The sequence below is a fragment of the Streptomyces flavotricini genome, from assembly GCF_020639365.1.
Taxonomy (GTDB): Bacteria; Actinomycetota; Actinomycetes; order Streptomycetales; family Streptomycetaceae; genus Streptomyces; species Streptomyces flavotricini.
Genome location: NZ_JAINUL010000001.1, coordinates 7,847,683 through 7,889,222 on the forward strand (window position 1 = coordinate 7,847,683; position 41,540 = coordinate 7,889,222).

Annotated in this window: 34 protein-coding genes and 2 pseudogenes; 15 read left to right on the forward strand and 21 right to left on the reverse strand. The window is 72.9% G+C overall.

Going from position 1 to position 41,540, the window contains the following annotated elements:
- Together K7B10_RS35895 and K7B10_RS35900 are read left to right on the forward strand one after the other, a co-directional pair.
- On the forward strand, window positions 1-1,186 hold a 1,186-nt coding region (locus tag K7B10_RS35895), incomplete at its 5' end, for an MMPL family transporter (RefSeq protein ID WP_229343181.1).
- Window positions 1,183-1,953: an LmeA family phospholipid-binding protein gene (locus K7B10_RS35900; protein ID WP_229343183.1), complete on the forward strand. Its 771-nt coding sequence runs from the start codon at window positions 1,183-1,185 to the stop codon at window positions 1,951-1,953. The genes K7B10_RS35895 and K7B10_RS35900, both read left to right, overlap by 4 nt.
- A 57-nt stretch (window positions 1,954-2,010) precedes the next feature.
- Here the strand turns inward: K7B10_RS35900 and K7B10_RS35905 are convergent, their stop codons facing one another.
- Window positions 2,011-2,598 carry a TetR/AcrR family transcriptional regulator gene (locus tag K7B10_RS35905; RefSeq protein ID WP_229343185.1) on the reverse strand — a complete coding sequence of 196 codons (588 nt, stop codon included), beginning with the start codon at window positions 2,596-2,598 and terminating at the stop codon, window positions 2,011-2,013.
- A 75-nt stretch (window positions 2,599-2,673) separates the two neighbouring features.
- Here K7B10_RS35905 and K7B10_RS35910 point away from each other — a divergent pair, with 75 nt between their 5' ends.
- Entirely contained in the window at window positions 2,674-3,615 is a 942-nt protein-coding gene (locus tag K7B10_RS35910; RefSeq protein WP_229343187.1) for an NAD-dependent epimerase/dehydratase family protein, read from the forward strand.
- Window positions 3,616-3,670: 55 nt separating this feature from the next.
- On the opposite strand, the gene K7B10_RS35915 is transcribed toward K7B10_RS35910, so the two are convergent.
- Complete coding sequence (locus K7B10_RS35915) at window positions 3,671-4,156, reverse strand: helix-turn-helix domain-containing protein (protein ID WP_229343189.1); 486 nt, start codon at window positions 4,154-4,156, stop codon at window positions 3,671-3,673.
- Window positions 4,157-4,805: 649 nt separating this feature from the next.
- On the opposite strand from K7B10_RS35915, the gene argG reads away from it, so the two are divergent.
- From argG to K7B10_RS35930, 3 genes and pseudogenes are all read left to right on the forward strand, one after another.
- Window positions 4,806-6,254, forward strand: a complete 1,449-nt coding sequence (gene argG, locus K7B10_RS35920) for an argininosuccinate synthase (protein ID WP_229343191.1) — start codon at window positions 4,806-4,808, stop codon at window positions 6,252-6,254.
- A gap of 146 nt (window positions 6,255-6,400) precedes the next feature.
- Window positions 6,401-6,726 (forward strand): annotated as a pseudogene (locus K7B10_RS35925) (protein kinase family protein); the annotation flags it as partial.
- Window positions 6,727-7,038: 312 nt separating this feature from the next.
- Entirely contained in the window at window positions 7,039-8,226 is a 1,188-nt protein-coding gene (locus tag K7B10_RS35930) for an epoxide hydrolase family protein (protein ID WP_229343193.1), read from the forward strand.
- Here K7B10_RS35930 and K7B10_RS35935 read toward each other — a convergent pair.
- Window positions 8,193-9,140 carry a helix-turn-helix domain-containing protein gene (locus tag K7B10_RS35935; RefSeq protein ID WP_229343195.1) on the reverse strand — a complete coding sequence of 316 codons (948 nt, stop codon included), beginning with the start codon at window positions 9,138-9,140 and terminating at the stop codon, window positions 8,193-8,195. The genes K7B10_RS35930 and K7B10_RS35935 overlap by 34 nt on opposite strands.
- A 95-nt stretch (window positions 9,141-9,235) precedes the next feature.
- On the opposite strand from K7B10_RS35935, the gene K7B10_RS35940 reads away from it, so the two are divergent.
- The gene (locus K7B10_RS35940; protein ID WP_229343197.1) at window positions 9,236-10,297 is read left to right on the forward strand and encodes a saccharopine dehydrogenase family protein; all 1,062 of its coding nucleotides are present in this window, start codon (window positions 9,236-9,238) and stop codon (window positions 10,295-10,297) included.
- 58 nt (window positions 10,298-10,355) lie between these two features.
- Here the strand turns inward: K7B10_RS35940 and K7B10_RS35945 are convergent, their stop codons facing one another.
- From K7B10_RS35945 to K7B10_RS35955, 3 genes are all read right to left on the reverse strand, one after another.
- Window positions 10,356-11,768, reverse strand: coding sequence for a M1 family metallopeptidase (locus K7B10_RS35945; RefSeq protein ID WP_229343198.1), 1,413 nt, complete (start codon window positions 11,766-11,768; stop codon window positions 10,356-10,358).
- Window positions 11,769-11,805: 37 nt separating this feature from the next.
- A complete protein-coding gene (locus K7B10_RS35950; protein ID WP_229343200.1) occupies window positions 11,806-15,714 on the reverse strand; it encodes a Pls/PosA family non-ribosomal peptide synthetase in 3,909 nt (1,302 codons plus the stop codon).
- A 173-nt stretch (window positions 15,715-15,887) separates the two neighbouring features.
- Complete coding sequence (locus K7B10_RS35955) at window positions 15,888-17,441, reverse strand: FAD-dependent monooxygenase (RefSeq protein ID WP_229343203.1); 1,554 nt, start codon at window positions 17,439-17,441, stop codon at window positions 15,888-15,890.
- Window positions 17,442-18,046: 605 nt separating this feature from the next.
- Between K7B10_RS35955 and K7B10_RS35960 the strand changes: the two genes are divergently transcribed.
- From K7B10_RS35960 to K7B10_RS35970, 3 genes and pseudogenes are all read left to right on the forward strand, one after another.
- On the forward strand, window positions 18,047-18,586 hold the full coding sequence (locus K7B10_RS35960) for a Fic family protein (protein WP_229343205.1): 540 nt from the start codon (window positions 18,047-18,049) through the stop codon (window positions 18,584-18,586).
- 198 nt (window positions 18,587-18,784) lie between these two features.
- Window positions 18,785-19,126, forward strand: a pseudogene (locus tag K7B10_RS35965) (SRPBCC family protein); the annotation flags it as partial.
- A gap of 252 nt (window positions 19,127-19,378) precedes the next feature.
- On the forward strand, window positions 19,379-20,215 hold the full coding sequence (locus K7B10_RS35970) for a DUF3626 domain-containing protein (protein WP_229345683.1): 837 nt from the start codon (window positions 19,379-19,381) through the stop codon (window positions 20,213-20,215).
- A gap of 204 nt (window positions 20,216-20,419) precedes the next feature.
- Here the strand turns inward: K7B10_RS35970 and K7B10_RS35975 are convergent, their stop codons facing one another.
- Together K7B10_RS35975 and thpR are read right to left on the reverse strand one after the other, a co-directional pair.
- Window positions 20,420-20,851 carry a C40 family peptidase gene (locus tag K7B10_RS35975; protein WP_372481578.1) on the reverse strand — a complete coding sequence of 144 codons (432 nt, stop codon included), beginning with the start codon at window positions 20,849-20,851 and terminating at the stop codon, window positions 20,420-20,422.
- 281 nt (window positions 20,852-21,132) lie between these two features.
- Window positions 21,133-21,729 (reverse strand): RNA 2',3'-cyclic phosphodiesterase, encoded by a 597-nt coding sequence (gene thpR, locus K7B10_RS35980; protein ID WP_229343207.1) that lies wholly within the window; start codon window positions 21,727-21,729, stop codon window positions 21,133-21,135.
- A 69-nt stretch (window positions 21,730-21,798) separates the two neighbouring features.
- Here thpR and K7B10_RS35985 point away from each other — a divergent pair, with 69 nt between their 5' ends.
- Window positions 21,799-22,500 (forward strand): class I SAM-dependent methyltransferase, encoded by a 702-nt coding sequence (locus tag K7B10_RS35985; protein WP_372481579.1) that lies wholly within the window; start codon window positions 21,799-21,801, stop codon window positions 22,498-22,500.
- A 41-nt stretch (window positions 22,501-22,541) separates the two neighbouring features.
- Here K7B10_RS35985 and K7B10_RS35990 read toward each other — a convergent pair whose 3' ends face one another.
- The 3 genes from K7B10_RS35990 to K7B10_RS36000 form a co-directional block, all read right to left on the reverse strand.
- Complete coding sequence (locus K7B10_RS35990; protein ID WP_229343211.1) at window positions 22,542-23,339, reverse strand: hypothetical protein; 798 nt, start codon at window positions 23,337-23,339, stop codon at window positions 22,542-22,544.
- Between the two features lie 239 nt (window positions 23,340-23,578).
- On the reverse strand, window positions 23,579-24,253 hold the full coding sequence (locus K7B10_RS35995) for a class F sortase (RefSeq protein ID WP_229343213.1): 675 nt from the start codon (window positions 24,251-24,253) through the stop codon (window positions 23,579-23,581).
- Window positions 24,254-24,264: 11 nt separating this feature from the next.
- Entirely contained in the window at window positions 24,265-25,080 is an 816-nt protein-coding gene (locus K7B10_RS36000; protein WP_229343215.1) for a hypothetical protein, read from the reverse strand.
- A 282-nt stretch (window positions 25,081-25,362) separates the two neighbouring features.
- On the opposite strand from K7B10_RS36000, the gene K7B10_RS36005 reads away from it, so the two are divergent.
- Together K7B10_RS36005 and K7B10_RS36010 are read left to right on the forward strand one after the other, a co-directional pair.
- Window positions 25,363-27,930: a galactose oxidase family protein gene (locus K7B10_RS36005; RefSeq protein ID WP_229343217.1), complete on the forward strand. Its 2,568-nt coding sequence runs from the start codon at window positions 25,363-25,365 to the stop codon at window positions 27,928-27,930.
- Between the two features lie 134 nt (window positions 27,931-28,064).
- Window positions 28,065-29,684 (forward strand): serine/threonine-protein kinase, encoded by a 1,620-nt coding sequence (locus K7B10_RS36010; protein WP_229343218.1) that lies wholly within the window; start codon window positions 28,065-28,067, stop codon window positions 29,682-29,684.
- A gap of 24 nt (window positions 29,685-29,708) precedes the next feature.
- On the opposite strand, the gene K7B10_RS36015 is transcribed toward K7B10_RS36010, so the two are convergent.
- Genes K7B10_RS36015 through K7B10_RS36025 form a run of 3 tightly spaced genes read right to left on the reverse strand, consistent with a single transcriptional unit; the run spans window position 29,709 to window position 32,197 of the window.
- A complete protein-coding gene (locus K7B10_RS36015) occupies window positions 29,709-30,584 on the reverse strand; it encodes an alpha/beta fold hydrolase (protein WP_229343220.1) in 876 nt (291 codons plus the stop codon).
- Window positions 30,581-31,318, reverse strand: a complete 738-nt coding sequence (locus tag K7B10_RS36020) for a TetR/AcrR family transcriptional regulator C-terminal domain-containing protein (RefSeq protein WP_229343222.1) — start codon at window positions 31,316-31,318, stop codon at window positions 30,581-30,583. Before K7B10_RS36020 ends, K7B10_RS36015 begins: the two co-directional genes overlap by 4 nt.
- A gap of 12 nt (window positions 31,319-31,330) precedes the next feature.
- Window positions 31,331-32,197, reverse strand: a complete 867-nt coding sequence (locus K7B10_RS36025; protein ID WP_229343224.1) for a class II aldolase/adducin family protein — start codon at window positions 32,195-32,197, stop codon at window positions 31,331-31,333.
- Between the two features lie 150 nt (window positions 32,198-32,347).
- Between K7B10_RS36025 and K7B10_RS36030 the strand changes: the two genes are divergently transcribed.
- Both K7B10_RS36030 and K7B10_RS36035 read left to right on the forward strand, forming a co-directional pair.
- Complete coding sequence (locus K7B10_RS36030) at window positions 32,348-32,968, forward strand: GNAT family N-acetyltransferase (RefSeq protein ID WP_229343226.1); 621 nt, start codon at window positions 32,348-32,350, stop codon at window positions 32,966-32,968.
- A gap of 273 nt (window positions 32,969-33,241) precedes the next feature.
- Window positions 33,242-34,342, forward strand: a complete 1,101-nt coding sequence (locus K7B10_RS36035) for a sugar ABC transporter substrate-binding protein (protein WP_229343228.1) — start codon at window positions 33,242-33,244, stop codon at window positions 34,340-34,342.
- An 84-nt stretch (window positions 34,343-34,426) separates the two neighbouring features.
- Here K7B10_RS36035 and K7B10_RS36040 read toward each other — a convergent pair whose 3' ends face one another.
- The 7 genes from K7B10_RS36040 to K7B10_RS36070 form a co-directional block, all read right to left on the reverse strand.
- Window positions 34,427-35,851, reverse strand: a complete 1,425-nt coding sequence (locus K7B10_RS36040) for a sensor histidine kinase (protein ID WP_229343230.1) — start codon at window positions 35,849-35,851, stop codon at window positions 34,427-34,429.
- A 46-nt stretch (window positions 35,852-35,897) separates the two neighbouring features.
- The gene (locus tag K7B10_RS36045) at window positions 35,898-36,629 is read right to left on the reverse strand and encodes a response regulator transcription factor (protein ID WP_229343232.1); all 732 of its coding nucleotides are present in this window, start codon (window positions 36,627-36,629) and stop codon (window positions 35,898-35,900) included.
- 20 nt (window positions 36,630-36,649) lie between these two features.
- Window positions 36,650-37,480 carry a DUF5666 domain-containing protein gene (locus K7B10_RS36050; RefSeq protein WP_229343234.1) on the reverse strand — a complete coding sequence of 277 codons (831 nt, stop codon included), beginning with the start codon at window positions 37,478-37,480 and terminating at the stop codon, window positions 36,650-36,652.
- Between the two features lie 32 nt (window positions 37,481-37,512).
- Window positions 37,513-38,736: an ABC transporter permease gene (locus K7B10_RS36055; protein ID WP_229343235.1), complete on the reverse strand. Its 1,224-nt coding sequence runs from the start codon at window positions 38,734-38,736 to the stop codon at window positions 37,513-37,515.
- Complete coding sequence (locus K7B10_RS36060; RefSeq protein WP_229343237.1) at window positions 38,733-39,608, reverse strand: ABC transporter ATP-binding protein; 876 nt, start codon at window positions 39,606-39,608, stop codon at window positions 38,733-38,735. The genes K7B10_RS36055 and K7B10_RS36060 overlap by 4 nt, the downstream gene beginning before the upstream one ends.
- Window positions 39,605-40,957: an efflux RND transporter periplasmic adaptor subunit gene (locus K7B10_RS36065; RefSeq protein WP_229343239.1), complete on the reverse strand. Its 1,353-nt coding sequence runs from the start codon at window positions 40,955-40,957 to the stop codon at window positions 39,605-39,607. Before K7B10_RS36065 ends, K7B10_RS36060 begins: the two co-directional genes overlap by 4 nt.
- 203 nt (window positions 40,958-41,160) lie before the next feature.
- Window positions 41,161-41,391 (reverse strand): hypothetical protein, encoded by a 231-nt coding sequence (locus K7B10_RS36070; RefSeq protein WP_229343241.1) that lies wholly within the window; start codon window positions 41,389-41,391, stop codon window positions 41,161-41,163.
- Window positions 41,392-41,540: the final 149 nt, after the last annotated feature.

Below are 41,540 nucleotides of genomic sequence, written 5' to 3' on the forward strand. Positions count from 1 at the left end.
TGCCGCGGACCGGCCGCAGGCCTCGCCGCCGCCCGCCCGCGGCTGGGCGCGCATCGCCCGCCACGTCGCCGACCGGCCGTGGCGGTACCTGCTCGCGGGCCTGGCCTTCTTCGTCCTGCCGGCGCTCGCCGCGGCCCAGCTGTCCTTCGGGCAGCTCGACGGCGGCGACAAGTCCCCCGGCACGTACGGCCGTACGGCCTACGACCGGCTCGCATCCGCATTCGGCCCGGGCGTCAACGGACCGCTCCAGGTGACCGACAGGCTGCCGAAACCGGCCTCCGGCCCCGCGGACCCGGCCGTCACGTCCGTAGGCCGGGCGCTGAAGGACACGAGCGGGGTCGCCGCGGTCGGACCCGCCCAACTGAGCCGCGACGGCCGGACCGTGCGCTGGCAAGTCACCCCCACCACCGCGCCCGGCGATCCCCGTACCGCCGCCCTGGTGCACCGCCTGCGCGAGCACACCCTCCCGCCGGTCACGAGGAACACCGGCCAGGAGGCCCACGTGGGCGGCGTCCCCGCGACCCAGCTGGACCTCAACGAACGGCTCGCGCAGCGTCTGCCCGCCGTCATCGGGGTCGTGCTCGCCGTCGCCGGGCTGCTCCTCCTCCTGGCCTTCCGCTCGCCGCTGGTCGCCGCCAAGGCCGCCGTACTCAACCTCCTTTCGGTGGCCGCCGCCTACGGCGTGCTCACCGCACTGTTCCCATGGGGCTGGGGAGCGGCGCCGCTCGGCCTCGGCGGACCCGTGCCGATCCCCGGCTACGTACCGCTGCTCATGTTCGCCGTCCTGTTCGGGCTCTCCATGGACTACGAGGTCTTCCTGCTGAGCGCCGTCCGCGAGGCGTGGCTGGCCAGCGGGGACAACCGGGGCGCGGTGATCACCGGCCTGGCGCGGACCGGCAGCATCATCACCTCCGCCGCGCTCATCATGGTGTGCGTCTTCCTCGGCTATCTCCTGTGGGACGACCCCGTCGTCAAGATGTTCGGGATCGGCCTCGCCACCGCGGTCGCGCTCGACGCCACGGTCGTCCGCGGGCTGCTCGTCCCCACCACGATGGTCCTGCTCGGCAGAGCCAACTGGTGGCTGCCGGGCCCGCTCGACCTGCTCCTTCCGCAGATGCACGTCGAAGGCGGCGAGGAGGCCGTCGTCCGTACCCGAGCCGTCCCCGAACCCGTGAGGAACGCATGAACCACCGCACCTCCCAGGCCGACGCGCGCGCGAAGGCCGTCGTACGAGGAACTGCCGGACGGGGGACTGCCGTACGCGCCACCGCCGCGAGGCGGCCGCGCCGCGCCCGGTGGTGGGCGCCGGCCGGAGCGTGCGCGCTGCTCGCCGTCCTCCTGCTCGCCGACCGCGTGGCGGCCGGTGTCGCCGAGGGCCGGATGGCCGACCGGATCGCGGCGCGGCAGGGCGCGCTGGTGGCGGCGCCGAGCGTCTCCATCGGCGGCTTCCCGTTCCTGTGGAGCGCGGCGGCGGGAACCTACCCGGAGATCGAGGTGGAAGGGCGGGCGAATACGGAGGACGGGTTGCCCGTCACCGCCTCCTTCGACCTGCACGACGTGTCCAGGACGGACGGCGGGTACGCGGCGGCGCGGGCGCGGGCGGAGTTCAAGGTCCCGCTCGACGCCCTCGGGGCGAAGAGCGGTCCCGGTGTCCGGCTGACCGGGCACGACGGGCGGCTGGAGATCACCCGGTCCGTCATGGGCGTACCGCTGGTCGTGACCGCCGCGCTGGGGCTCACCGGTGACACCGTGACGCTCGAACCGACGGCGGCTTCCTTGGCCGGGCGTCCCCTGAACCCGGCCAGTCCCCAGATCGCGGCCGCGCTCAAGGCGGCGGAACGCAAGCTCCCTGACCTGCCCCTCGGTCTCGTCCCGTCCGGGATCTCCGTCGACGGCGGCGCGGTCACGGTGCACGGCGAGGCGAAGGACGTCACCCTTCCCGGCGAGGCGTGAGGAGTCCCGGGCAGCGGCTCTTCGCCCGGGATTCGACCCTTCACCGCACTCGGCCGGTCACGGGCCGGGGGGTGTGGCGGCGCGCAGGCCTTCGAGCAGGGTGGCCAGGTAGCGGTGGGCGGTGTCGACGCGGGCGGCGGCATCGCGTGCGCCGTGGACGTCCACGGCGTACGCGAGACCGCACATGAGCGGGACCAGATCGCCCGGGGCCAGGTCGGGGCGGACCGCCCCGGCCGCGCGGGCCCGGTCGAGCAGTACCCGGCCGGTCGACCACAGTGCCGCCTTGAGTTCCGTGGTGCGCGGCAGGGCGTCTTCGGGGGCGGCCGTGACCGGGGCCAGGGAGGCGTCGGTGACCTGCGCTTCGAGGGTGCGGGCCAGGAAGGCCTCCAGCGCGCGCCAGGGGTCCGGGTCGGCCAGCGCCCGCTCGCCGTGGGCGGTCAGGGCCTCCAAGCAAGGGGTGGCGACGGCCTCCAGCAGCGCCTCGGGCGTCGCGAAGTGCCGGTATACGGTGCCGACGCCGAGTCCGGCGCGCCGGGCGACATCGTTGAGCTGCAGCGTCGTGCCCTGGTCGACCAGGGCACGGGCGACGGCGATGATCCGCTCCCAGTTGCGGGCCGCGTCCTTGCGCAGTGGCGTCGTCGTCATGGGGCGATGGTAACCGGATGGATCATCCGAATGGATCCCGGCGGGGGCGGGCGATGATCGCGCTAGTGTTCGCCCGTGAGCCTTCATGTCGTCATGGGATTCGGGCCCGCAGGGGCCGCCACCGCTCGACTCCTCGTAGAGGAGGGGCATTCGGTACGGGTCGTGACCAGGTCGGGCCGCGGCGCCGAGCCCGGCATCGAGCACCTCGCGCTGGATGCCGCGGACGGCAGGCGGCTGGCCGGGGCGGCGCGGGGCGCGGCCGCGATCCACCACTGCGCCGCTCCGCCCTACCACCGCTGGGCGGCCGAATGGCCTCCGCTGATCGCGTCCGCCTGCGGCGCGGCCGAGGAGACCGGGGCCGTCCTGGTCATGCTGGGCAACCTCTACGGCTACGGGCCCGTGGACGGCCCCCTGACCGAGGAGCTGCCCCTGGCGGCCACCGGGGCCAAGGGCCGGGTGCGCGCGGCCGGTTGGGAAGCGGCGCGGAAGCTGCACGACGAGGGCCGCATCAGGGCGGTCGAGGTGCGGGCCTCGGACTTCTTCGGGCCCGGCGTGACCGACGGCGGGCACCTGGCCGGGCGCGTCATGCCGCCGCTGCTCCGCGGAAAGCCCGTCTCCGCCCTCGGCGATCCGGACGCCCCGCACAGCTGGAGCTACCTCCCCGACGTGGCCCGGACCCTGGTCGAGGTCGCGGGCGAGGAGCGGGCCTGGGGACGCGCCTGGCACGCTCCGACGGGACCCGCGCTGTCCGTCCGGGAAATGGTGGACCGGCTCGCCGCCCGGGCGGGAACGGGACCCGTGGCGGTGCGCCGGATGCCGTCCGTCGTACTGGGCGCGGCCGCGCTCTTCTCGCCGCTGGTCCGTGAACTGAAGGAGATCCGCTACCAGTTCGACAGTCCGTTCGTCGTCGATTCGACGGCGTACGAAACGGAGTTCGCCGCACGCGCCACTCCCGTCGACGAGCAGGTCGGGGCGACGGTGGACTGGTGGCGCGAGCGGTTGGCCACCCCGCGCTGACGGCCCGCGTCGGAACGGCGGTCCTGGTGGGCCGGTCGTTCCCTCCAGGGGACCCTCACCCGGGATCCGGGGGGCCCGCGGCACGGGAGGGGCCGGCGGATTCCGGGGGCTCCGCGGGGTCGGTGACGGGCGGAAGGCCCTGCATCTGCCGGTACTGGTCCATGATGGCCGTGATGGCCAGGAGATGCTCCTTCTTCATGCCGGCCGCGCGCATCGCCACGGAGCGCACTCCTGCCTGACGCAGGACCTCGATGGCGGCCATCTCGCCGAGCACCGACTCGGCGACCTCGTCGTCGAAGAAGTAGGCGACCGATACGCCGAAGAAGCGGGCGAGGGCGGCCAGCAGATCCGGTGAGGGGTTGGAGCGCTTGCCCGTCCGCAGCTGTGAGAGGTAGACGCCGCCGGCCTTGATCTCGGGATTGACCCGCTTCAGCTCCTCGGCGACCTCGGCATTGGTCCAGCGCTTGCCCTTGGGGCGAACCGTCTTGAAGAGGTCGTCCAGACGTACTGCCAGCACGGGCCGGTCGTCAGCCTCGGACACTGCGCATCTCCCCCCGCCACCTCCCTGACATTGCTCTCAGCTATTTTCCAGTTTTGCAGATTAGCGGTCAGTTGACAATCTGGCGCGACTCCGCCACCGTGGACCCCGTCGATAGCTGGCAGCTAACTTTGCTTCACGGGGGTAGTCGAGTGAGTTGCCGGTCGCATCGACCCGGCTCGGACCGGCCCTCGGGGGATGGGGGCCGGTCTGGCCGGGGTGTGTCCTCAGGCCCGGCCGCACACGGGGAAACCCGCCCGGCCTGACGGGGGGCAGACCGGGCGGGAGCTCTCGACCCGCTTAACTGATCTTACGTTGGACGGACGCGACTTGGGCGAGCCGGCCGCCTCCGTCAGTCAAGTCGTCCGGGCCGCGGGCGTCGAACTCGCCCGCGTGCCTGCTGCGATCGGGGACGCTCCCGGTGTGCTTCGCCTGCAGGGCCCGCCCCGTCTGAGCCGCCTCGGCCCACGCCCGCCCGCGCTCGTGGCCCGCCCCCGGATCCGTGTCCCCGCTGCCGGTCGCGGACCGGTCGATATGCGGGCGCACGTCCCGCCACCCGGCCCGTCGGCTCCGCCCCCTCGTAACACCTGGTCGGCGAGCGCGGCGTCAGCCCGGGTTTGCATAGCCATGCGTTTAAGTGCATACTCTTCCTATGTCAAAGGTTCTCACCTCCCTGCCCACCGGCGAGCGCGTCGGCATCGCCTTCTCCGGCGGCCTCGACACCTCCGTCGCGGTCGCGTGGATGCGCGACAAGGGTGCCGTCCCCTGCACCTACACCGCCGACATCGGCCAGTACGACGAGCCCGACATCGCGTCGGTGCCCGGCCGTGCGAAGGCCTACGGTGCCGAGATCGCGCGCCTGGTCGACTGCCGGGCGGCGCTGGTCGAGGAGGGCCTGGCCGCGCTCGCGTGCGGCGCGTTCCACATCCGCTCGGGCGGTCGTGCGTACTTCAACACCACTCCGCTCGGCCGCGCCGTCACCGGCACGCTGCTGGTCCGGGCGATGCTGGAGGACGACGTACAGATCTGGGGCGACGGCTCGACCTTCAAGGGCAACGACATCGAGCGGTTCTACCGCTACGGCCTGCTCGCCAACCCCCACCTGCGCATCTACAAGCCGTGGCTCGACGCCGACTTCGTCCACGAGCTCGGCGGGCGCAAGGAGATGTCCGAGTGGCTCCTCGCCCACGGGCTGCCGTACCGCGACAGCGCCGAGAAGGCGTACTCCACCGACGCCAACATCTGGGGCGCCACCCACGAGGCCAAGACGCTGGAGCACCTCGACACCGGCGTGGAGACCGTGCAGCCGATCATGGGCGTGCGGTTCTGGGACCCGTCGGTCGAGATCGCCGCCGAGGACGTGACCATCGGCTTCGACCAGGGCCGCCCGGTGACGATCAACGGCAAGGAGTTCCACTCCCCGGTCGACCTGGTGATGGAGGCCAACGCCATCGGCGGCCGCCACGGCATGGGCATGTCGGACCAGATCGAGAACCGCATCATCGAGGCCAAGAGCCGCGGCATCTACGAGGCGCCCGGCATGGCCCTCCTGCACGCCGCGTACGAGCGGCTCGTGAACGCGATCCACAACGAGGACACCCTCGCGCACTACCACTACGAGGGACGGCGCCTCGGCCGGCTCATGTACGAGGGCCGCTGGCTGGACCCGCAGGCCCTGATGGTCCGCGAGTCGCTCCAGCGCTGGGTCGGCTCGGCCGTCACCGGCGAGGTGACCCTGCGGCTGCGGCGCGGCGAGGACTACTCGATCCTCGACACCACGGGCCCGGCCTTCAGCTACCACCCGGACAAGCTCTCGATGGAGCGCACCGAGGACTCGGCGTTCGGCCCGGTGGACCGGATCGGCCAGCTCACCATGCGCAACCTCGACATCGCCGACTCGCGCGCCCGGCTCGAGCAGTACGCCGGCCTCGGCATCGTCGGCACCGCGCACCCCGAGCTGATCGGCGCCGCCCAGGCGGCGGCGACCGGCCTGATCGGCGCCATGCCGGAGGGCGGTGCCGAGGCCATCGCCTCCCGCGGCGAGGTCTCCGAGGACGACGAGCTGCTGGACCGCGCGGCGATGGAGTTCGGCACCGACTGATCGACGTGCGGGCCCGGCCCCGGGCGGTTCGACACGTTGACACGACGTGCGGACCGCCCGCGGTGCTGTCCGCGTCCTGCGCCGATCCGAATGTGTGTGCCACTGCGCTGAGCCTGCTCGGTACGCGAGTTGACGAACGGCGATGGATGGGGCGTGTGGTGACGGCGATGATCGGATGCGGCGGCATGGGCGTGGTCGCCCGCGCCGTGGACGTACTGCTGAACCGGGAAGTCGCCGCCAAGGTCATGCGGGCCTGCACCGACGCCTCCGCGGTCGAACTGACCGATCTGCGCACGCGGATGCAGCGCGAGGCCCGGGCCGCCGCCCGCATCCGGCCCGGCGGTGTGGTCACCGTGCACGATGCGACCGAGGAGGGGGCCTCCCCGTCATCGTGATGGAACTCGTCGACGGGCCCTCGCTCGACGCCGCGCACCGGGCCGGGGTCCTGCACCGCGACGTCACTGTCGGCGATCGTCACCGAGCCGCTTCCGGAGCCCCGTCGGGCGGGAGCGCTCACGCCCGTACTGCGCGCCCACGCCGAGTGGCAAGAGCGGCGGCTCGACCCCGAAGGCATCGGCCACGCCGCCGGCCGAGCCCACTCCCGTGTCGACGAGCTGCACCGGCTGGAGCCATCAGGACCGGAACCCGGGAACCCACGGCGCAAGTGGACCTACGTCCGCGCCACCGACACGAACGCGTCCGGCTGGATGTCCCATGACAACCTCACCCGCCAGAACGGCTCGCCGAGCCGCTGCTGACCGCTGCCGACACTAGGATGCGCCCCATGCCGGACGCCTCCCCCCGCCCCGAGCCGTTCACCCCGCACACCGACCCCGCCGCGCTCGAAGACCTCCGCGCGCGCTTGCGCGCCACGCGGTGGCCGGACGCACCCGAGGGCGCCGAGTGGTCCCTCGGGACCGACCTCGCCTACCTGCGCGAACTCGTCGCCTACTGGGCGGACGGGTTCGACTGGCCGGCGCAGGAGGAGGCACTCGCCCGGCTGCCCCGCTTCCGGGTGCCGCTCGGCGGGCTCGGGATCCACTTCGTGCACGCCCGAGCCGTCGCCCCGGCCGGGGCACCCGTCCTGCCGCTGCTCCTCGGGCACGGCTGGCCGGACTCGTTCTGGCGGTACTCGAAGGTCGTCCCGCTCCTCGCCGACCCCGCGGCGCACGGCGCCGATCCCGCCGACGCGTTCGACGTGATCGTCCCCGACATGCCGGGGTTCGGATACTCCGAGCACCCCGTGGGCCAGCCCCTCGACGCCGTCGCCGTCGCCGGGCTGTGGGCCGAGCTGATGGAGGTGCTCGGATACGAGCGGTTCGGCGCGGCCGGCGGGGACGTCGGCAGCCACGTGAGCCGCTACCTGGCGCTCGACCACCCCGAACGGGTCGTGGCCGTCCACCGTACGGACGCGGGCCTGCCGCTCTTCACCGGCGATCCGGCGGAACTCGCGCCAGAGGAGCGCGCCTGGCTGGAGGAGACCGCGGCCTGGGGCGCGGCCGAGGGCGGGTACGTCGCCATGCAGCGTACGAAACCCCAGACCGTCGCCTTCGGGCTCACCGACTCCCCGGCCGGACTCGCCGCGTGGATCGTCGAGAAACTCCGGGCGTGGAGCGACTGCGGCGGGGACATCGAGCGGAGCTTCACGAAGGACGAGATCCTCACGAACGTCACGCTCTACTGGCTCACGGGAACGATCGGCCCGTCCATGCGCATGTACCGCGCGAACGCCGCGATCCCGCCCGCCCAGCACGCCCGCCGGGTCGAGGTGCCGTCCGGATTCTCGATCTTCCACGGAGACGTCGTCCGCCCGCCGCGGGCATGGCTGGAGCGCACGGCGAACGTCGTGTACGCGACCGAGCCGCCGCGCGGCGGCCACTTCGCACCGTTCGAAGAGCCCGAACTGTACGCCGAGGAACTCCGCGCGTTCTTCCGCCCCTACCGCGCGGCGGTCCGGAACGTGCGCCGGTAGGCGTCCGGCGGGACGCCGACCGTACGGTTGAAGTGGCGGCGCAGCGTGGCGTCGGTGCCCATGCCCGTGGCCGTGGCGATCGTTCCGACGGTCTCGTCCGTGGTCTCCAGGAGCTCCTGGGCGCGGTGGATGCGCTGGGTCAGCAGCCAGCGCAGCGGAGTGGTGCCGGTGACGTCGGTGAACACCCGCGCCAGGTGGCGCGAGCTCATGCTCGCCCGCCGTGCCAGGTCCTCGACGGTCAGCGGCTGGTCGAGCCGTTCCATCGTCCAGGCGAGCAGCGCGTCCAGGGGGTGGTCGCGCGGTTCGGGCACCGGAGTGGTGACGAACTGGGCCTGGCCCCCGGCCCGGTGCGGTGGGACGACCAGGCGCCGGGCGACCTGGTTGGCGACGGCCGAGCCGTGGTCGAGGCGGACCAGGTGCAGGCACAGGTCCATCGCGGCGGCCTTGCCGGCCGAGGTGAGCACGCTGCCGTCGTCCACGTAGAGCACGTCCGGATCGACGTCCACCCGGGGGTACTTGGCGGCCAGCGCGGCGGCGTGCAGCCAGTGCGTGGTGGCCCGGCGGCCGTCCAGCAGACCCGCCGCCGCCAGCACGAACGCGCCCGTGCACAGGGAGGCCACGCGGGCGCCCGCCTCGTGCGCGGCGCGCACGGCCCCGACCAGCTCGGCGGGCGGGTCCGCGTCGAGGTCGGCGCAGGCGGGGACGATCACGGTGTCGGCCTGCACCAACCTGTCCAGTCCCGCGTCGGGTTCGACACGGAAGCGGCCGCCGACGGGCACGGAAGGCGGGCCGCACAGGACGAACTCGTACCAGGGGTCCGCCAGATCCGAGCGGTCGACCCCGAACACATCGCAGGCCGCGGCGAGTTCGAAGTGAGGTACCCCGGGCGTGACGGCCAGCGCGACAAGGCTCATGTCCGAAAGTGTACGGGGCGTGGCATTACCGCACCTGCCGCACGACGGCCGCGGCGGGCACGATGGCACCAGTGATCGACCGACGGGGGAGCCTCATGGAATCGAATCGAGCGGTGGCGGCGGTAACGGTCTTCGGGGCGTACGGGCACACCGGACGCTTCGTCGTCGCCGAGCTGCTGGACCGGGGTCTGACCCCGGTCCTGTCCGGCCGCGACGCCGGCAAACTCCGCGCGCTGGCAGCGGAGTTCCCCGGACTCGACGTCCGGCCCGCGTCGGCCGACGACCCGGACGCGCTCGACCGCGCGCTGGCCGGCGCCGCCGCCGTGATCAACTGCGCCGGACCCTTCGCCGAGACCTCCGCACCCGTCATCGAGGCGGCGCTGCGCGCACGGATCGCCTATCTCGACGTCGCGGGCGAAGTGGAGGCCGTCGCCGACACCTTCGCCGACTTCGCGGACCGGGCCCGCGAGGCCGGGATCGTGGTCGTGCCCGCGATGGCGTTCTACGGGGGCCTCGGCGATCTGCTCGCCACCGCCGCCCTGGGCGGGGCCACGGCGGCCGACGAGATCGACATCGCGTTCGCCCTCAGCAGCTGGCAGCCCACCGCCGGGACGCGCGGGTCCGGCCGGGTGTCGCGGAGCAGGCGCGAGGGCCGCCGGCTCGTCTACGCGAACGGCCGGCTGGAGCTCCGTACCGACGCCGCGCCCACCGGGCAGTGGTCCTTCCCCGCCCCGGTCGGGGACCAGGACGTGATCGGCGAGTTCACCACCACGGACACCGTGACCATCGCCCACCACCTGTCCGCCCCGGACATCCGGACCTTCATGACGACCGAGGCGGTCAAGGACGTACTGGCCCCGGACACGGCAGCGCCGCAGCCGGTCGACGAGCGGGGCCGCTCCGCGCAGACCTTCCTCGTCGACGTCACCGTCCGCACGGGCACCGCCCGGCGCCGTGCGGTGGCCCGCGGGCAGGACATCTACGCGGTCACCGCGCCCCTCGTCGTCGAAGCGGTGGGCCGGATCCTCGACGGACGGGTCAAGGCGGCCGGCCTCGTCGCCGCGCCCGGAGAGATCTTCGACGCGCACGCCTTCCTGACCGCGCTGGCCCCGCACCACCTCGCGTACGAACTCGGCGCGGCCGAGCCGCGCGGCTGACCGGCGCTCCGGCCGGGGGTCCGGCCGGAGACCCGCTCCCCGCCCCCGCCCTCCGGTCTCAGGCGGAGGTCCGGCCCCGGCTCGGGCGGCCGTTCGTGGGCGGGTACCCGGGCTTCGCCGGCGTCGAAGCCGAAGGCCGTACGGGCCGGGGCAGCGGCAGCGGAGGCAGGGGAGTCTCGTACAGCCAGGCCGAGAACACCTCGTCCACCGGCTCGGCCGCGTACCGGGCCACGTGCGTGGTGAAGGCGGCGGTGCTCACCACACCGTGGCGGTGCACGGTGGTCCAGTCGCGCAGCATGCGGAAGAACGCGCCGTCGCCCAGGGCGCAGCGGATCGCGTGCACCGCGAGCCCCCCGCGCTGGTACAGGCGGTCGTCGAACATCAGTTTGCGACCCGGGTCGACCAGCCGCAGGTCCTGCGGCTGCGAGGCCAGCAGCCGGTGCGCGGCGGCCGCGTGCTCGTGGGCGGAGCGGCCGCCGGAGCGCTCCGACCACAGCCACTCGGCGTACTTCGCGAAGCCCTCGTTGAGCCAGATGTGCCGCCAGTCGGCGATGGTCACGCTGTTGCCGAACCACTGGTGCGCGAGTTCGTGGGCGACGAGCCGCTCCGATCCGCGGGCACCGTCGACGTGGTTGGCTCCGAACAGGGAGAGGCCCTGGGCCTCCACCGGAACGTCCAGCTCCTCGTCGGCGACGACCACGGCGTACTCCGCGAAGGGATAGGGCCCGAACAGGTCCTCGAACAGCTGCATCATGGCGGGCTGCCGGGCGAAGTCGCGGGAGAACTGCGACAGCAGGTGCGCCGGTACGTGGGCGCTCATCGGCACGCCGCCGAGCCCCGGGTCACCGAGCAGTACCGTCTGGTACACGCCGATGGCCAGTCCGACCAGGTAGCTGGAGGTCGGTGCGGGCTGCTCGTACACCCAGGTCGTCGTGGACGCCCTGGTCGTCCGGGTGAGCAGCCGCCCGCCCGCCACCACCGTGTACGAGGAGGGGGTGTTGATCGAGATCTGGTACGAGGCCTTGTCGGCGGGCCGGTCGTTGCACGGGTACCAGGAGGGCGCGCCGACCGGCTGGCTGGCCACCAGCGCTCCGTCGGTCAGCTCCTCCCAGCCGATCCCGCCCCAGGGGCTGCGGACCGGCTTGGGGTTGCCCGCCCAGTGCACCTCCACCGTGAAGGCGGCGCCGGCGGGCAGCGGCTTGGCCGGGCGGATGCGGAGCCTGCCGCCCCGGTGGGTGTAGTGCGGGGCCCGGCCGTTCACCATGACCCGGCCTATTTTGAACTCGGCCAGGTTCAGGTGGAACTCGGTGAGCGGCGCCCGCCCGGCGATCGCGCTGATCCGGGCGGTACCGGCCAGCCGGTTGGGGCCGGGCCGGTACTCCAGAGCGAGTTCGTACCGGTGCACGCGGTAACGGGAGTCTCCGTTGTCGGGGAAGTACGGGTCCGATGCCGCTGTTCTCTGGCCGTTCATAACCGCTTCCGCTCCCTGCGCTGTGCCCGGACCCTTGTCAGGTCCGCCATGCCTCGATCGGGTTGCCCAGCCAACGGGTGTCGGCGGGGACGGATTCCCCGGCCATCACGAGAGAGGCGGGACCCAGCGTGCTGTGGGCCCCGACCGAACTTCCGGGCAGGACGATGCCGCCCGGGCCCAGCGTGGCGCCCTCGCGGAGGACCACAGTATCCGTCCTCAAGATCCGGTCGTGGAAGAGGTGAGTCTGCAACACGCATCCGCGGTTCACGGTGACCCCGTCACCCAGCTCCACCAGGTCAGACTCGGGCAGCCAGTAGCTCTCGCACCATACGCCCCGGCCGATCCGGGCCCCCAGCCCGCGCAGCCACAGGTTCAGCAGCGGGGTACCGGGCACCGATCCGGCCAGCCACGGCACGGCCAGTACCTCGACGAAGGTGTCGGCCAGCTCGTTGCGCCACACGAAGCCGCTCCACAGCGGGTGCTCTCCCGCCCGGTGCCGGCCCACCAGCAGCCACTTCGCGGCCACCGAGACCGCGCCCGCGGCCGCACCCGCGGTGAGCAGCACCACCCCGGAGAGCAGCGCGGTGCCCCAGACCCCCGGGCCCGCGCCCGCCGTGGCCAGCGCGCACAGCGCCGCCACCATCAGTACGGCCAGCGCGGCCGAGCAGAACACCGGCAGGAGTCGGCACAGCTCCACGAGGCCGCGCGCCCACAGCAGGTGCGCGGGCGGATCGTACGTCCGGCTCTGGTCGGAGCTCTCGGTGGAGCGGGGCAGCCTCACCGGCGGCAGGCCCAGGTAGGAGCTGCCCTTCTTGGCCTTCTTCGGAGTCGCCGAGAGGACGCCGACCAGCCCGCCGTCCGGCACGCTGCGGCCGGGCGCGGTCATGCCCGAATTGCCGAGGAACGCCCGGCGGCCGATCTCGGACTGCCCGATGCGCATCCAGCCGCCACCCAGCTCGTACGGGGCGGTCAGCGTGTCGTCGGCGAGGAACGCGCCCTCGCCGACGGTGGTCAGGCTCGGCAGCGCGAGCACGGTGGAGACCTCCGCGCCCCGGCCGATCTTCATGCCGAGCAGGCGCAGCCACACCGGGGTGATCAGCCCGGCGTACAGCGGGAAGAGCGTCTCGCGGGCCAGGTCCATCAGCTGGGTGACCGTCCAGGCCTGCCAGCCGACCCGGCTGTGCGTCGGATGGGTCCCCGTGCGCAGGCCCAGGCTGAGCAGACGTACGGAGACCAGCAGCAGGGCCGCGTACGTGAACCCGTACGCGAGGGCCCCGGGCACCACGGCGAGCAGGGCCCCGCGCAGCGCCTCGCCCAGTGCGGCGTCGGCGGGCACGAACCGGCTCACCACGAGCAGGGCGGGCACGGTGGCGAGCACCGGCAGCGCGCTCAGGCCCATGCCTGCCGCGCCGTAAGCGGCCCGCCAGAGGAGCCCGCGCGGCGGCCGCTGCTTGGGCCAGTTGCGCTTGGCCTTGCCGAGCTTGACGGCCGGGGCGCCGGCCCAGCGCTGGCCGGTGGGGACCGTCCCGACCACGGCCGAGCCGGGGGCCACCTCGGCCCGCTTGCCCACCCGCGCGCCGGGGAAGAGCATGCTGCGGGTGCCGACCACCGCGCCCGTGCCGACCTTGACCGGGCCGATCACGAGCCGGTCGCCGTCCAGCCAGTGGCCGCAGAGGTCCACCTCGGACTCCACGGCGCAGCCGCGGCCCAGCTTGAGCATGCCCGTCACCGGAGGCAGCGAGTGCAGGTCCACCTCGGGGCCCACCTTGGCACCGAGGGCCCGCGCGTACCGCTCCAGCCAGGAACCGGTGAGCGAGGTCGCGCCGACGTACTCGGCCAGCCGTTCGGCCGTCCACAGCCGCAAGTGCACGCTCCCGCCGCGCGGGTAGCGTCCCGCCTTCACCCCGCGCAGCAGCAGACGTGCGCCGCCGGCCGCGAGCGCGAGGCGGCCGGGCGGGCTGAAGAACAGCGCCGCGGCGGGGACGACGGCCCACCACGAGGCGGTCGGCGCCCACGGGTAGGCACCGAACCAGCGCAGCGCGTTGCCGAGCGCCAGCAGGGCCACGCTCCAGCGCAGGCCCACCAGGGTGAACAGCGGGAGCAGCAGGAGCGACTGCACCAGCTTGGCCCGCAGCGGCACGGGCGCCACGACACGGGACGCGTCGTCGTCCCGTACGGACTTCTCCAGCCGCCGGGCCAGCTTGCGCAGGACGGGCTGCTGGTAGATGTCGAGGACGGCCGCGCGCGGGTAGCGGGTGCGCAGACGGGTGGTGAGCTGGGCGGCGGCGAGACTGTTGCCGCCGATCGCGAAGAAGTCGTCGGCGGCGCCGCCGACGGTCACCCCGAGGGTCTCGGTCCACTGCTCGGCGAGCCAGGCCTCGGTGCCGTACAGCTGCTCGGTGGGGCCGGTGGTCTCCAGCTCGGGCAGCGGCCAGGGCAGCGCGTCGCGGTCCACCTTGCCGGAGGTGCGGGTCGGCAGCTCGTCGACCGGCGCGAGCAGCGGTACGAGGGCCGCCGGCAGCTCGGCGCGCAGGCGCTCCACGGCCGCCGCGTGGTCCCAGCCCTCCTGGGCGACCAGGTAGCCGACGAGCAGCTGGTTGCCGCTGCGCGCCGTGCGGACGGCCGCGGCCGCGCCGGCGACGCCGGGCAGGGCCAGGAGCGCCGCGTCCACCTCGCCCAGCTCGATCCGGCGGCCGCCGAGCTTGATCTGCTCGTCGCCGCGGCCGAGGAAGACCAGGCCTTCGGGTTCCGCGCGGACGAGGTCGCCGCTGCGGTAGGCGCGCTCCCAGCCGAGGGATTCCAGCGGGGCGTACTTCTCGGCGTCCTTCGCGGGGTCGAGGTAGCGGGCCAGGCCGACGCCGCCGATCACCAGCTGGCCGCTGCCGCCCATGGGGACCGGTTCACCGGACTCGTCGACCACGGCCAGCTCCCAGCCGTTCAGCGGGAGGCCGATCCGGATCGGCTCCTCGCCGGTCAGGAGCGAGGCGCAGGCGACGACGGTCGCCTCGGTGGGACCGTACGTGTTCCAGACCTCGCGGCCCTCGGTGACCAGGCGCTGCGTCAGCTCGGGCGGGCAGGCCTCGCCGCCGAAGATCAGCAGCCGTACCTCGTCGAGGGTCTCCGGCTCCCAGAGCGCGGCCAGGGTCGGCACCGTGGACACCACCGTGATCTCCTGCTCGGCCAGCCACGGGCCGAGGTCGGCGCCGCTGCGGACCTGGGAGCGGGGCACCGGCACGAGGCAGGCGCCGTAGCGCCAGGCCAGCCACATCTCCTCGCAGGAGGCGTCGAAGGCGACGGACAGGCCGGCCATGACCCGGTCACCGGGGCCGATGGGCTCCTCGGTGAGGAACAGGGCGGCCTCGGCATCCACGAACGCGGCGGCGCTGCGGTGGCTGACGGCGACGCCCTTGGGCTTGCCGGTGGAGCCGGAGGTGAAGATGATCCACGCGTCGTGCTCGGGCCCGGGGCGTGCGGCGGACACGGGAGCGTCCGGCAGCCCGGTGACCTCGAGGCGCTGTCCGCCGCCCAGCACGGCCCGTACGCCCGCCTCGCCGAACACCAGCTCGGCCCGCTCGTCGGGGTCCTCGGCGTCGACGGGCACGTAGGCGGCGCCCGCGGCGAGCACGGCGAGAATGGCCGCATAGAGTTCATTGGTCCCGGACGGCACGCGGACGCCGACCCGGTCGCCGAGACCCACACCGGCTGCCGCGAGCGCGCGTCGACGGCGTTCGACCTCGGCGGCCAGCGCCCGGTAGGTCAGCTGGGTGGAGCCGTCGTCGAGGGCGGGCTCGTCGGGGTACGCCCGTACGGAAGCCTCGAAGACGTCGACGAGGGTGCGCGTGGGGGCGGCGGGCCCGGCGGAGAACCGGGCGGACTTGCCGGACTCCTCGCGCGTGTCCTGGTCGTCGAGCAGGGTCAGGTCACCGTGCTCAGGTGTGGCTGCCATCGGCCCTCGCGTCTCGCTCCCGGGGGACATCCGGGTCGCCGGCGGAGCCCAGGTCTGCCCGGGTTGTTCCGGTCCGGCGTCGAACAACCCGCCATTCTACTGCGGCATCAAGAGTTTTCCCGCTGAAGGCTCGGCCCGTGGCGGAGAAGGAGCGGTCCACCACGGGCCGCTGATCATGGCATTCCGTGACGGAGGGCGCCGATGTGGCCGTCGGGGCGGATGAGCAGAGCTCCGTGCGGGCCGAGGCCGCAGAGGTCCGCGTACTCCGAGGGCAGGGACTCGATGCGCAGCGGCCACGGCGTGGCGGTCTCGTGTTCCCAGCGGGCGGGGTCCGGCGTGAGCAGGGTGAACCATTCGCCGCAGGCGTCGAGCGTGGAGCGGCCGTCCGCGAGCCAGAGGTGCGGCATGCGATGGCCGGGCCGTGGGGTGGGGACGTAATCGGTGCCCGCATCCGCATCCGCATCCGTGTCCGTGCCCGTCTCCCTCTGCGGACGGGGTGGCTCCGGCCGGGTGCCGTCGCCGTCGAGGACGGCGGCGGAGCGGTAGGCGGCCCCGAGCACGAGGCCCAATTGCGCGAAATACCGCTCTGACCAGGGAAGTTCAATCCGGTCCCGCTCCGGTGCGCCGCCGCGGAGCTGCTCACGGCGTCGTTCCTGGACCTGAACCATGAGCCGGGCGTTGGCCACTGCCTGGCGCAGCGTCCGGTGGGCGACGGGCACCCGTTCGGCCGCGTACGTGTCCAGGAGGCCCGGGCCGGCCCACCCGCGCAGTACGCCCGCCAGCTTCCAGCAGAGGTTGTGCACGTCGGCGATGCCGGTGTTCATGCCCAGGCCGCCGATCGGCGGGATCGCGTGTGCGGCGTCGCCGGCCAGCAGGATCCGGCCGTGCCGGAAGTGATCGGCGACGAACGCGTGCATCACCCACTGCTGCACCCGCCGTACGTCGGCCCGTACGTCCGCGCCGGGGCCGAGAGCGCGCGAGACGAGGCCGGACCAGTCGGTGCGGGCGCCGTCCCCCGGCGTGGGGCCGAACCAGAGCCAGCCCCCTTCGGGGTGGACCGGTCCGAACGATCCGTGCGCGGTGAAGTAGACCCCGGCGGGCTGACGGGCGCTCCAGCGCCCGAGGTCGGCGTCGAAGACGACCGTGGTGAAGTCACCCATCGCGCCGGGGCCGGTGGTGTCGATGCCGAGGCGCTCACGGACGGTGGAGTGCGCGCCGTCGGCGGCGATCACGTAGCGAGCACGGACGCGTGCCCGCGCGCCGCTTCGGCGGTCGAGGAGCACGGCCACGACGCCGTCGCGTTCCTCGGCCAGGGCGGTGAGCTCCACCCCGAACCGCAACGGCGTGTCGGCGGCGGAGAGGAGGGCGGGTTCGAGGCGGTCCTGCGAGGTGAGCACGCCGAGCTCGGGGCTCTCGGGTACCGGTGCGTCGACCCCGACCATCGCCGCCGAGGCGAAGTCCCGGTCGTACAGGGTGTCGCGGAAGCGGGCGCGGCCGTACTCGGGCGCGAACGCGGCGGCCGTGATCCGGGCGGCGAGCCCCAGTTGGCGGAAGATCTCCATCGAGCGCACGTTGACCAGCCGGGACCGCGGGAACGGCGAAAGCTCGGCGTGCTTCTCGACCAGCAGGGTCGGCACGCCCCAGCGGGCCAGCAGCGCCCGGGCGGTGAGCCCGACCGGCCCGCCCCCGACGATCAGCACCGCCACCTCGGCATCTGCTCCGGACAAGCCTCGCTCCTCATGCTCGGCGCGGGCGGGTCGACCGCCCTGTCCACAGTAGGGCGCCGGGGCCCCACGGCCCCGGCGGCATGCGGAAATCCGGTTGAACGGACACCGGGTGGGCGCGGAAGCCGACCCCGGGGCGGGGCCAGGTCCTGGGCCGACGCCATGTCGCACGCGCTGGTGGAGCGGTACGGCCGCCGGGTCGTGGGCTGGCGCTGGGCGCACGACGAAGGGGACTTCGACGGGGGGCCGGTCGGACACTGGTGCTGTCCGGAGCACTCGATCACCACTCCCGTGGAGACGCTGGACCGCGTCGTCGCGGCGCTGTGCGAGTGGCGAGAGTGGCTGGAGAGCCTCGCGGGGTGGTTCGAGGCGTATCCGCTGGAGATGGCCGAGGTCGAGGAGCAGCGGATCCTGTGGGACCGCGCCGCTCGCAACGTCATCCTGCAGGTGACCGACCGCACCGGCTGCGGCAGCGGCTGGTACGGGCAGGCACTGCCACCAAGTGCTCATCTGGTTCCTCAGCCACGGGGGTGTCTCCCCGGACGTCGCGCGCGATCTGGTCGCCGACGTGATCGGCGGGCGGTTCCGGCTGGACCGGTCCCGACCCGGTGCTGGTCGACGATGTCGCGGAGCGGCTCGCGCTGTCGCTGCGGCCGGACGACGCCCGCGTACGGTCCGCCGGGCCCGCCCCGGACCACTTGGAGCGCTGGCTGGCGGTGCGGGAGGCCGTACCGTGGCCGGCCGGCCCGGACGGCGGGGCGCAGGCACCGGTGACCCCGTCGTGCGACGGTGCGGCGCAGGACATCCGGTCCTTCGACGGCGCCGTGGACCCCGCCCGCGCCCAGGGCCTGCTCGCCGCCCTGGAGCTGGCGCGGGCCGATGCGGAGCGGGGCGCCGCGCTCGACTTCGACCTGCTCGGCGGCTGGCAGGTCTGCTTCTTCCACCCGTTCGACGACGGCAACGCCCGATCCGCCTTCCTCGCCCTGGTGTTCGTCCTGGCCCGCGAAGGCGTCGCGCTCGACGGCGTCGGCCCCATCCGCCGCATCACCTGCCGGGCCGACGACCCCCAGGACGCGGTGTCCCTCGCCCGGTCCATCGGCTTCCACACCGAAGACACCCGCCGCACGGCCGCCTCCCGAGCCTCCTGACCGGCCCGGGCCCGGTCCCGAGGCCCGAGCGCCGCCGATCCGCTACAGCTCGTCGAGCCGGAGGAACGTGAGGGCCCGGCGGGTGAGGGCGAAGAGGTCCTCGGGTTCGTCCTGGGGGCCCGAGAACACCCACGTGACCGGTCAGATCGTCTTCAACGACGACGGCGGCGCCGACGCCACGCTGCGGGGCGAGGGGGCATGGTGCCCCGTACGCTTCTGCGCACCGTCGTCGTGCCCGCCGCCCCCGCAGAGGTCTGGCGGGTCATCGGCGAGTTCGGCGCCTTCCCCGACTGGCACCCGTACCTGCTCCCCTCCGTCATCGAGGACGACGCCGATCCCGCAATACCCGGCGCGGTAAGGGCGTTCACGTACGAGGGTCAGGTCGTCCTGCGCGAACGCCTCCTCGCCAAGGACCCGGCCGCCCACGCGTACCGCTACTCCGTGGAGGCCCCGGCCTTCCCCGTCACCGGCTACGAGGCGAGGCTCTCCGTCCACCCGCACGAGCACGGCGCGGAGGTCCGCCGGCAGGGCGCGTACGAGGCGGAATCCGACGAGGCGGTCGCCCAGGTCGAGCAGGTCTTCGGCGACGGCACGTACGCAACGGGCCCGGCGGCCCTGAGGGACCGCTTCGCACGGTATCCGCCGAGCGCCGCCGTCCAGGCTCTCGAAGTCCTGATCGAGGACGAAGCGAGTCCGGAAGTGTGGCGCCGCCCGTGGCATCGCATCCGCACGCGGCGGCTCCCCGGAGGAAATGACGCGCGGCGGATGATCGGCTCGGGAAACACTGTCCGCATGAGCTTCGAAACCGTTCAGACGCCGCAGGACCGGGCCCTTCGCCATGTCGCGGAGTTGTCGTCGGGCCCTCCGGTCGATCCGGCGCTGAGGGTGACCCTCAACTTCCACCCCGACCGTGTGGCGCACGGCCGGTCGGTGCTGGCCTCGCTGGCAGAAGACGCCGTCTACCACTCGCAGTTCGTCACCGGAACGAGCAACGGGGGGCTCACGGCCCATCCCGGCGGAGACCGGTGGCGCTGGGAGAGCAGGATCTTCAACGGGGCCTACGATGAGGCACCGGCTCAAGACCGGCCCGCCTACGGGGCGTTGAACTTCCGCGACAAGTCGGCCGGGGCGGCCCCGCGTTTCGGTTCGGCCCATCTCCGGCTCACCGCCGAGACGCTGAACCGGACCACGTTCTGCTACCCCGACAGCTTCCTCGAACCATCGGACTTCGGCGTCGCCGGCCGCATGCCGCTGATCGAGCTCGCCCGGGCCGACGACCAGGACGCGCTCGACGACTACATCGAGGCGCAGGTCCACGGGCAGGTCCGGCTGGGCCGCGACGTGGAGGCGTTGGTCCTGGATCCCTCTTTCCGGGACACCCCCGTCGAGGAGGCCGCACGGAGCCTCGGCTGCCCCCTGGAATGGCACGCCGGTTTCCGGCTCACGGTGGACGAACTCCGACGCCACCCCGATTATCGCGGCCGGGAGTACGTCGAGTTGGGCACGCGGATCGCGGTCGGCGGTGTCCTCGACCCCCGCATCCTCGGTGACGCCGCCCGGGCGGGTGACCACGACCCGCAAGCCATCAAGAGGGTGTGGCACTGTCTCGCGCGCTTCGGAGCCCCCTAAGGGCTGTCCCGTAATCCGCGGTGGGTCAGCGCGCGGCGTCAGATGCGGTGCATCGCATGGCGGAGGGTCGTCCTCATACTGGGCGTATTCGGGCGATCCCGACAACGCGGCGAGGTGCCGTAGCTGGCGCCGCGCGCCCGCCGGGGATTACGGGACAGCCCTTAGGGGGGCGTCCCGGGCCGGCCGCGGGCCCGTGGCCGCCGCTCATGTGGCGCGGGCGTAGCGGACGTTTCCGCTCCAGATGCGCTCCAGCCGTACGCGCGTGCCCGGTCGTGGAGCGTGCCAGATCTTGTCGTGACCGGCGTAGATTCCCACATGCCCTATGGTCGCGCCCGCGGGGAAGAATACGAGATCGCCCGGTACGCGCTCAACCCGGCCGATGTGGCGCGTGTGTTCGTACTGCTCGTCGGCGGTGCGGGGAAGCACCCGACCGGCCTTTCGGAAGGCGTAGAGCGTGAGGCCCGAGCAATCGAATTCCCGCGGCCCCGTCGCCCCGTACACGTAGGGCGCACCCCGTTTGGATGCGGCGATTGCGACGGCCTTGGCGCCGTACGGTGAGGCCGCCTGGGCCTCGGCGGCGGGGCCGGTGAAGCTGGCCAGGGAGATTATGACGGAAAACGTGAGCACTGTGGCGATACGGCGGGTAGTCAAGCGGTCGATGGAGCGTTTTCGGTTGTCCGTGCTGATACAGCTCAATCGTGATACCTCCGCATTGTGTTGCTGAAACAGTCCCGGGTTGGGGTTCTGCGTCGGTGACATTGCGTATTGGCTCTCGACGGCGGACCAGTTTTGTCCGATCGGCGCGAAGTTCCCGTCATCGGACACGGCTTCAAGGATCTCGGTTGAGTAAAATCGTCCGTGCTCATAGTCATGAATGATTTTCCGGAACAGCGAGTGGAGGGGTACTCCATACGGGTTCAGTGCCGGCCGGTGAATTGCCAGGAGCGGATGTCGCGGTAGTGGATCGGGCCGGGGCCGCGGCCTATGTTGCTGCCGACCAGGTGGAGGCGTTCGGCGGGCCAGGTGCGGCCGGTGAACCCGGTGAGCGTGGCGGCGACTTCCGATGTGCTGGACGGGTCGCTGCGGCGGGCGCGGGCCAACGTCAAGTGCGGGCGCAGCGGCCGGTCTTCGAAGGGGATGCCGCATTCCCTGACGATGGTGCGGACCTGTGAAGTGAGCAGGTGCAGCCCGTCGATCTCCCCGTCGATCCCGCTCCACAGGACCCGTTGGTCGAAGTGTCCGCTGCCGCGCAGTGCCAGTTCCAGCGGCCGGTGTGCGGCCGCGAGGGCGGCGAGCGGCGGCTGCAGGAGCGGGACGGCGGCGACCGGCAGTTCGCCGAGGAAGGCCAGGGTGATGTGCCAGTCCTCGATGCGGTTCCAGCGCATGCCGGGGTACGCGCGGTAGGCGGGCCGCAGTTCCCTCGCCAGTTCCTCCTTGGCCTCGTCGGGCGGGGCGAGGGCGATGAACACGCGGACGGTCGCGGCCGGGGACGGGGGCTGGATCTGATCGTTCACGAGGGACTTCGTACCGTACCCCGGCGATCCAGTCATCTTCCGCCCCCGACCCCGCGTGCGGCGGGCATGATGAACGCCGTGCCCGACGCCACGCCTGATCCCGTACCGGAGCCCCCGGTCGACCCGGTCTCCGCCATCCGCGCGTACTGGAACGCCGCCGCTGCCGCGTTCGACGAGGAACCGGACCACGGCCTGCTCCGGGAGCGCACGCGGGCGGGGTGGGCCCGGCTCATGTCGTCCTGGCTGCCCCGCGCGCCGGCCGACGTGCTCGATGTCGGCTGCGGCACCGGATCCCTGTCGCTGCTGCTCGCCGAGGCCGGCCACCGCGTCACCGGCGTCGACCTGGCGCCGCGGATGGTGGAACGCGCCGAGGCCAAGTGCGCGGCCGCGGGGCGCGCGGCCCGGTTCCTGGTCGGCGACGCCGCCGACCCGCCGACAGGGCGGGAGCGCTACGACGTCGTGCTCTCCCGCCACTTGCTGTGGACCCTGCCCGACCCCGGGGCCTCGCTGCGCGCGTGGGTCGCCCGGTTGCGGCCCGGCGGGCGGCTGGTGCTGGTCGAGGGCCGCTGGCGGCAGGCCGGACAGGACGGCGCGCCGTACGTGGCCGGAGCCGGGGCCCTGCCGTGGGACGGCGGTGTCACCGCCGCGGACCTGGCCGCCGCGGTCCGTCCCCTCGCCGCCCGCCTGCACGTCGAACCACTCAGTGGTGACCCCGAGTTGTGGGGCGGGCCGGTTGCCGACGAGAGGTACGCGCTGATCGCCCACGTCTGATGCGGCGGCCGTGCGGCGGGATCCGACCCGGTCGGGCTCGGTCAGTCGTGTGCGGTCAAGCGCTTCGTGAGGGTGCCTCCGACGAGGATCAGGGCCACTCCCAGCCACCACACGTTGCCGTCGAAGATCAGGACGGCGATCCCGATCGGCACCAGCAGCCCGGCCAGCGGTACGAACAGCCCGGAGAGGTGCGGCGGCTCGGGACCGGGCTTGCCCGCCTCGCGCAGGGCCCGGGCACGTGCGACGTCCGGGTACCACTCGGTGAAGCGCAGGGCCGCCACGATGGCCAGGATCTGGATGATCCATCCGGTCCAGATGTTGTTCGGGTTGTGCAGCACCAGGTCGCCGTACGCGCCCGCGACGGCGGCGACCAGGAACGCCAGCCCCCACACGCCGGTGATGAGGTAGTTCGTCCGCAGGAACGCGGGGCTGTTCCAGTGCGCCGGATCGACCTGCTCCCGCGCGTACTGCAGGGTGAACGGCATGCGGAACGCCATGGAGCCGAACGCGATCAGGACGAGGGCGATGTTGGACACCTCGCCGGCGTACGTCTCCAGCCACCGGCGGGTGTCGTCGCTCGCCAGGATGCCGACGACGGCGAGGATCGCGAAGAAGACCAGGTCGGCGATCTCCAGCAGCTTCCACGAGCTGCCCCGGTTGATGATCCGGCCGGCCGCGACCAGCACGACCGTCGTCGCCAGGGCGAGTACGACCGCGAACTCGAACCTGCCCGGTCCGACCAGCAGCGAGAAGATGATCCACGGCGCCATTCCGATGACGGGATTCTCGAGGAATCCCGCGATACCACCGCGGGCCGTGGCGGGCCCTTCGGTCTTCACGTTTCCAGGGTGCTCCGGCACGGGGGGCGGGGCCATTCGGGAGGCGGAGGGGCGGGGGAGCGGCGCGGCGGGCCCGGCCTCGCGTCACCCGTCAGGCGGGTCGGATCGCGGGCCGGGAGTTCCCGGCCTACCCGAGGGCTCAGGACCTCGGTGATCTCGTCCTCGTCCGGCCGCACGGTCGGACCCGCCTTCCGACAGTTGATCGCCAATACCACCTCAGCGCATGAGGAGCCGGGTGCTCACGTGCTGCTCGTCATGCGGGCGAAGACGACCACGTTGCTGTCGTAGTAGTGCTTCTTCGGGTCGAAGTCGCCGCCGCAGGTGACCAGGCGCAGGCCCGCGTAGTCGAGGTTCTTGTAGACCTCCAGGGTGGGGAAGTCGGCCTTCGGGTACTCCGCGACGCGCTCCACCGTGAACGTGGCCGTCTTGTCGTCCCGCCGGGTCACCTTGATGGTGTCACCGGCCTTCATCGTCTTCAGTTTCTCGAAGACGGCCGCCGCGCCGTTCCACGTGACGTGGCCGGCGATCACGGCCGGGCCCTGGGAACCCGGCGTCGGGCCCGGCTCGTACCAGCCCGCGAGGCCGGGGTTCTTCGGGGTCTCCATGCTGCCGTCCGCGTTCTGGCGCAGCGTCTCCAGGGTGCTGGAGAGGCCGAGGGACGGGATGGCGATCTTCTGCGGCTCCGACCGGGCCAGGACGGGCTGGGCCGGAGCCCCGGCCTTCGGCGACGCGTGGTGGCCGCCCGCGGAGGGCTCCGCGGTGGGAACGCCTCCGGCGGCGTTGCCCGCCGGGGCGGGGGGCGCCGCCGGGCCCTGCCCCGCGCACCCCGCGAGGAGCAGCGTGGCGCAGGCGAGGGCGGCGGAGCCGAGGGCGCGGCGCGCGGTCCGCGAGGAGGTCGTGCGGCTGCGAGTCATCCGGCTGGGAGTCATGCGGCGGCGCCCTTGGTCTCCGTACGGCCCCCGGCCGCCGCGATCCGCCGCCGTGCGAGGAACACCACGCCGGCCGCGGCCGCGGATACGGCGAGTGCCGCCCCGGCCGGCACCGTCGCGCTCTCCGGCGCGCCGCCACCCGTCTCGACGCCGCCGACCGGAAGGGAACCCACCGACGCGCCCATGACCATGCCGCAGTTGGTCGGAGCCGTAGCCTCCTGCGGCAGCTTCGGGTCGAGCTCGCTCTTGCCGGCCCCCTCGACGTCGTACGTGCCGTTGTGGTTGCGGTCTATGCCGTGCTGCACGATGTGCAGGTCCTTGATGTGGTCGACCACGTCCTGCGCGACGGTGATCGTCCGCTTGTACGAGAGCTTGCCCTGCTTGTCGGCGACCGGCATCCGGTCCACGGCGAGGCCGCTGGCCGCCTTGGTGTCCCCGGACGTGGTGAGGGAGATGTTGATGTCGCCGTAGTCGACGGTGGCCTCGGTGTTGCTGAGGACCCCGTCGCGGTTGGTGTCGTCACTGGCGTCCGGGCACTGGAAGTCGTGCCCCTTCGTCGAGCCGTGCAAGTGCTGTGCGGAGGGCTGTCCGGGCACCATGCCCTCGGACTGGATCTGCACGGTCAGCTGGTTGCCCTTGATGCTCAGCATGGCCGTACCCCGGGAACCGGAGTCGTTGAGCTGCGCGAGGTCGATCTGGTACGCCTTGCCCCCCTCCGCGGCGAGGGCCGGGCTGGAAAGCCCGAGGGTCAGGAACACGGCGGCGGGCCCGGCGGCGAGTACCACGAGGCGACCAGTGCGCTTGGCAATCACATTCGCTCCTGTTCCGCGGCTCCCGGGAGGAGGGGCCGCAGATCGTACGGGGGTGAAGCGAGCCCCGGAGAGGGTCTCGCCGCTACTTCGGAGCACCAAGGCCCTTGGATGGGTGTCTCTTTGAAAAAATCTTCCGCGATCCGTGGCGACCCCCGTCCGGCCGCACACAGGCCGAGGCGGACGGGCACTGGTTCGCGCCAACTCGCCTTGACTGCAGACCAGTTACCGACGCCCTGACCTATGTTCTGTGGGGTATGCACCAGTTCACCCCAGGAGGTCAGATTGCAGCACAGGCGACGCTTCCTCGCCGTTCCACGTGCCGTACGCCGCTCCCACCTGCTCATGGCCTTCGGCCTCGGCTCGCTGCTGATCGGTCTGATGCCGTGGCTCGGGGTCGGCGGGCCGGCGGCGGCCGGGCGGGCACCCGGGCCGCGGCCCGCGCCCGTCCCGTTCGACCAGCAGACGGCGCAGCGGTCGCCGCACCACGGCGTCGCGCCCGCCAACGCCATGGAGCCCACGGCCCCGGTCCTCGACCGGACCGGCTGGACGGCCACGGCCGGTGACGAGGAGACCGGTGGGGAGAACGGCCGCGCGGCCAACGTGCTCGACGGCAACAACGGCACCATCTGGCACAGCAAGTGGTCGGGCACCCCGACCCCCCTGCCGCACAGCATCACCATCGACATGCACCGCACCGCCGTCGTCTCCGCCCTGATCTACCTCCCCCGCGCCGACGGAGCCAACGGCCGCGTCGGCGAGTACGGCATCAGCGTCAGCAAGGACGGACAGGACTGGGCCACGGCGAGCCCCGTCGCCACGGGCACCCTCGCGGACGACGCCGGCGCCAAGACGCTCGGGTTCGCCCCGCAGGGGGCCCGGTTCGTACGGCTGACCGCGCTCACCGAGGCCGGCGGCCGCGGCCCCTGGACCTCCGCCGCCGAGATCAACCTGCTCGGCGACCCCGGCACCCCCGCGGCCACCGTGGACCTGCCCCGGACCGGCTGGACGGCCACGGCCGGTGACGAGGAGACCGGCGGCGAGGACGGCCGCGCGGCCAACGTGCTCGACGGCAACAACGGCACCATCTGGCACAGCAAGTGGTCGGGCACGCCGACCCCCCTGCCGCACGCCATCACCATCGACATGCACCGCACGACGGCCGTCTCCGCCCTCGTCTACCACCCCCGCCTGGGCTCGGCCAACGGCCGGGCCGGCGCCTACACCATCACCACCAGCACCGACGGCACGGCCTTCGCCGCGCCGGTCGCCGCGGGCACCTGGCGTGACGACGACACCGTCAAGACGGCCACCTTCGTCCGCACCGAGACCGCGCGCTACGTACGACTGACCGTGACCACGGAGGCCGGCGGCCGCGGTCCCTGGACCTCGGCCGGCGAGATACGCCTCAGCGGACCGGCCAGCCCGGCCGTCCACGGCTCCTGGGACCGGATCACCGGCTTCCCGCTGGTGCCCGTCGCCACCGCCGCCCTGCCCGGCGACAAACTGCTCGCCTGGTCCGCGTACGCCGTCGACCGCTTCGGCGGAAGCAACGGCTACACCCAGACCGCGATCCTGGACCTGAAGACCGGCAAGGTCACGCAGCGCCGCATCGACAACACCGGACACGACATGTTCTGTCCCGGCATAGCGATGCTGGCCGACGGCCGCGTACTGGTCACCGGCGGGAGCAACGCCGAGAAGGCGAGCATCTACGACCCGGCCACGGACGAATGGTCCGCCACCGCCAGCATGAACATCGCCCGCGGCTACCAGGCCATGACCCTGCTCTCCACCGGCGAGGCCTTCGTACTCGGCGGATCCTGGAGCGGGACCGCGAACACCGACAAGGCCGGCGAGGCCTGGTCGCCCGACACCCGTACGTGGCGCAAGCTCCCCGGAGTCCCGGCCGCCCCCGCGCTGACCGCCGACCCCGCCGGACCCTACCGGGCCGACAACCACATGTGGCTGTACGCCACTTCGGGCGGAAAGGTACTGCAGCTGGGCCCGAGCAAGCAGATGAACTGGATCTCCACCAGCGGCCAGGGCGCCATCACCCCCGCCGGCACCCGCGCCGACAGCCAGGACGCCATGACCGGCAACGCCGTCGCGTACGACATCGGCAAACTGCTCACCCTGGGCGGCTCGCCCGCGTACGAGAAGACCCCGGCCACGCAGCGCGCCTACACCGTGGGCATCTCGGGCGGCCAGGCGGTACAGGCCGCCCGTACCGGGGACATGGAGCACGCCCGCGCCTTCAGCAACAGCGTGGTCCTGCCCGACGGCAAGGTGGCCGTCTTCGGCGGACAGGCCTATCCGGTGCCCTTCAGCGACGCCACCTCGGTACTGGCCCCCGAACTGTGGGATCCCGCGACCGGCCGTTTCACCCCGCTCGCCTCCATGGCCATCCCGCGCAACTACCACAGCGTGGCCAACCTGCTGCCGGACGGGCGGATCTTCTCGGGCGGCGGCGGCCTGTGCGGGGACTGCGCGACCAACCACGCCGACGGAGCCGTCTTCACCCCGCCGTACCTGCTGGAGGCGGACGGATCGCCGAAGCCGCGTCCCGTCATCACGGGGGGAGTGCCCTCCAGGGCGGCCCCCGGCACCACGCTCACGGTCGCCACCCAGGCCCCGGTGGCGTCGTTCGTCCTGATGCGGGCCGCGGCCGCGACCCACTCCACGGACAACGACCAGCGGAGGGTCCCGCTCGCCTCCACGGCCACGGGAACCGGCGCGTACACGGTGTCCATACCGGCGGACACGGGGGTGGTCCTGCCGGGGAACTACATGCTCTTCGCCCTCGACGCCCAAGGCGTCCCGAGCGTCGCGAAGTTCGTCACCGTCTCCTGATCCCGCGAGCGGTGTCCGGCGGCCGCAGGGCCGGCCGGGCACCGCTCGCGGTGCGCACTCGTCGGATAAGTTGACCCACCGGACGGTCCGCTCGCCGCGGGCCGGCAGAACCTGCGTGGGGGACGGGGGAGTCCGTGGAGTCTTTGCGGCCTGGTGACCTGCCGGAGATCGGCGGGTACCGCCTGCTGGCGCGGCTCGGCGAGGGCGGAATGGGCGAGGTGTTCCTGGCCCGGACCCCGTCCGGCCGGCCGCTGGCCCTCAAGACCGTCCACCGGGAGCTGAGCCTGGAGCCGGACTTCGCCGAGCGGTTCGCCCGGGAGATACGCACCAACGACCGCGTACGCAGCCCGTGGACGGTCTCGGTGGTGGACTTCAGCCCGCCCGGGGTGCTGCCGCAGTGGCTGGCGACGGAGTACGTCGCCGCGCCGTCCCTCGGCGACTGGGTGCGCGGGTACGGGCCGCTGCCGGAACCGGCCGTGTGGTGCCTGGCCCGGGAGCTGTCGGCCGCGCTGGTGAGCGTACGGGCGGTGGGAGTCGTACACCGCGACATCAAGCCGGCGAACGTACTGCTCGGCCCCGAGCGGCCCTTCCTCATCGACTTCGGCATCGCCCGCGCGGTACGCGACCCCCGTCACACGCAGACGGGTGCGGTCATCGGAACTCCCGGCTTCCTCGCGCCGGAGCAGGCGACCGGTGCGGTGGCGCAGGCGCCGGCCGACGTGTTCTCGCTGGGCGCCGTCCTCGTGTACGCGGCTACCGGCCGCAGTCCGTTCCTGAGGGGCGGTGAGGAGCTTTCGCTGCCGGCCCTGCTGTACCGGATCGTCCACGACGAGCCGGAGCTGGACGGTGTGCCGCGATCCCTTCTCGCGCTGCTAGGGGAGTGCCTGGCCAAGGACCCGGCCGCGCGGCCCACGGCCGAGGAGGTACGGGCACGGCTCGGCGCGGCGGCGGAGGGGGACTGGGGCGCGGCGGTGCCGCAGGCCCTGGTCGCGGAGGCCGGCCGCCGGCAGACCGAGCTCCGGGGGCTGCTGAGCGCGTCGCACCCGCCGGCCGGCGCCCCGGCGGGGGGCGGCACGGCGCCGGTTCCCCCGCCACCGCCGTTCGCCCCGGTTCCCCCGGGGGGCGACACCGGGACGGGAGCCCGATCGGGCGCCCGGCGCCGGCTGGTCATCGGCGCGGCAGCCGGCGCCGCCGCACTCGCGGCGGCCGTCACGCTCGGGATCGTGCTGTCGAAGGGCGGTGGCGACCGTCACGGAGGCGGGTCCGCCGCCTCGCCCCCGCCGTCCGCGTCATCGCCGGCCGCGTCATCGTCGTCCTCCTCCTCGGCGTCGACCGCCGGGTCCTCCGCCGCCGGCGCGTTGCCGCAGGCATGGGTCGGGACGTGGTCCGGCGTCGGCCCCGGCACCCCGAACGCGGACGGGATCACCCGGGCGAAGACGGGTGAGTTCACGGTGACGGTCACGCTGAACGCCGGGACCGCGGGCGAGATCGTGGGCAAGCAGGTCAGCACGGTCAAGGAGGTCCGCTCCGGGCGGAACCTGGGCTGCACGGAGGCCCTCAAACTCCAGCAGATCAAGGGGAGCACCGTGGTCTTCGCGGCGGTGACCAGCCACCCGACCGACCGGGAGGCCTCGTTCGACTGCCCCCAGGGCAACCTCTACGTGCTCACCATGGAGTCCGCGGACCGGCTGACGCTCGAATCCGAAGGGGCCCAGTCGGCCGGAGCCCCGGCGGCCCTGGCCCGCAAGCCCTGAATCCCGGTCGTTCCGCCGGGCGCCTCAGGGCGTCAAGAACGCGACCAGGGCCGCCGCCACCGCCTCCGGGTCCTCCAGCTGGGGGTAGTGCCCGACGGCCGGCGGACCCGTCAGCTCCACGACGCGGGCGTCCGGCAGGCGAACCCGGATCCGGGCCAGTACGTGGGCGCCGCTGATCGGGTCGGCGGGGCCCCACACGAACAGCGTGGGCCCGGCGAAGTCCTCCAGGGCCGAGACCCACCGGGCATGGTGCACACGGCGCTCGTCGATGTAGCGCAGCAGGCGCGGGGCGAGGCGGTGGCCGTCGGCGCGCGAGGCGGACACCCACAGATCGTGCAGGTCCCCGTCATGGAGGGGCCGGCCCAGCACGGTGCGCAGGCTCGCCCCGAAGCGGCGCTCGGTGGTGAACGGTGCCAGGAGCGGGCCGAGGGGGCCGTGCAGCAGGCGCTGGATCGGCACGGGGCGGTGCAGATCGGGGTAGAGGCCGCCGTTCAGCCAGGCCATGCGGGTGATCCGGGCCGGGTCGCGGGCCAGCAGCTCCTGACCGACGCTCACCCCGTAGTCGTGCGCGACCAGGGCCGTGGCGCCGATTCCGCACCGCCGCCAGACCTCCTCGACCAGCGAGGCCTGGTCGAGGACCGCGTAGCGGTGGCGCCGGGGCTTGTCGCTCTCCCCGAAACCGAGCAGGTCGAGCGTCGTCACCCGCGCTCCGGCCGCGGCGAGCACCGGTACCACGGCGGCCCAGTCGTGGGAGGAGGTCGGGAACCCGTGGACGAGGGTGACGGGTGGGCCCTGCGGCGGCCCGTCCTGACGTACGAAGACGCGGTGCCCGCCGATCCGCGCCGTACCGCCGCCTTCGGTCCACCGGTGCAGCGGTGGCAGGGCGCGTTCGCCGCTCATGCGCGGGCCTCCTCGGAGTGGCGGTGGTCCAGCCCGTACAGCAGGGTCCGCAGGCCGAACTCGAACTCGGCCTCGGAGTCGAGGGAGTTGAGCAGCTCGGCGTGGCGGTGGACGGACGGGTGGGTGAGCGGGGAGAGGGAGCCGAACAGCTCGGTCATCGCGGCGCGCTGTCCGGCGGTCCGGGCGGCGCCGCCGGAGTCGAGCACGGCGGCGCCGATCACGAAGTGGGTGACCGTGAGGTAGACGTGGACGGCCGACCGCGGTCCCCACCCGTGGACGAGGAGCTGCCCGAGGGCGTGTTCACGGGCGCGCAGGGCGTTGGGGCCCAGCAACTGCCCGGCGGTCAGCAGGGGGACGACCGCCGGGTGCGCCGCGAGGACCCGGCGGAACTCCAGAGCCCCCCGCTCCAGCCCGGCCCGCCAGTCTCCGCGCAGTTCGGGCAGCCGGATCTCGCCCAGCATGTGGTCGACGGTCTCGATGAGGAGCTCCTCCCGGCTCGCGACGTGCCGGTAGAGGGAGGTGTGGCGGACCTGGAGGCGCTCGCCGAGCCGGCGCATCGTGAGCGCCTCCAGGCCCTCCTGGTCGGCCAGTTCGAGCGCGCCCGCCGTGATCCGGTCGAGCGTCAGCCCGCCCTGGCGCGGCCTGCGCCGGTCGCGTTCGGCGTACCGGGCCTGCCACCAGGCGGGTGAGCCGGCCTTCGCGGAGGCCGGTTCGGTTTCGTGCCGGAGCGTCATGGGTGGCGGAGCCTACTCGAAGAGGTCGGGTTCCGTGCGGACGGTCTCGTCCCACAGCGGCTGGAAGGAGAACCACCCCGCGAGCGGGAACCCGGTCTGGTCCCGGGTGTGCCGGGCGGACTCGGGATCGATCAGGTGCGGAGTGCCCGCGGCCTCGGCCAGCAGCTGCGCCTGGGCGCTGCGCTCCATGGAGATGAACCACCAGGCCGCCTCGTCGACCGATGCGCCGACCGTGAAGATGCCGTGGTTCTGATGGATGACGGCCTTGTGCGGCCCCAGCCCCGCGGCGAGCTGTCGGCCGGCCTCCTCCTCGACCACCACGGCGCCGGCGCCGTCCCGGTGCACGGTGTGCTGTTCGTACACGGCGCAGGCGTCCTGCGTGATCGGGTCCAGCGGGCGCCCGAGGCTGGAGAAGGCCTTGCCGTGGACGGCGTGGGCGTGGCAGGCGGCGACCACGTCGGGACGGGCCGCGTGGATCGCGGAGTGGATCACGAATCCGGCCCGGTTGACGGGCCGCCTGCCGTGGCGGACCTGTCCTTCGTGGTCGACGAGGATCAGGTCGCTGACGCGGACGTGCCGGAAGGACATGCCGAACGGGTTCACCCAGAACATGTCGGTGTACTCCGGGTCCCGCACGGTGATGTGTCCCGCGACGCCTTCGGAGAAGCCGAGGCGGCCGAAGACGCGGCAGGCGCCGGCGAGCCGCTGCTTGCGGTGCTCGCGCTCCTGCGCGGGGTCGGTGAACACGGGCGGCAGTGGCAGCTCGAGGTTCTCCTGGCGGGGAACGAAGGCACTGCCGCGCCACCCGTTCCCACCCTTGGCCGGGCCGGCCTCCGGGTCCGTCTCGTCGTTTCCGTGGGTGCCCGTCATACGGTCCATGCCCCGCCTCATTCGATGATGCGTCCAGTGGACGCATATCTTGCGTCCACTGGACGCATGACGCAAGAGACCCGGGCCTGCGGCCACCTGGCACCGGACCTGCGGCCACCTGGCACCCCGGCTCGGGCGCTCAAGATCATCGGGTGCAGAATGACCCGTATGTCGATACCAAACACGCCGAAAACGGCGACGATTGACGACGCGTCAACGGTCGGCCGCACCCTGGCCCTCGCCTTCGACGACGACCCGATGATGCGCTGGTTCTTCCCTGACGGGGCCGCGCGTGCGGCGGGGCTGGGCCGGTACTTCAGCACGATCTTCACCCGGCAGTACGCGCGCCACGGCGTCTGCGAGTACACCGAAGCGGCGGCCGCCTTCTGGGTTCCGCCGGGCGCGCAGGACAAGGCCGTCCCCGACGCGGGGACCATCGGGGAGCTCTCGGAGATCCTGGGCGACCGGGCTGGGCTGTTCCGGAAGGCCGCCGAGGCCGCCGCGGGTGAGGGGCCCCAGGAGCCGCACTGGTACCTGGCCGTGATCGGCGCGGATCCCGCCGCCCAGGGCCGGGGCCACGGAGCCGCCCTCCTGCGCTCGGGCCTGGCGAGAGCCGACGCGGCGGGCCTGCCCGTCTACCTGGAATCCTCCAAGCCGGCCAATCTCCCCCTCTACGAGCACTTCGGCTTCACCGTGCTCGGCGAGGTCCAACTCCCGGGCGGGGGCCCGGCGCTCTGGCCGATGCGCCGCGGGCCGGCCCCGCGACCCGCCGGCGTCTGAGGGCTTCCACGACGGGAGGCGCCGTCGGCCCGCACGCGGCGCCTTCTCGAAATGTCGGGCCTTTGGCCGCTCTCACCTGTTCATGACTTGAACTCTCGTGGCCGCGAAAAATAGCAGGAAAAGTCAGGTCAATTTCCGAATTGCGTCAAAGCGGAGCGTGATGGCAACGTTGCCATCTCGTTAATAGTTCACTTCTTGACGGAGGTGTCGGCGCCGAGTTGACTGCGTCTACCTCGGCCGCATGAACACGGCCTGCTCAGGGAGGTTTACGTCGTGAACACGCAACTCGGTCGGGTCGTCGTTGTCGTCACCGCTGCCGCGGCATCCGTCTCGCTCGCCGCCTGCGGCAGTACGGAGGGCGCCGGCGCGGGCGGCTCCGCCAAGAGCGAGGCCATCAAGGTCGGCCTCCTGCTCCCGGAGGACCAGACGGCGCGTTACGAGAAGTTCGACAAGCCGCTGATCGAGAAGGAAATCGCCAAATTCACGCGTAACAAGGGCGAAGTGGTCTACGCCAATGCCAAGCAGGATGCGGCCGCCCAGAACGCTCAGGTCGACGCGATGATCGCCCGCAAGGTGAATGTCCTCATCATCGACGCGGTGGACGCGAAGGCCATTGCCGGGGCGGTCAAGAAGGCCAAGGACGCCCGTATTCCGGTCATCGCCTACGACCGCCTCGCCGAGGGTCCGATCGACGCCTACACCTCCTTCGACAACGAAGACGTCGGCAAGGTCCAGGCCAAGGCCCTGCTGGAGGCGCTCGGCGACAAGGCCGGATCAGGCCAGATCGTCATGATGAACGGCTCGCTCACCGACCCGAACGCCAAGGGCTTCAAGTCCGGTGCGCATTTCGTCCTCGACGGCAAGGTGACCATCGGCAAGGAGTACGACACCAAGGAGTGGAAGCCGGAGAACGCCAACGCCAACATGGCGGGTGCGATCTCCGCGCTGGGCAAGGGGAAGATAGTCGGCGTCTACTCCGCCAACGACGGCATGGCCGGCGGCATCATCAGCGCCCTCAAGGCCGCCGGTGTGACCCCGCTGCCCCCGGTCACCGGCCAGGACGCGGAACTCGCCGGCGTGCAGCGCATCGTCGCGGGCGAGCAGTACATGACCGTGTACAAGAGCTACGCCCCCGAGGCCGCGGCCGCCGCGGAGATGGCCGTCGCCCTCGCCCAGGGCGAGAAGATCGACGGACTCATCAACCAGATCGTCGACAGCCCGACCACCAAGGGCGTGCCCTCCGTGCTCGTCCCGGGCATCGCGCTGACCAAGAACAACATCAGGGCGACCGTGGTCGACGACGGCATCTACACCATCTCCGAGATCTGCACCGACAGGTACAAGGCCGCGTGCGACGAGATCGGCCTGAAGTAGCCCGCAAGGGCATGGAGCGGGTGGAATCCGGTGAACCGGCCTGAACCGGCCTGAACCGGCCTGAAACTTGCCGTCCGGTCACCGTCAGGCGGACTCCAGGCGGACGCGGAACAGCGCTCCGCCGCCCGGCGAAGTCTCCAGTTCCAGTACGCCGCCATGGGCCCGTACGAGCGCCGACGCGATCGCCAGCCCGAGCCCCGCCCCGCCGCCCGCCTGCCGGCTCCGGGAGGCGTCCACCCGGTAGAACCTCTCGAAGACCCGGGCCGCCTGCTCCGGAGTCAGACCCGGTCCGGAGTCGGCCACCTCGATCACCGCGCCGTCGCCCGCACTCCCCACGCCGATGCGCACCGGCGAACCCGCCGGGGTGTGGGCGACGGCGTTGCCGACCAGGTTGGCGATCACCTGGCGCAGCCGCGCCTCGTCGCCGTGCACCGGCGCGGGGCCGGGCAGGCCGACGCCGCCCGGACCCGTCAGCGTCACCTCGCGCGCCGGGTCCAGCGCGCGGGTGTCGTGCAGGGCGTCCACCGCGAGGGTGCGCAGGTCCATCGGGGCGAGCTCCAGCGGACGCTGCTCGTCCATCCGGACCAGGGTCAGCAGGTCCTCGACCAGACCGCTGAGCCGCACCGACTCGCTCTCGATCCGGGCCATGGTCCGTTTCACGTCGGCCTCGTCGGCGAGAGCGCCCATCCGGTACAGCTCGGCGAAGCCCCGGATACCGGCCAGCGGCGTCCGGAGTTCGTGACTGGCATCGGCGACGAAGCGCCGCATCTGCTCCTCCGAGGCGGCGCGGACGGCGAACGCCGACTCGATCTGGGCGAGCATGCCGTTGAGCGCGCTGGTCAGCCGTCCCGTCTCGGTGTGCGGCGAGGCGTCCGGCATCCGGTGCGAGAGCGGTCGCCCCGCCGAGATCTCCGCCGCCGTCTCCTCGATCCGCCGCAGCGGGCGCAGCCCGGCCCGTACCGCGAACCAGCCGGCGGCGGCGAGCAGCAGCGCCACCACGACGCCGATGAGCTCGAAGGCGGTGGCCAGGTGGTCGAGAGTGGAGGACACGTCGTCCAGCGGGGCCGCGACCACGACCCCGGCGGGCAGCGCCGGATCGTCGCTCCCCACCGGCACGATCAGCACCCACCAGGTGCCGTCACCGTGGTCGCTGGGGACCTCGAACGCCCGCCCCATCCGCTCCCGCAGCCGCGCCCCGTCCATGGCCGGCCACAGCGGGCGCGGATCCCCGGCCGCCACGGGCTCCCGGAACTGGTCGGTCACCCTGCCGTCGGCACCGGCGAACGCCACCACGTACTGGCTGGGCAGCCAGGCCCGTCCCGGCCCGCCCCCCGGCCGGCCCGGGTGCGGCTGCGGAGTGCCCTCGGCCCGGACCCGGTACGCCAAGGAGTCCCCGTACCGTTCGAGCTGCTGGTCCACCCGCCCCACCAGCTGCGCGCGCACCGATCCGAGTACGACGGTGTCGCTGACGGTCAGCCCGAGCGCGACCAGGGCGATCGAGAGCAGCACGAGCCGCGAGCGCAGCGAAAGGCCCGTGAGCCGGAGCCCCGCCACGTCAGGTCTGCGGGCGGCGCAGGACGTACCCGATGCCGCGCACGGTGTGGATGAGCTTGACGGCGCCGTCCGCGCCCGAGTCCACCTTGCGGCGCACGTACGAGATGTACGACTCGACGATGCTGAGGTCGCCGCCGAAGTCGTACGCCCACACGTGTTCGAGGATCTGCATCTTGGAGACGACGCGATCGGCGTGGGTCATCAGGTACGCGAGCAGTTTGAACTCGGTGGGGGAGAGGGAGACGGGCCGGCCGCCGCGCAGCACCTGGTGGCCCACCGGGTCCAGTTCGAGGTCGCCCGCGACCAGGCGGCCCTCGCCCGTCGGTGCGCCGGTGCGCCGCAGGATGGCGCGGATCCGGGCGATCAGCTCCTCCAGGCTGAACGGCTTGGTGACGTAGTCGTCCCCGCCGGCCGTGAGTCCGCTGATCTTGTCGTCGACCCCGTCCCTCGCGGTGAGGAAGAGCACCGGCAGGTGATCGGCCCCGGATCCGCTGCCGACCGCCTCGCGCAGGCGGCGTACGACGGCGAATCCGCTGATGTCGGGCAGCATCACGTCGAGCACCACCAGGTCGGGCCGCTCCTCGGCGACCGCCGCCAGCGCGTCGGCGCCGTTCGCCGCCGAGGTGACCCGGAAGCCGACGAACCGCAGCGAGGCGGACAGCAGCTCCCGGATGTTCGGCTCGTCGTCGACGACGAGCAGGCTCGCCTCGGGCGTGGCCGTGTCCCTGTCCAAGGGGGTTCCTCCTCTCGCGCTCAGCCCCGGCCGCCGCCTCCGCCCCCGAACCCGCCCGCGCCGCCCTGGGCGACGGTCGTCGCGGCGAGGTCTCCGGCGGGGTTCTGGCTGCCGCGCACGGTGACGGTCTGACCCGGCTGGAGGTCGGACACCTTGCCGCTCTTGGCCTGGGTGATCTGGGTATTGGTGTCGGTGATGACCTTGACGACGTTGCCCTGGGCGTCGGTGACGTAGAGGGTGGTGCCGTCGACGAGCTTCACCGTACCGGTGGTCACGCCGGCCCCCGCGGCCGGGCCGCCCGGCGCTGCGCCGAAGCCCTGCCGCCCCCCGCTCTGCCCGGTGCCGGTGCCGGTGCCGGTGCCGGTGCCGGTGCCGGTTCCGCTTCCGGCGCGGCCCTGGCCGGTGGCCCCGGCGCCGCCCTGCGCGGAGCCCGTACGTCCTTGGCCGCCCGCCCCGGCTGCGAAGTTCCGGCCGGCGGCTCCGGCGCCGGGCGAACCCTGCAGGTGGCTCTTCTCGACCAGGACGCCCCCGGTGAACGCGAGCCCGGCCACCACGCCGCCCGAGAGCACCAGCGTCAGCCAGGGCAGGCGCGGCCGCGGCGGTGCGGCGAGCTCCGCCGAGATGTCCCGGGTGTCCGGGGGCTCGGCGAGGATCCCCTCCGGATCTCCGCCGGGATCCCCCGTGCCGGAGCCCTCTCCGCCGGGGCCCTCCGCAACGGGGTGCTCCACGATCAGCTCCTCCGGGAAGCGGTCCGCTCCGGCCGCCGATGCGGTGAACACATCGGCGAACGGCGCGTACCGGTCGTCTCCCGCCTCGGGCTGCTTCTCCAGTTCGGTGCGGCGTCGTGCCATGTCAGCTTCTCCCTGTTCCCGCGTGTGCCGGCTCACTCGTGCCGCAGTGCTTCGATGGGCCGCAGGCTCGCGGCCCGGTTGGCCGGATATCCGCCGAAGAAGAGCCCGATCACCACGGCGATGGCGAAGGCGCCGACGACCGACTCCGGTATGACGACCGGCTTGATGCCGACGATGGTGAAGTGCGAGCCGATCAGCCCGGCCGCGACGCCCAGCCCGCCGCCGATCAGCGAGAGCAGGGTCGACTCGGCGAGGAACTGGCCGAGGATGACTCCCCGGGGTGCCCCGATCGCCTTGCGGATGCCGATCTCACGGGTCCGCTCGGTCACCGTGACCAGCATGATGTTGGTGATCCCGATCCCTCCGACCAGCAGGGAGATCGCGGCGACCGCGCCGAGCAGCACGGTGAACGTCTTGTTCGTGTCCGCTTGCGTGGTCAGGAGCGATTCCTGGCTGGACACCCGGAAGTCGAGGGCGGCCGGGTCCTTGATGCCGTGCCGCCCCATCAGGACGGTCGTGATCTCGCCCTGTGCCTCCGTCGTCGCCTCCGCGGACTTGGCCTCGACGAGGATCTGGCTGACCGAGCCGAAGCCGGTGAAGGCGTTCTGCACGGTCGGCAGCGGCGCGACCACCACGTCGTCAGGGTCCTGGAACCCGGTGCCGCCCTTGGCGGCGAGCACCCCGACCACGGTGAACGGCGTACCGCCGAGCACCATCTTCTTCCCGACGGGATCGGCCGTGCCGAACAGGTCCGTGGCGGTCGTCGCGCCGATGACGGCGACCTTGCGGGACGCCAGTACGTCGTCGCCGCTGAAGTAGTCGCCCTTGGCCACCTTGCTGTTGGAGGCCTTGAAGTACGCCGGGTACGTGCCGACGACCTGGCCGACCGTGTGCGAGGTGCCTTCGTTGAGGGCGGTCTGCGAGGTGGTGACCTCGGGCGCGACCGACTCGATGTGCGGGGCCGCCGACGGGTCGGCGAGCGCCCGCGCGTCCTCGACGGTCAGCGGCTTCGTGGCGCTCGCGGAGCCGGAGCCGGAGCGCGAGCCGCCGAATCCGCTGCCGGAAGAGACGGTCAGGGCGTTGGTGCCGAGCTTCTCGATGGAGTCCTTCACCGCCTGAGAGGAGCCGTTGCCCACCGCCAGGAGCAGGATCACCGCCGCGACGCCGATCAGTACCCCCAGCATCGTCAGGGCGGAGCGCACCTTGTTCGCCGCGAGGCCGCCGAAGGCGAAGCGCAGCGTCTGGAACGGGTTCACCGCAGACCTCCGGCCACGGAGTGCGCGCGCTCGCGCATCGCGGGCGGGGGACCGCCGACGGGAGCCTGCCGGACGTCCTCGACGATCTGCCCGTCCACGAGGCGCAGCACCCGCTTGGCGTGGCGGGCCACCTCGTCCTCATGGGTGATCAGGACGACGGTGCGGCCCGACGCGTTGAGCCGGTCCACGAGGGCCAGGACCTCCTCGGTGCTGTGGCTGTCGAGATTTCCGGTCGGTTCGTCGGCGAGCAGCATCGCGGGCGTGGTGACGAGCGCCCGGGCCACGGCCACGCGCTGCTGCTGGCCGCCGGAGAGTTCGTTGGGGCGGTGGTCGAGACGCTCGGCGAGTCCCACCAGGGTGAGTGCGGCCACCGCGCGCCGGCGCCGCTCGGCGGCCTTCACCCCGGCGTACGCCAGCGGCAGTTCGACCTGGGCCACGGCGCTCGTACGGGGTACCAGGTTGAAGGACTGGAAGACGAAGCCGATCTTGCGGTTGCGGACCAGCGAGAGCTGGTGCTCGTCCAGGCCGCCCACGTCGATCCCGTCGAGGAGGTAGCGGCCCGAGGTGGGTACGTCCAGGCAGCCGAGGATGTTCATCAGCGTCGACTTGCCCGAGCCCGAGCTGCCCATGACGGCCACGAAGTCCCCCTGCTCCACCCGGAGTTCGACTCCGGGTTGGCGGCCAGTGGCGGGATCGGGCGGCCCGCCGAGCGCGCGTACGGAGGCGTCGCCGTGCCCGTACGTCTTGAACAGCGCGCGCACCTCGATCACCGGTGGTGGTGTGCCGGGCCGGCGCGGCACCCCGGCCGTCGGCTGCCCGATGGGGGTGGTGCGCCCGGACGGTGCCCGGCGCGGCCACAGCGGCGGTGTCATCCGCGGCCACCCCCGCCCCCGCCGGTGCGGAAGCCGCCCCCGCCGCCGGCGGCCCCGCCGGCGCCGCGGTTGCGGGTCGCGCCCGCTCCGGCGCCGCCGGGGAAGGCGCCGCCCGGGAAGCCCCCGCTGCCGGTCGAGGAGACCGCGGTCAGCTGCACCTGCTCACCTTCGGCCAGGCCGCTGAGGATCTGGTCGGCGCTGTCGCCTTCGAGGCCGACGGTGACCGGCGTCCGTACGGCGGTGCCGTCCGCCTTGACGACGGTGACGGTACGGTTCGCGCCCGTTCCCGACACGGCGGCGGTCGGCACCGAGAGTGCTCCGGACGCCTCGCCGACGACGACCTGGATGGAGGCGCTGAGGCCGCTGCGCAGGTCGTCGGTCGGGCTCGTGATGGTGAGGGTCGCCGCGTACTGCACGGCGCTCCCGCCGCCCGAGTTGCCGCCGCCGGAGGACGAGCCGCTGCCGGTGGGCAGGGAACTGACCGACAGGACCTGGGCGTTGAGGACCTTGCCCGACATCGCGTTGAGCGTGACGGTGGCCGGCTGGCCCGGCTTCAGCTTGAGGGCGTCGGTCTCCGAGAAGTTCGCCGTCACCTGCATGCCGGACGGGTTGGTGAGGACCACGAATCCGGAGAGGGCGGACGAGGAGGAGGCGGCGCCGGACGAGGCGGAGCCGGCACTCGAACCGCCGCCGTTGCCGCCACTCGTACCGCCGTTGCCGTTCGTGCCGGAGACCGTGTCGCCCACCTTCGCCGACACGGAAGCGACCGTCCCGGCGGCCGGTGCCTTCAGCGCGGTTCCGTCGACGGCGCGCTGCGCGGATTCCACCGCGTTCTGCGCCTGGGTGAGCTGGGAGCGGGCCTGGGCCACCTGCGCCGCGTCCACGGTCGGCGCCGGGGCCGGCGCGGAACCGCCCTTCGACGAGGAGGAGCCGCCGCTCGATGCCGAACTCGAATTCACCTGCCCGGCCTCGGCCTTGGTGACATTGGCCTGGGCCGCGGTCAGTGCCGCACGGGCCTGGGTGAGCGTCTCCGTCGCGGCGGTCGCGTCGACCTTCCCGAGCAGCTGTCCCTTGGTGACCTTGTCCCCCGGTTTGACGTCGACCTCGGTGAGCCGCCCGCCGGTGGTGAAGTTCACCCCGGCATCGCTCGGCGAGCTCAGCGACCCCGAGCCGGACACCGTCGCGAGCACGGTGCCCTTGGAGACCGCGACGGTCCGCGCGCCGCCGCGCGCCGGACCGTCACTGCCGCCGGTCACCGCCGCGTACGCGCCGCCGGCGCCCGCGAGGACCGCCACTGCGAGCACCGAGTTGATCAGGGCGGCCCTGCGCCGCCGTGGGAGCACGTTCATGGGACGGGAGCCTGGCCGCCCGCACTTTGGAGGTTCTGGGAGATTCCTGGGAGTTCCCTGGGAACGCCACGCCCTGCCGAAGCGGGCATAACCGCCCATCCGCCGCGTACCGCGCGGCCTCTGACCACCCCGGGGGCGAGGGGGCCCGCGCACTGTCAGGAAACTCCCAGCGGATGCCCTGGTCGCCCCCATCTCCGTGCGGTTCAGTCGCTGTCGCCGATGCGCCCGAGCCGCCGGCGGCCCGCCCCCCCCCCGAGGAGACCGACGGACATGCCCTGGATCACGCCCCGGCCGACTGCGGCACTGTCCGCCGTGGCCCTCGCGGCCTGCGGGCTGCTGCTCGCGGGTTGTTCCTCCGGCACGGGCGCCGCGAGTACGGCGGCCGGCGCGTCCGCCTCCGCCGCCGCGTCCCCGTCATCGGGCGCCGGGACCATGGAGGCGTACCGCCAGTGCCTGGCCCAGCACGGTGTCACGATGGCGCCGCGCCCGACCGGTTCGCGAGGACCCGGTGGCGGTGGCGGTGGCTGGGGCGGCGCGTCCGCAGGCCCCGGCCGCAGGGCGCCGGCCGACCCGCGGCGCAACG

What these genes read in the sequence shown, in the direction of transcription:
- K7B10_RS35900 (WP_229343183.1), top strand. Translation starts at nt 1,183, where the DNA reads ATGAACCACCGCACCTCCCAGGCCGACGCGCGCGCGAAGGCCGTCGTA.
- K7B10_RS35905 (WP_229343185.1), bottom strand. Translation starts at nt 2,598, where the DNA reads ATGACGACGACGCCACTGCGCAAGGACGCGGCCCGCAACTGGGAGCGG.
- argG (WP_229343191.1), top strand. Translation starts at nt 4,806, where the DNA reads ATGTCAAAGGTTCTCACCTCCCTGCCCACCGGCGAGCGCGTCGGCATC.
- K7B10_RS35930 (WP_229343193.1), top strand. Translation starts at nt 7,039, where the DNA reads ATGCCGGACGCCTCCCCCCGCCCCGAGCCGTTCACCCCGCACACCGAC.
- K7B10_RS35935 (WP_229343195.1), bottom strand. Translation starts at nt 9,140, where the DNA reads ATGAGCCTTGTCGCGCTGGCCGTCACGCCCGGGGTACCTCACTTCGAA.
- K7B10_RS35940 (WP_229343197.1), top strand. Translation starts at nt 9,236, where the DNA reads ATGGAATCGAATCGAGCGGTGGCGGCGGTAACGGTCTTCGGGGCGTAC.
- K7B10_RS35945 (WP_229343198.1), bottom strand. Translation starts at nt 11,768, where the DNA reads ATGAACGGCCAGAGAACAGCGGCATCGGACCCGTACTTCCCCGACAAC.
- K7B10_RS35950 (WP_229343200.1), bottom strand. Translation starts at nt 15,714, where the DNA reads ATGGCAGCCACACCTGAGCACGGTGACCTGACCCTGCTCGACGACCAG.
- K7B10_RS35970 (WP_229345683.1), top strand. Translation starts at nt 19,379, where the DNA reads ATGAGCTTCGAAACCGTTCAGACGCCGCAGGACCGGGCCCTTCGCCAT.
- K7B10_RS35985 (WP_372481579.1), top strand. Translation starts at nt 21,799, where the DNA reads ATGAACGCCGTGCCCGACGCCACGCCTGATCCCGTACCGGAGCCCCCG.
- K7B10_RS35995 (WP_229343213.1), bottom strand. Translation starts at nt 24,253, where the DNA reads ATGACTCGCAGCCGCACGACCTCCTCGCGGACCGCGCGCCGCGCCCTC.
- K7B10_RS36015 (WP_229343220.1), bottom strand. Translation starts at nt 30,584, where the DNA reads ATGAGCGGCGAACGCGCCCTGCCACCGCTGCACCGGTGGACCGAAGGC.
- K7B10_RS36020 (WP_229343222.1), bottom strand. Translation starts at nt 31,318, where the DNA reads ATGACGCTCCGGCACGAAACCGAACCGGCCTCCGCGAAGGCCGGCTCA.
- K7B10_RS36025 (WP_229343224.1), bottom strand. Translation starts at nt 32,197, where the DNA reads ATGGACCGTATGACGGGCACCCACGGAAACGACGAGACGGACCCGGAG.
- K7B10_RS36030 (WP_229343226.1), top strand. Translation starts at nt 32,348, where the DNA reads ATGACCCGTATGTCGATACCAAACACGCCGAAAACGGCGACGATTGAC.
- K7B10_RS36050 (WP_229343234.1), bottom strand. Translation starts at nt 37,480, where the DNA reads ATGGCACGACGCCGCACCGAACTGGAGAAGCAGCCCGAGGCGGGAGAC.
- K7B10_RS36060 (WP_229343237.1), bottom strand. Translation starts at nt 39,608, where the DNA reads ATGACACCGCCGCTGTGGCCGCGCCGGGCACCGTCCGGGCGCACCACC.
- K7B10_RS36065 (WP_229343239.1), bottom strand. Translation starts at nt 40,957, where the DNA reads ATGAACGTGCTCCCACGGCGGCGCAGGGCCGCCCTGATCAACTCGGTG.
- K7B10_RS36070 (WP_229343241.1), bottom strand. Translation starts at nt 41,391, where the DNA reads ATGGTCCCGGCGCCCGATGACGGGGACGCGGCGGCGGAGGCGGACGCG.